Annotated in this window: 67 protein-coding genes and 1 tRNA gene (1 of these 68 only partly in view); 20 read left to right on the top strand and 48 right to left on the bottom strand. The window is 31.1% G+C overall.

Annotation, left to right across the window (positions count from 1 at the left end; genetic code table 11):
* The 10 genes from HM992_RS18590 to HM992_RS18545 form a co-directional block, all read right to left on the bottom strand.
* Window positions 1–225, bottom strand: partial view of a hypothetical protein gene (locus tag HM992_RS18590; RefSeq protein ID WP_179320995.1) — the start only. Its footprint begins 303 nt before the window's first position; 225 of the gene's 528 nt are visible here — the first part of the coding sequence; its start codon is at window positions 223–225; the stop codon falls past the left edge of the window.
* Window positions 226–376: 151 nt separating this feature from the next.
* Window positions 377–1,498 carry a protein kinase family protein gene (locus HM992_RS18585; RefSeq protein WP_179320994.1) on the bottom strand — a complete coding sequence of 374 codons (1,122 nt, stop codon included), beginning with the start codon at window positions 1,496–1,498 and terminating at the stop codon, window positions 377–379.
* Window positions 1,499–1,663: 165 nt separating this feature from the next.
* Window positions 1,664–2,359: a hypothetical protein gene (locus HM992_RS18580; protein ID WP_179320993.1), complete on the bottom strand. Its 696-nt coding sequence runs from the start codon at window positions 2,357–2,359 to the stop codon at window positions 1,664–1,666.
* A gap of 156 nt (window positions 2,360–2,515) precedes the next feature.
* Window positions 2,516–3,013, bottom strand: coding sequence for a hypothetical protein (locus HM992_RS18575; RefSeq protein WP_179320992.1), 498 nt, complete (start codon window positions 3,011–3,013; stop codon window positions 2,516–2,518).
* Between the two features lie 147 nt (window positions 3,014–3,160).
* On the bottom strand, window positions 3,161–3,520 hold the full coding sequence (locus HM992_RS18570; protein ID WP_179320991.1) for a hypothetical protein: 360 nt from the start codon (window positions 3,518–3,520) through the stop codon (window positions 3,161–3,163).
* A gap of 46 nt (window positions 3,521–3,566) precedes the next feature.
* Complete coding sequence (locus tag HM992_RS18565; protein ID WP_179320990.1) at window positions 3,567–4,088, bottom strand: hypothetical protein; 522 nt, start codon at window positions 4,086–4,088, stop codon at window positions 3,567–3,569.
* Window positions 4,089–4,236: 148 nt separating this feature from the next.
* On the bottom strand, window positions 4,237–4,782 hold the full coding sequence (locus tag HM992_RS18560; protein ID WP_179320989.1) for a hypothetical protein: 546 nt from the start codon (window positions 4,780–4,782) through the stop codon (window positions 4,237–4,239).
* A 746-nt stretch (window positions 4,783–5,528) separates the two neighbouring features.
* Window positions 5,529–6,290, bottom strand: a complete 762-nt coding sequence (locus HM992_RS18555) for a suppressor of fused domain protein (RefSeq protein WP_229720533.1) — start codon at window positions 6,288–6,290, stop codon at window positions 5,529–5,531.
* A 72-nt stretch (window positions 6,291–6,362) separates the two neighbouring features.
* The gene (locus tag HM992_RS18550) at window positions 6,363–6,998 is read right to left on the bottom strand and encodes a hypothetical protein (RefSeq protein ID WP_179320988.1); all 636 of its coding nucleotides are present in this window, start codon (window positions 6,996–6,998) and stop codon (window positions 6,363–6,365) included.
* A 158-nt stretch (window positions 6,999–7,156) separates the two neighbouring features.
* A complete protein-coding gene (locus tag HM992_RS18545; RefSeq protein WP_179320987.1) occupies window positions 7,157–8,152 on the bottom strand; it encodes a hypothetical protein in 996 nt (331 codons plus the stop codon).
* 236 nt (window positions 8,153–8,388) lie between these two features.
* On the opposite strand from HM992_RS18545, the gene HM992_RS18540 reads away from it, so the two are divergent.
* Window positions 8,389–9,381, top strand: a complete 993-nt coding sequence (locus tag HM992_RS18540) for an IS110 family RNA-guided transposase (RefSeq protein ID WP_179320917.1) — start codon at window positions 8,389–8,391, stop codon at window positions 9,379–9,381.
* Between the two features lie 320 nt (window positions 9,382–9,701).
* Here the strand turns inward: HM992_RS18540 and HM992_RS18535 are convergent, their stop codons facing one another.
* From HM992_RS18535 to xerA, 22 genes are all read right to left on the bottom strand, one after another.
* Window positions 9,702–10,037, bottom strand: coding sequence for a hypothetical protein (locus HM992_RS18535; RefSeq protein WP_178983655.1), 336 nt, complete (start codon window positions 10,035–10,037; stop codon window positions 9,702–9,704).
* A 393-nt stretch (window positions 10,038–10,430) separates the two neighbouring features.
* Window positions 10,431–10,733 carry a hypothetical protein gene (locus tag HM992_RS18530; protein WP_179320986.1) on the bottom strand — a complete coding sequence of 101 codons (303 nt, stop codon included), beginning with the start codon at window positions 10,731–10,733 and terminating at the stop codon, window positions 10,431–10,433.
* 192 nt (window positions 10,734–10,925) lie between these two features.
* A complete protein-coding gene (locus tag HM992_RS18525) occupies window positions 10,926–11,708 on the bottom strand; it encodes a hypothetical protein (protein WP_179320985.1) in 783 nt (260 codons plus the stop codon).
* Between the two features lie 148 nt (window positions 11,709–11,856).
* Window positions 11,857–12,324, bottom strand: coding sequence for a hypothetical protein (locus HM992_RS18520; protein ID WP_179320984.1), 468 nt, complete (start codon window positions 12,322–12,324; stop codon window positions 11,857–11,859).
* Between the two features lie 213 nt (window positions 12,325–12,537).
* Entirely contained in the window at window positions 12,538–12,939 is a 402-nt protein-coding gene (locus HM992_RS18515; RefSeq protein WP_179320983.1) for a GNAT family N-acetyltransferase, read from the bottom strand.
* 164 nt (window positions 12,940–13,103) lie between these two features.
* A complete protein-coding gene (locus HM992_RS18510) occupies window positions 13,104–13,760 on the bottom strand; it encodes a hypothetical protein (protein ID WP_179320982.1) in 657 nt (218 codons plus the stop codon).
* 170 nt (window positions 13,761–13,930) lie between these two features.
* A complete protein-coding gene (locus HM992_RS18505; protein ID WP_229720532.1) occupies window positions 13,931–14,731 on the bottom strand; it encodes a DUF695 domain-containing protein in 801 nt (266 codons plus the stop codon).
* Window positions 14,732–14,907: 176 nt separating this feature from the next.
* Entirely contained in the window at window positions 14,908–15,630 is a 723-nt protein-coding gene (locus HM992_RS18500) for a hypothetical protein (RefSeq protein WP_179320980.1), read from the bottom strand.
* 360 nt (window positions 15,631–15,990) lie between these two features.
* Entirely contained in the window at window positions 15,991–16,293 is a 303-nt protein-coding gene (locus tag HM992_RS18495) for a hypothetical protein (protein ID WP_179320979.1), read from the bottom strand.
* A 160-nt stretch (window positions 16,294–16,453) separates the two neighbouring features.
* Window positions 16,454–16,975 (bottom strand): STM3941 family protein, encoded by a 522-nt coding sequence (locus HM992_RS18490; protein ID WP_179320978.1) that lies wholly within the window; start codon window positions 16,973–16,975, stop codon window positions 16,454–16,456.
* A 159-nt stretch (window positions 16,976–17,134) separates the two neighbouring features.
* On the bottom strand, window positions 17,135–17,449 hold the full coding sequence (locus HM992_RS18485) for a hypothetical protein (protein WP_178983665.1): 315 nt from the start codon (window positions 17,447–17,449) through the stop codon (window positions 17,135–17,137).
* Between the two features lie 9 nt (window positions 17,450–17,458).
* Window positions 17,459–17,791 carry a hypothetical protein gene (locus tag HM992_RS18480; RefSeq protein WP_179320977.1) on the bottom strand — a complete coding sequence of 111 codons (333 nt, stop codon included), beginning with the start codon at window positions 17,789–17,791 and terminating at the stop codon, window positions 17,459–17,461.
* 169 nt (window positions 17,792–17,960) lie between these two features.
* Window positions 17,961–18,467 (bottom strand): hypothetical protein, encoded by a 507-nt coding sequence (locus HM992_RS18475; RefSeq protein ID WP_229720531.1) that lies wholly within the window; start codon window positions 18,465–18,467, stop codon window positions 17,961–17,963.
* Between the two features lie 307 nt (window positions 18,468–18,774).
* On the bottom strand, window positions 18,775–19,848 hold the full coding sequence (locus HM992_RS18470) for a hypothetical protein (protein ID WP_179320975.1): 1,074 nt from the start codon (window positions 19,846–19,848) through the stop codon (window positions 18,775–18,777).
* A 164-nt stretch (window positions 19,849–20,012) separates the two neighbouring features.
* Entirely contained in the window at window positions 20,013–20,534 is a 522-nt protein-coding gene (locus HM992_RS18465) for a hypothetical protein (protein WP_229720530.1), read from the bottom strand.
* 204 nt (window positions 20,535–20,738) lie between these two features.
* Entirely contained in the window at window positions 20,739–21,344 is a 606-nt protein-coding gene (locus tag HM992_RS18460) for a hypothetical protein (RefSeq protein WP_179320972.1), read from the bottom strand.
* A 741-nt stretch (window positions 21,345–22,085) separates the two neighbouring features.
* Window positions 22,086–22,814: a phospholipase D family protein gene (locus HM992_RS18455; RefSeq protein ID WP_179320970.1), complete on the bottom strand. Its 729-nt coding sequence runs from the start codon at window positions 22,812–22,814 to the stop codon at window positions 22,086–22,088.
* Between the two features lie 277 nt (window positions 22,815–23,091).
* A complete protein-coding gene (locus tag HM992_RS18450; RefSeq protein WP_179320968.1) occupies window positions 23,092–23,493 on the bottom strand; it encodes a hypothetical protein in 402 nt (133 codons plus the stop codon).
* Between the two features lie 157 nt (window positions 23,494–23,650).
* On the bottom strand, window positions 23,651–24,379 hold the full coding sequence (locus HM992_RS18445; protein ID WP_179320966.1) for an abortive infection family protein: 729 nt from the start codon (window positions 24,377–24,379) through the stop codon (window positions 23,651–23,653).
* A 600-nt stretch (window positions 24,380–24,979) separates the two neighbouring features.
* Window positions 24,980–25,510, bottom strand: a complete 531-nt coding sequence (locus HM992_RS18440) for a hypothetical protein (RefSeq protein ID WP_179320715.1) — start codon at window positions 25,508–25,510, stop codon at window positions 24,980–24,982.
* Between the two features lie 232 nt (window positions 25,511–25,742).
* A complete protein-coding gene (locus tag HM992_RS18435; RefSeq protein WP_179320964.1) occupies window positions 25,743–26,537 on the bottom strand; it encodes a cation transporter in 795 nt (264 codons plus the stop codon).
* Between the two features lie 71 nt (window positions 26,538–26,608).
* A complete protein-coding gene (xerA, locus tag HM992_RS18430) occupies window positions 26,609–27,736 on the bottom strand; it encodes a site-specific tyrosine recombinase/integron integrase (RefSeq protein ID WP_178983668.1) in 1,128 nt (375 codons plus the stop codon).
* A gap of 91 nt (window positions 27,737–27,827) precedes the next feature.
* On the opposite strand from xerA, the gene HM992_RS18425 reads away from it, so the two are divergent.
* From HM992_RS18425 to HM992_RS18385, 9 genes are all read left to right on the top strand, one after another.
* Complete coding sequence (locus HM992_RS18425) at window positions 27,828–28,211, top strand: hypothetical protein (RefSeq protein ID WP_178983669.1); 384 nt, start codon at window positions 27,828–27,830, stop codon at window positions 28,209–28,211.
* A 364-nt stretch (window positions 28,212–28,575) separates the two neighbouring features.
* Window positions 28,576–29,106, top strand: a complete 531-nt coding sequence (locus HM992_RS18420) for a lipid-binding SYLF domain-containing protein (protein WP_179320963.1) — start codon at window positions 28,576–28,578, stop codon at window positions 29,104–29,106.
* Window positions 29,107–29,293: 187 nt separating this feature from the next.
* Window positions 29,294–29,842 (top strand): helix-turn-helix domain-containing protein, encoded by a 549-nt coding sequence (locus HM992_RS18415; RefSeq protein ID WP_179320961.1) that lies wholly within the window; start codon window positions 29,294–29,296, stop codon window positions 29,840–29,842.
* A gap of 21 nt (window positions 29,843–29,863) precedes the next feature.
* Window positions 29,864–30,310 (top strand): response regulator, encoded by a 447-nt coding sequence (locus tag HM992_RS18410; protein ID WP_178983674.1) that lies wholly within the window; start codon window positions 29,864–29,866, stop codon window positions 30,308–30,310.
* Between the two features lie 4 nt (window positions 30,311–30,314).
* Complete coding sequence (locus tag HM992_RS18405) at window positions 30,315–32,096, top strand: sensor histidine kinase (RefSeq protein WP_179320959.1); 1,782 nt, start codon at window positions 30,315–30,317, stop codon at window positions 32,094–32,096.
* A 187-nt stretch (window positions 32,097–32,283) separates the two neighbouring features.
* Window positions 32,284–32,424 (top strand): lmo0937 family membrane protein, encoded by a 141-nt coding sequence (locus tag HM992_RS18400; protein ID WP_178983676.1) that lies wholly within the window; start codon window positions 32,284–32,286, stop codon window positions 32,422–32,424.
* A gap of 285 nt (window positions 32,425–32,709) precedes the next feature.
* Window positions 32,710–32,850, top strand: coding sequence for a hypothetical protein (locus HM992_RS18395; RefSeq protein ID WP_178983677.1), 141 nt, complete (start codon window positions 32,710–32,712; stop codon window positions 32,848–32,850).
* Window positions 32,851–32,921: 71 nt separating this feature from the next.
* Complete coding sequence (locus HM992_RS18390; protein WP_179320957.1) at window positions 32,922–33,938, top strand: helix-turn-helix domain-containing protein; 1,017 nt, start codon at window positions 32,922–32,924, stop codon at window positions 33,936–33,938.
* Between the two features lie 271 nt (window positions 33,939–34,209).
* Window positions 34,210–34,668 (top strand): RNA methyltransferase, encoded by a 459-nt coding sequence (locus HM992_RS18385; protein WP_178983679.1) that lies wholly within the window; start codon window positions 34,210–34,212, stop codon window positions 34,666–34,668.
* A 152-nt stretch (window positions 34,669–34,820) separates the two neighbouring features.
* Here HM992_RS18385 and rho read toward each other — a convergent pair whose 3' ends face one another.
* The gene (gene rho / locus HM992_RS18380) at window positions 34,821–36,527 is read right to left on the bottom strand and encodes a transcription termination factor Rho (protein ID WP_178983680.1); all 1,707 of its coding nucleotides are present in this window, start codon (window positions 36,525–36,527) and stop codon (window positions 34,821–34,823) included.
* 215 nt (window positions 36,528–36,742) lie between these two features.
* On the opposite strand from rho, the gene HM992_RS18375 reads away from it, so the two are divergent.
* Window positions 36,743–37,153, top strand: coding sequence for a DUF4293 domain-containing protein (locus tag HM992_RS18375; RefSeq protein WP_179320955.1), 411 nt, complete (start codon window positions 36,743–36,745; stop codon window positions 37,151–37,153).
* 62 nt (window positions 37,154–37,215) lie between these two features.
* Here the strand turns inward: HM992_RS18375 and HM992_RS18370 are convergent, their stop codons facing one another.
* The gene (locus HM992_RS18370) at window positions 37,216–37,710 is read right to left on the bottom strand and encodes a metallophosphoesterase family protein (protein ID WP_179320953.1); all 495 of its coding nucleotides are present in this window, start codon (window positions 37,708–37,710) and stop codon (window positions 37,216–37,218) included.
* A 127-nt stretch (window positions 37,711–37,837) separates the two neighbouring features.
* Here HM992_RS18370 and truA point away from each other — a divergent pair, with 127 nt between their 5' ends.
* A complete protein-coding gene (truA, locus tag HM992_RS18365; RefSeq protein ID WP_179320951.1) occupies window positions 37,838–38,584 on the top strand; it encodes a tRNA pseudouridine(38-40) synthase TruA in 747 nt (248 codons plus the stop codon).
* 51 nt (window positions 38,585–38,635) lie between these two features.
* Window positions 38,636–40,405 carry an ABC transporter ATP-binding protein gene (locus HM992_RS18360; RefSeq protein WP_179320949.1) on the top strand — a complete coding sequence of 590 codons (1,770 nt, stop codon included), beginning with the start codon at window positions 38,636–38,638 and terminating at the stop codon, window positions 40,403–40,405.
* Between the two features lie 6 nt (window positions 40,406–40,411).
* Here the strand turns inward: HM992_RS18360 and HM992_RS18355 are convergent, their stop codons facing one another.
* The 5 genes from HM992_RS18355 to folP all read right to left on the bottom strand — a co-directional run bounded on the left by HM992_RS18355 (window position 40,412) and on the right by folP (window position 44,557).
* Window positions 40,412–41,185 (bottom strand): DUF3667 domain-containing protein, encoded by a 774-nt coding sequence (locus tag HM992_RS18355; protein WP_178983685.1) that lies wholly within the window; start codon window positions 41,183–41,185, stop codon window positions 40,412–40,414.
* Between the two features lie 3 nt (window positions 41,186–41,188).
* The gene (locus HM992_RS18350; RefSeq protein ID WP_179320947.1) at window positions 41,189–41,977 is read right to left on the bottom strand and encodes a DUF3667 domain-containing protein; all 789 of its coding nucleotides are present in this window, start codon (window positions 41,975–41,977) and stop codon (window positions 41,189–41,191) included.
* Window positions 41,977–42,759 (bottom strand): diadenylate cyclase CdaA, encoded by a 783-nt coding sequence (gene cdaA, locus HM992_RS18345; RefSeq protein WP_178983687.1) that lies wholly within the window; start codon window positions 42,757–42,759, stop codon window positions 41,977–41,979. Before cdaA ends, HM992_RS18350 begins: the two co-directional genes overlap by 1 nt.
* Window positions 42,760–42,967: 208 nt before the next feature.
* Window positions 42,968–43,669, bottom strand: coding sequence for a hypothetical protein (locus HM992_RS18340; RefSeq protein ID WP_179320945.1), 702 nt, complete (start codon window positions 43,667–43,669; stop codon window positions 42,968–42,970).
* A 63-nt stretch (window positions 43,670–43,732) separates the two neighbouring features.
* Window positions 43,733–44,557 carry a dihydropteroate synthase gene (folP, locus tag HM992_RS18335; RefSeq protein ID WP_179320943.1) on the bottom strand — a complete coding sequence of 275 codons (825 nt, stop codon included), beginning with the start codon at window positions 44,555–44,557 and terminating at the stop codon, window positions 43,733–43,735.
* 176 nt (window positions 44,558–44,733) lie between these two features.
* Between folP and HM992_RS18330 the strand changes: the two genes are divergently transcribed.
* From HM992_RS18330 to tpiA, 4 genes are all read left to right on the top strand, one after another.
* Window positions 44,734–45,276 (top strand): DUF1599 domain-containing protein, encoded by a 543-nt coding sequence (locus tag HM992_RS18330; protein WP_178983690.1) that lies wholly within the window; start codon window positions 44,734–44,736, stop codon window positions 45,274–45,276.
* Window positions 45,277–45,381: 105 nt separating this feature from the next.
* Window positions 45,382–46,476: a BT_3928 family protein gene (locus tag HM992_RS18325; RefSeq protein ID WP_179320941.1), complete on the top strand. Its 1,095-nt coding sequence runs from the start codon at window positions 45,382–45,384 to the stop codon at window positions 46,474–46,476.
* A gap of 74 nt (window positions 46,477–46,550) precedes the next feature.
* On the top strand, window positions 46,551–47,624 hold the full coding sequence (locus HM992_RS18320) for an ABC transporter permease (protein ID WP_179320939.1): 1,074 nt from the start codon (window positions 46,551–46,553) through the stop codon (window positions 47,622–47,624).
* Window positions 47,625–47,708: 84 nt separating this feature from the next.
* Complete coding sequence (tpiA, locus tag HM992_RS18315) at window positions 47,709–48,458, top strand: triose-phosphate isomerase (RefSeq protein ID WP_179320937.1); 750 nt, start codon at window positions 47,709–47,711, stop codon at window positions 48,456–48,458.
* Window positions 48,459–48,572: 114 nt separating this feature from the next.
* Here tpiA and HM992_RS18310 read toward each other — a convergent pair whose 3' ends face one another.
* A complete protein-coding gene (locus HM992_RS18310; RefSeq protein WP_179320935.1) occupies window positions 48,573–49,775 on the bottom strand; it encodes a porin in 1,203 nt (400 codons plus the stop codon).
* Between the two features lie 69 nt (window positions 49,776–49,844).
* On the opposite strand from HM992_RS18310, the gene prmA reads away from it, so the two are divergent.
* Together prmA and HM992_RS18300 are read left to right on the top strand one after the other, a co-directional pair.
* Window positions 49,845–50,678, top strand: a complete 834-nt coding sequence (prmA, locus tag HM992_RS18305) for a 50S ribosomal protein L11 methyltransferase (RefSeq protein ID WP_178983695.1) — start codon at window positions 49,845–49,847, stop codon at window positions 50,676–50,678.
* A gap of 62 nt (window positions 50,679–50,740) precedes the next feature.
* Entirely contained in the window at window positions 50,741–51,013 is a 273-nt protein-coding gene (locus tag HM992_RS18300) for an ATP-dependent Clp protease adaptor ClpS (protein WP_178983696.1), read from the top strand.
* A gap of 198 nt (window positions 51,014–51,211) precedes the next feature.
* Here HM992_RS18300 and HM992_RS18295 read toward each other — a convergent pair whose 3' ends face one another.
* The 6 genes from HM992_RS18295 to HM992_RS18270 all read right to left on the bottom strand — a co-directional run bounded on the left by HM992_RS18295 (window position 51,212) and on the right by HM992_RS18270 (window position 55,517).
* Complete coding sequence (locus HM992_RS18295) at window positions 51,212–51,481, bottom strand: heavy-metal-associated domain-containing protein (RefSeq protein ID WP_178983697.1); 270 nt, start codon at window positions 51,479–51,481, stop codon at window positions 51,212–51,214.
* A gap of 83 nt (window positions 51,482–51,564) precedes the next feature.
* A complete protein-coding gene (locus HM992_RS18290; RefSeq protein ID WP_179320933.1) occupies window positions 51,565–52,971 on the bottom strand; it encodes an MBL fold metallo-hydrolase in 1,407 nt (468 codons plus the stop codon).
* 70 nt (window positions 52,972–53,041) lie between these two features.
* Window positions 53,042–53,848, bottom strand: coding sequence for a sulfite exporter TauE/SafE family protein (locus HM992_RS18285; RefSeq protein WP_178983699.1), 807 nt, complete (start codon window positions 53,846–53,848; stop codon window positions 53,042–53,044).
* A 1-nt stretch (window position 53,849) separates the two neighbouring features.
* The gene (locus tag HM992_RS18280; protein ID WP_179320931.1) at window positions 53,850–54,266 is read right to left on the bottom strand and encodes a DUF6691 family protein; all 417 of its coding nucleotides are present in this window, start codon (window positions 54,264–54,266) and stop codon (window positions 53,850–53,852) included.
* A gap of 2 nt (window positions 54,267–54,268) precedes the next feature.
* Window positions 54,269–54,826: a YeeE/YedE family protein gene (locus HM992_RS18275; protein ID WP_179320929.1), complete on the bottom strand. Its 558-nt coding sequence runs from the start codon at window positions 54,824–54,826 to the stop codon at window positions 54,269–54,271.
* A 55-nt stretch (window positions 54,827–54,881) separates the two neighbouring features.
* Complete coding sequence (locus tag HM992_RS18270; RefSeq protein ID WP_178983702.1) at window positions 54,882–55,517, bottom strand: Crp/Fnr family transcriptional regulator; 636 nt, start codon at window positions 55,515–55,517, stop codon at window positions 54,882–54,884.
* An 85-nt stretch (window positions 55,518–55,602) separates the two neighbouring features.
* On the opposite strand from HM992_RS18270, the gene HM992_RS18265 reads away from it, so the two are divergent.
* A tRNA-Arg gene (locus HM992_RS18265) sits at window positions 55,603–55,676 on the top strand.
* Window positions 55,677–56,115: 439 nt separating this feature from the next.
* Here HM992_RS18265 and HM992_RS18260 read toward each other — a convergent pair.
* On the bottom strand, window positions 56,116–56,697 hold the full coding sequence (locus tag HM992_RS18260; protein WP_229720529.1) for a hypothetical protein: 582 nt from the start codon (window positions 56,695–56,697) through the stop codon (window positions 56,116–56,118).
* A gap of 128 nt (window positions 56,698–56,825) precedes the next feature.
* On the bottom strand, window positions 56,826–57,551 hold the full coding sequence (locus HM992_RS18255) for a hypothetical protein (protein WP_179320925.1): 726 nt from the start codon (window positions 57,549–57,551) through the stop codon (window positions 56,826–56,828).
* Window positions 57,552–57,671: the final 120 nt, after the last annotated feature.

The raw sequence follows: 57,671 nt of genomic DNA, 5'->3' as shown, positions 1-57,671 counted from the left end.
ATTTTCCCAAGTCTGTACTTTATATTCCAATGGACTTAAATTCTTCCAATTGTCAGGAATTATTGGTAGGTTCATTTTTTTCCTTTCAGCGTTAAATGATTTTGTGAAATCCGTTCCAGCTTCTTCGAAACTTTTACCACCAACCTTATTCCAGTCAAAAACTATATAACCAAGTATTAAAATTATTGGAATAATTACTAATGTTTTTCTATAAGCTGGTTTCATTCTCAAATTTGCTCTAACGTTTATGTATAAGAATAGTTGCGGGTTTGTATGCGAGGATTTTCCGAAGGAAAATCAGACGTTACAAACACGCAACGACCTTTGATTAAGCACTAAACCGCAATTATTTTTATACGGTGTTAGGTGTAGTTTTTTAAAATGGTAAATCATCTTGTTCATTTGGGTCAAATCGATCAATATTATCTAATCTTTGCCATAAATTGTTTAAAATAACTTTTTGTCTTTCTTTCGAAGCAGAACTAATAAACTTCGAGAAATCATATACAGTATCTACTTTAATTTCTCTATGCGGATAATATCTAAAATTTCCCTTTATAAAACATCTTGCAAGCGCACTTTGGCTTTGTAGATTCTCTTCTAAAATCGAATTTTTATGAACTTCCTGAATTCCTTTTATTATTTTTTGAACATCAGATACATATTCAGAATCAAGGTCAATATTAGAATAGATACTCTGTAAATCATCAGCGAAGAGTTGATAGATTTTTTTCTCCTCTTTACTAAATATAATTTCCGGTGTTAATTCTGTTATTATTCTTCTATTCAAATCAAAAAATGATGATACACGACTATTATAATCAATATCTACCATATTTTTTAGAAGTTCCTTGTATGCAAAATTTTGAAAGTCATTTTCGATTATAATCTCTTCGAAAAGTTTACCTACAAAATATAGCTCAGTTCTAAAATCATAAATCTTTTCATTAAAGTCATTCGGTGGTGTATATCGCCAATTTAATGATATACTTTTATCAAAGTCCGATTCAAAATCTATTTTTTTACTAAATCCAAAATCTATAATCTTAACTATTCCTGTTTCTGAAACTAAAATATTATCAGGTCTGATGTCACGATGTAAAATTTTAGCAGACTCTAAATGTATAAAGCCATCTACAGTCTGTTTAAATATATCATTTATTTTGTCAGGATTATCTTTTAAGAAAGAAGCAATATTTTGTCCTTTTACAAATTCCATTAAGATGTAACCCGTATATTCTTCAGGGTATAAATAGTAATTGAATACTCTAACGATATTTTGATGATATAAAAGATGAAGAAGTTTTATTTCATCTTTAAAATTAGTAAAGAATAATTTTTTGTGTTCATCATAAAAAGGTGAGTATTTCTTGCAAACAAAACGTTCGTTAATAATTTCGTCTTCAAGTAAAACTGTTCTTCCAGTCCCACCTTGTCCAATTTCTTCGATAAATTTAAAATCTTTCGTTCTTAAAAATTGGATTAGTTTTCCTTTCATTTCTGTTGTTTGTTCAAATTACACCTAACGTTGTTGTGTATGGTTAGTTGCGTGGTTAAGCAACTAAATTAGTAAACAAAAACGAACCAGAGAAAATTCCGAAGGAATTTTCCAAATAAGCACTTGCCAAAGCAATTAATTATACACGGTGTTGTGCATAGTTATTTACTCGTAATACTCAATTTCTCGAACATTAAAACTATAAACTTGATTAGATTCTACACTTTTCAATGAGAATTTGGTCATATTATTTTGCTCGTCAAACTCTTTATCCGAAATGGCTATTTTATCATTAAATCCGCTTGTAATATAATCCATATTCAAGAATAAAATTTCTCCATTTTTATCCAATGTATTCACGTATTTGAATTCAAAAGTAAGTGAGTCATTTTCAAATCTTTTAGTTCCACCGCTAATATCTCGAAAATCATTATTTAAGTAAGAATAGCTTTCATTTTTTATTCCATTATTGTCGACAGAAATCAGTTCATATTTATAAGGTGATAACCAATCATATTTTCCTCTTTCCAAAATTCCAGTACTATCAGATTTTATATAGTGTTCTTTTCTATCATTTTTAAAGTTGAAATCAAACACGTTTTTTGTGATATGATTATTTTCATCATAAGTGAATTCAACAGTTCGTTCAATATTACCAACTTTGTTAAATTCAAATATGATTTTTGATTGGATTTGATTTGAATCGATTTTCCATTCTCCGTCTTTGAACATAGCGGAAAACTTTGTAGTCGTCATTTTCTTGATTTTACCAAAAAAACCATACTCTTTCAAATCTGTTGGATTGTTTTGTGATATAGCAGAAATTGAAATTAAGAAGAATATTATTAAAGTTCTATTCATTTTTTTAATTATGCACAACGTGTTTGTGTATGGTTAGTTGCGTGGTTTAGCAACTAAGTTAGCAAACTTTTACTTGCCAGAGAAAATTCCGCAGGAATTTTCGTAAGTAAGCCTAAAAAAGCAATTAATTATACACGGTGTTGTACAACGTTTTTTTTATTCATTAATTAATTTTTCGGCTTTTCTGATAATTCCAGCATATTTATTCAGTTCGTAAGAGATATTTTTTTTCTCAGTTGGTTCTCCAGAAACGATTAGTTCTCTTTGTTTTTTATTCCAGTTAGTTATGTATGAAACAACTCGGAAATTTTCTTCGATATCTATACTGTAACCTTTAATTTTTGCAATAGAGTCAGTAAGAAAGAAATTCGTGCTTTCAGATTCAATTATTTTAATTGGCTTATTTCCGACTAAAAAGATTTCCGATTTTATTTCTCCATAATCAACATTCATTTCTTGGACTATTTTGAAAATTCGTTTTTCCTTATGCCAAACTCTTAATTTAGATTCATTAGTCAAGTCAAAATTTGACTCGATTAATTCAGTGTCAGAATCGATTAATTTTGATTGATTATCAATTTCAGCCATTTTGTTTTCTTGTCCAAAAACAAGAATTCCAATTAGGGTCAATATGATTACGAAAGTTTTTTTCAAAATGTTGTACAACGGTTTTGTGTATGCTTTGTTGCGTGTTTGAGCAACTAAGTTAGCAAATAAAAATCGAATAGAAAATCCGCGAGGATTTTCGTAAGCAGTCTAGAACTAGCAATAAAATATACACGTTGTTGTAAGCTGTTTTTTTTATTCTTCTAATTCGACTTTGTTTCCAAAAGGGTCTTTTTTTAAAACTTCTAAATATTCAATAGTTTTTATTTTATAAAAAAATGTACCGCTTTTATTTTCATCGTATTCTGAAACTCTTTTAACTATGCTGTCAAGCTCGTCAATGTACCTTGCATTGGAAATCTTTATTATTTTTTCACTATTATCATTATTATTAATTAAGTCTAAATGTTCAAGTGATATTTCACCATATTTGGCGTCAGTATCTTGACCAATTTCAATATAAATCCATTTTTTTTCAGTTAAAGCTTCGTGTTTCTTTTCAAAATTACATGAGGTAAAACTCAATATTAATGTCATTAAAAATATTCTTCTCATAGGAAATTCAGTCTCAATTAATTATACAACGTGTTGTAAGCAGTTTTTATTTAAGTTTAGTTTTTACAAATTCGACAATCTTTTTAAAATCCTCATTACCAACTTCATTTTCTCCAATTATCATTATATCTCCTTTTTCTGGTTCCAAAGGCATAATTAAATTCGAGTCCATTATCTTAAATCCTTTGAATTCAGTCCATTTTATGTCACGCGTTATATTTTTGTCAACGTATTTTATAGACTCGTCTTTAAATTCAAATATTCCGTTACCAAAATCAGATTCCACTTCCGCAATTTTTTCTTTTATTTTCTCAAAATATGTGCTTTTGAGTTTATTATATAATTGAAATTTCGGATATGCTTTAGCAACGTAAAAAACTCCTAATATGATAAAAACAATTCCGAGATACGATTTTCCGATTATGATTGAAATTCCGATTAATGTTGATATTAAACCAACAATTAAAGATTCCCTTGCGTCGTTCAGATATGGCTTATAAATCAATGGAATTATTAATTCAGTTTGATTTAAATAAATGTCAGATTTAAAGGGTATTTCGAATTTCAAATGTGCTTGTTTTAAATTGCTTACAACGTTGTTGTGTATGGTTAGTTGCGTGGTTAAGCAACTAAGTTAATAAACATTTACGAACCCGTGAATATTCCGCAGGAATATTCGCAAGTAAGCTCAATGAAGCAATTAATTATACACGGTGTTAGCAGTTGTATTTTTCAATTCCGTTTTTATATAACTCATTAAATTCATTCCAAAATTCAACCCAAAGTTCTTTATCCATATCATCATCAAGATTTTTTTTCGGCTCGTTATTGAAAAATGATTTAACTTCTTTTGCTAAATTCAAAATATTTATTGCAAAGTCAGACGTATTAATTTCCGCAACGATTTTAGGATACAAAACGTGTTCATTATCATTTGTTCCATACTGTTTTTTGATATTTCTAATTACTATTTTTCCGTTTTTATGTTTTAAATCAAAATACAGTCCAATTGGACAACCTAACATTAATAACATTCCACAACACATAATTGGATTAAAATCAGTTTCAGTATCAGGATTTGGCTCAATACATCTCAATAATTGTAATACAGATGTACTGATTGTCCAATCTCCATCAGATTCATTTAATATTATTTCTTCTCCAATTGTTAATTCAAGTTTTCCGTGAGAGCATAAATCGGTTTCAGTATTTTCATTCGATATCCATTCGTGAGATAAAATTTTAATATTGAATTTATCCATATCTATTCTTGAATTCTCTGAGTTTTTTTTATATAACTGCTAACGTGTTTGTGTATGCTTAGTTGCGTGGCTAGGCAACTAAATTAGTAAACTTTTACGAACCTGAGAATATTCCGAAGGAATATTCCAGATAAGCAGAAACCAAGCAATTAAATATACACGGTGTTAACTACCGGCTTTTTTTCTATTTATACAGATTTCAGATTTTTAAATTTTCCAATAAATATAATTTAGGAATTCTAATTTTAGCAATGGTTTAAGCGTATTACTCCGTTTAGCGAATCCAGTTTAGCTCAGATTGGTTTTCCTGCGTACAGTTCAACCGTAACGATAAACACAAGCTTTTCAATCTTGATTTACTTTATTGATCTTTTTAATCTAAAATTATCTTAGTTGTTTTAATTTCAAATAGAGTAGAGTAAGCTCAAAATTGGTTTCTTTAAATTATCTTTTAAAATTCTATTTTTCTTGGTTTATGAAGTCAAACCGTAAGCAATGCGTAATGCTTTTCAGATTTAATTATCCATCTGAGTAATTAATCAAATTAGGGCTTACGATGTTTCAATTTAAGAAAAATGTTAGTTGGCGAGACAGCTTGTAGTTAACGTGTTTGTATATGGTTTGTTGCGTGGTTTAGCACGTAATTTAGCAAATAAAAACCGAATAGAAAATCCGCGAGGATTTTCGTAAGTAGGCTAGAACTAGCAATAAATTATATACGGTGTTGGCAACTGGCTTTTCTTTTTTTAGTTCTTAAATATTCTATTCCAAACGGACTTTTTTGAAATCAGATTTTCTCTATTCAAATCCAGAACTTCCTTTCCATTCGCTTTAATTAATAAATCCAATAATTTACTATATCCATTTTCTATTTTAAATTTCATCTCGTTTTTATAGAGTGGAAGCACATTGTATATATTTATTTTCCGTCCGTTTTTATTTATTTCGGTAAAATCCTTATCGAAAGTTACAGAAGGTAGAATTAAAGCTCCGACAAAGTCAGTATCAGTTGCGTAAGGCGTTAAATCTTCTTCTGCTTGTATTGTGTGTCCAATTCCAATCCAAGTGTCATAAAAGTGTGGGAATTTCGCAGTTCTTTTAAGAATCGAAATAATCCAATCATTTTTATTTTCTCCAGAGTAAACTTGTCCGAATTCAATAGTTTTTGGAATAAGCATCATTAATTCGGCAAATTCCAAATCTTTTTGGTTTTCTGCTTGTTCGTCAACATTCATTTTTAACGTACTCATTCCAGAAGTCAAAAGTATGTTGAATGACGAGTTTTCAGGTTTTATTAAATAAACATCAAGATGTAAATCCAAAGTCGGGATTTCGTGAAAAACTGAAACTAACTTATCATCAAAGAATTTGCTTAAATGGTCATCAATCCATTCAGCGTGTTCGTGGTAATGTTTTCTGTCCGAGAACGGATTTTTGTATTCAGCCATAAGTTCGTTTTCAGCTTGTTGCCAACGTTGTTGTGTATGGTTAGTTGCGTGGTTAAGCAACTAATTTAGTAAACAAAAACTTGCCAGAGAAAATTCCGAAGGAATTTTCCAAATAAGCACTTGCCATAGCAATTAATTATACACGGTGTTGGCAGTAGGTTTTTGTTTTTTCAGTTGTATGTTTTTCAGAAAGTCATTTTCAAATTCCAGAATCGACTTTTCTTTATTTTTCATATGTGTCAACACGCTAATTAAGGGCATATCTTGGTATATGTAATTCAGATATTTAATTTTCGTTCCTTCACGATTTTGAATGTACATTGTGTTTAATGTTACATTTACTCGTTTAGCTAAATTTTTATCTTTAATCAACTTTAAAATTTCAGTTCGATATTTTTCCAATTTAGAAATGAATTCAGTTCCTTTTTCATTGTATTCGTCTCCAGTAAAAAATAAATCGTTTATATATTCTTTTTTAGAAAATTCTCCATCGTAACTTCTATCTTTTTCTATTTTCGGATGATTAATTAATTCAGAGTAGGTGTTGTCCAAATACTTTAAGTATTCGCTTGTCAAACTGTCATAAGTTTTTGCAGATTCATTATTAATCAGATTGTCATTTGTTAGATTTTTCGCAATTTGAACTTTAAGCATTTCACTTGAATAAACAAATTCCTCATTTAACAATCCATACATCGAATATGGTTCATTCTCTTGTTTACAAGAATATGTAATTACTAATAATAGTAGAAATGTAATTTTTTTCATAGATGTCTGTTCAACTTACTGCCAACGTGATTGTGTATGGTTAGTTGCGTGGTTAAGCAACTAAATTAGCAAACTTTTACGAACCTGTGAATATTCCGCAGGAATATTCGCAAGTAGGCAAAAACCTAGCAATTAATTATACACGGTGTTGTAAGCAGTTATTTTTTTACGTAAAGTTCTAATTTATCGTTAATTTTTGTTTTATCATAGTTCGTATTGATTTCCGACAGTTTCTCTTGGTCATAAATTGGATAAAATGATTGAATTCGGTTAAATTCAACATTTCCTTGCCCTTTGACTTGTTTAGTTCTTTTTTGAATCCATAATTGGTAAACGACTCCATCAAATTCAAAAACCACGTTGTCAGTTAGATTTAAGTCAATTAGCCCAAGTTTGTCGATTTCAGTCAGAATGTTTCTTAAATCAATGTGTAACTCTTTAGGGTAAAAATTTTGGTAGTGAAATGACTTTTCGGGTTTATCCTTTATAGGTTCTGCATAATGCCTACTTGTAATGTGAACCAATGAATAATCAGTTAATTCGACTACTTGACCAGAGAAAGGTATTTCAAATTCTGATTGGTCATAGTCTTGTTTCATTGACTTAATCATATGGTAAAGAAATTTAGATTGTAAAATTATCTTGTCTTTTTGCAACCTATATTTATCTTGCTTTGCTCGAAATCTTCTAATTAATCTCGGATATTTTTTATCGAGTTCTTTTAAGTCTTTTCTTGTCTCAATAGCTAATTCTTGTAATACTTGGTCTTTATGATTTGTAATTTCAATTTGTTTATACCATTGATTTGAAATAGACTGAAGTCTTTTAAAGTCTTTTATTTGTTCTCTTTGTGAGACTTCTACTATTTTACCTTTTTTCGCTTTATGAAATGGTCCAGCAAGATTATTATGGAAATATGTTAAGTATAATTCTCGGAAAATATAATCATTACAAAAATCGAAATTTTCAGGCCTACCATCGCTTTCGTGTATTGTAAGATTCAGTCCCATACATAAGAACTCTTTTTCTCGTTCCAAGAGAAATTTTCCATTGAGAGCTCTCTCTTTAAGGTCGTCAAATATTTTTCTTGTTCTTATTTGTTCACTTTCAGACCCATTTTTAATGTCAAGTTCTTCTGGTAGATAATGTTTCATTCAGCTTGTGAGGTGCTTTTGGTTAATTGCTTACAACGTGTTTCTTTAGTTTGTAATAAATATCTTTATATAGAAAAAGAGGAGAACTATAACGTGTTTTAGATTAGTGATCCCTTACACGTACGAGTCCTCTCTTTCTATAAAGTTGCCAAGAACCATTTGGAATACCAGGAGTATTAACTCCCGATAAAGGAAGTAGTTAAAGCAACATAATTATAAACTTTAATTGTAAAAATATGAAAAATTACAAAGAAGTCGTTGGAATCGATGTTTCAAAAAAAACACTAGATGCTTATTGTTACCAATCTCAAGTACACAGGGAGTTTGTTAACGATATTGTAGGATATAAAAGCTTATTAAAATGGGTTTTAAAAACTACAAAAGGAGTTGATGTTTTTTACTGTTTTGAGAATACAGGCTATTATTCGTTAAAATTAGCGCTGTATCTAGATAGTCGAAAGATTATTTATGTAGAAGAAAGTCCATTAAAGATTAAGCGTAGTTCAGGTATCGTTAAAGAAAAGACTGACAAATTAGATGCGGCATTAATAGCTCGTTACGCTTGGCTTTACCGGGAAGAATTAAAACCAAGTCAAGTTAAGAGTAAGTCTCATTTAGAATTAGGTAGATTGCTAGCGTTACGGGATCTACTGGTTAGAAACAATGCAGGCTTAAAAGGGACATTAAAAGAGATGAAAGTACTTTTATCTAGTCCCACAACAGACACAGGTTGTATTGTCTTAAAACGTAGTATTGATTACCAAGAAAAGCAAGTTAAATCGATAAAGGAACGTATAAAAGAGATTATATCTTCTGATGCACTGATGAGTAAGAATTATGAATTGCTAACAAGTCTTAAAGGTATTGGATTAGTTGTTGCCTGTCAGCTTATCTACCACACAGGTAACTTTACACGTTTTGCTAGTTGGCGTGCCTTTTCTAGTTATTGTGGTACAGCACCATTTGAACATCGCTCAGGCACTAGTATTTACAAAAGAAAGCAATGCCATTATTTAGGTGATAGAAAAATGAAGAGTTTGCTAAGTATGGCAAGTGTTTCAGCAATACAACATGATAGTGAATTACGATTATATTACAATAGAAAATTAGCAGAGGGGAAGGATAAAATGCTGGCCATAAATAATGTTAGAAATAAGTTGATAGCTAGAGCGTTTGCCGTAGTAAAAAGAGGAACACCTTATGTCGTTCTTCAGCAATATGCAGCCTAAAAAAAACTAAATATTACTAGGATTTGATCTTGGAATACGTGTATGGTTAGTTGCGTGGTTCAGCAACTAAGTTAGCAAACTTTTACGAACCCGTGAATATTCCGCAGGAATATTCGCAAGTAGAGAAGAATAAAGCAATTAATTATACACGTTGTTGGCATTTCGTTGTTTTTTTCAGGTTTTTAATTATTCGACTAAATTCCGTTTTCCAATTTTCAGCGTTTGAGTGAATTCAGTCAGCGTTTTATTCCGCAAACTTTTTCAATTCCAATTGAGTGAGCAATTCCACAACTTGCTAAATTCCACATACAGTTCAGTTTCTAAATCCAATAAAGGAATATTAAATTCGGAAAAGCAACAATGCTCATAATTATTAATAGTACTGACAATAAAATCAAAAATATTCTTAACTTTTTTTGAATCAACGGTTTACTTTTAAAACTAAAGTATAAACTAATCATTCCAAATCCGACAGCAATTAATTTAAACCAAATTGTGTCATATTTTCCTAACCTTGCAAAAGGAATTAAGATTCCGTCTATAAATTGCTCTTGAAAATCGATTTCATTTAAGTAACTAATGATGAAAAAATATAACCACCCGAAAACTAAAAGAACTATTGAGTAAATAGGATAATTTTCTTTTTTTGTTTTCATTATTTTTTTTGAATTCAGATTTTTCGATTCAGAGTGCGTTCCGCAATGAATGCCAACGTGTTTATATATGATTTGTTGCGTGGTTTAAGCACCTAATTTAGTAAATAATTACCAACCAAGAAAGTCCGAGAGGACTTTCGTAAGTAGGCAAAAAGCCAGCAATAAATTATATATGGTGTTGGCATTTCGTTGTTTTTTTATTCCGACTTATTCTTATTCTGGTTAATTCTTTTTTTGTTTTTTCAGCATTTGAGTGAATTCATTCAGCGATTTATTCCGCAAACTTTTTCAATTCCGGTTGAGTGAGCAATTCCACAACTTGTTAAATTCAAATTTTGAATAATAATTCCTTTGTTATAGATTTCATAGTTTGCTTAAATTAAAACGTTTTATTTATGAAAATTTACTATAAAATTCTCCAATTACGTTAACTCTTCTTCCATCTTGTGGCCAAGACCAAATAATAAAGTTAAAAATTAAAAAATGAAAAATTATCCAATATATTATTTGCTCATTTTTTCCTTTGTTTTTTATTTTCCTAAAAAGTATAATTGTTAATGAAATCATTAGAATTATATAGAATGGAACATAAAGTATTCTTGCTAAACCTGTTTGAGGAAATAAGTCAATCAATAATAATATTTCTCCAGCACAAATTGAAATAGAAAGTATGAGTAAAATTATTAATCTTTTCATTATTTTTTCCTAATTCGTTTATTTTGAGTTTTTTTGTCAATGAATGCCAACGTGATTGTGTATGGTTAGTTGCGTGGTTAAGCAACTAAGTTAGCAAACTTTAACGAACCCGTGAATATTCCGCAGGAATATTCGCAAGTAGGCTAGAACCAAGCAATTAATTATACACGGTGTTGGCAATAGTAATTTTGTTCAATCTTTATTTTTTACAAATTTCGGTTTTTCAAATCCACAAGCTATTATGGTTCCATTTTGTTCTTTAATTAGCTCTATTTTATTTGTGTTGGCATTGACATAAAATAATTCAATTTCGTAATGATTTAAGCCTAATTCCTTTGGTTGGTCTGTCTTTTCTTTAATTAACCAACAAAATGAATTAATCTCGTCAAGATACGCCAATTCAATAAATTCGATTTTCTTGTCCTTAAATCTCTCATCAGATTTGACTTTGTTTAGCGCAAGGCAAGGTTCGTTCAGTTTTTCAAATTCAGGATTGAGTGAGAAATCAGGGAATTCGTTTTCAGAAATCATTTTTCCATCTTTGTCGAATTCCAATCCAAATGCATATTCAAAACCGTTATTCCGATAAGTATGAAGAATCCAATAGGTTACTTTGTAATTCGATAATTTGTATAATTTTTCTTTGCCATATTTTGCTTTTACAGATTTTGGGTAATTTACCTGAAATTGTCCCATTTCTAATTTATTATAAAAGTCAATATTAGAGCGTTCAACAATATACTCTTTGGCTTTAAGCAGAATAAAATCAGAATATTTTTCAATATGCTTTATGTCGTATGGATAAAAAGTGTCTTCTTTTTCTATTTTATCTTTATGCTTTATTTCAAAAGGAATATAGTTTCGAGTTCTAGAAGAATAAGTTCCGCCTAATTCCAATTTTTCAATATCATCGCATTGAGCAAATCCATTGATTGAAATCACAACGATTATTAATATGCTAAAAGTTTGTCTCATTATTATTGCCAACGTGTTTGTGTATGGTTAGTTGCGTGGTTAAGCAACTAAGTTAGCAAACTTTTACGAACCCGTGAATATTCCGCAGGAATATTCGCAAGTAAGCTCAATGAAGCAATTAATTATACACGGTGTTGGCAAATCGTATTTATTCAAGTCTATATCCTTGTTCTTTTAATTCTTCAAAGTCACTTTCCGTCTGCACCAAAGATTTGAGAAAATCAATGGTTTTAATTTCAGTTTTTGCATTTCCCATATCTTTCCTAACTTCTATTACCAAAGTTGCTAATGCTAATAAATTTTCTTTTCCATCTGCGACTTTTTCCCAGTGAAAAAATGATTTAAGAACTCCGTCACTCCCAAATATGATAAGTTCTTTCTTGATGTCAATCATTTTATCTATTAGCTTTTGAGAGCTGGTTTTTTGTCCTTTTTTAACTTGTTTAAGAATGTCAAAGAAAACAGTTAATAGTCTGATATAAACATCATATTTTCTTTCCGACAATTGTTTTTCAACTTCTAATCGTTTTTCTTTTTCGTGCTTATACAACCATCCAATTCCTCCAAGAATTAATAAGAGTATCGGAACAATTGATTGTATTAATATTTGATTCATTTATGTTTTAAAATTTCGATTAGTCGGTTTTTTATATGTTTGCCAACGTTGATGTATAAGAATAGTTGCGGGTTTGTATGCGAGGATTTTCCGAAGGAAAATCAGATGCAGGCAAACACGCAATTGCCTTTGTTTAAGCACTAAACCGCAATTATTTTTATACGGTGTTGTGCGTAGGCTTTATGCGTTTTATTATTCAATACCGTTTAATTTTTATTTTGTCCGACGAATTATAAATCCATTGTCAATTTTATCAAATCCAATTTTCGGATAGTATTCCATCGCAATTTGTGCCGAAAGTAAAATCAGCGCAGTTTCTATTCCGATTTCCCTTTCAGTCAATTCAATTAGTCGTTTTCCAATTCCTTCTTTTTGGTATTCACTTTTCACAGCTAAATCCGACAAATAGCATGCATAACAGAAATCAGTTATTGAACGTGAGATTCCAATAAGTTCATTATTCAACCACGCAGTTATAATCAGATTTGAATTTGCATACATTTTCGTAATTCGTTCGCTATCTTTTGTTGGCCTATTTATTCCTGAACTATCATAAACCTCAATTATTTCAGATGTCTTTGGAACAATTCCAACTTTAAATTCAATGTTTTTCATTCGAATTCGTGGTTTTTTTAGCTTACGCACAACGTGTTTGTATATGGAAAGTTGCGTGTTTGCGTTCGAGGATTTTCCGAAGGAAAATCAGATGTAGCAAACGTGCAACGACCTTTGTTTTAGTATAACACCAGCAATTTTTTATATACGGTGTTGTGCGTTCGTTATTTATTACCGGTCATCAATTTAGCAATTTCATTAGCATTATTAATTTCCATTTCTTTTAAAATTTTACTTATTCGGTTTTTAAATTCGATTTGGCTTTTCCGACTTGTTTTAATTTCAGACAAAAGCTCTTGTTCTGAAAGCTTATGTTTTTCCGATATATTTTTAAAGTCTTCTAAATTGTAATCAGTGTAATCGGATATTGCAATGTAATTGTCAGTTCTTTTGTAGAAAACCCAAGGATGTCCAATCCATAATTGAGTCCATTTATTTAATTCCGTATTTCCAACTTCTTCCCAGTTTTGAATATCAGATAAATCTCCGCAACAAGTTGGTTCAAGTATTATCATTTCATTTTCTAAAACTACAATTCCGCCAATTATTTGTCCAACGTATTCTTGATAATCTGACAAATCAACGTCCTTAAGTTCTTTTTCAATAATGGTTTTTAATTCAGGTTCTCCGATTTTATTTATGTCAACCAAGTATGAGCCAAGTTCAATCGGTTGTAAGTCTTGTAAATTACTATCAGAAATACATTTGTACCAGAAATCGCTCCAGCCTTTTGGGTTTTCAGCTTTCGAAACAGAAGGTGATTCATATTCGTTTTTCGCATAATCCCAAGGTTCAATTTCGATTGTATTTAATAATTTCATTCTGATTTCAAGGGTTTGTTTTAATGACGCACAACGGTTTTGTGTATGGTTAGTTGCGTGGTTAAGCAACTAAGTTAGCAAACTTTCACGAACCCGTGAAAATTCCGCAGGAATTTTCGCAAGTAGGGAAGAACAAAGCAATTAATTATACACGGTGTTGCCCACAGTTTTTATTCCTCGATTGATGTTTCCCAACCATCATAATCTCCATTTAATTCAGATGCTTTTTGCCATAATTCCAATGTATATTCATCTATTTCGTCATAACCAACTTTGTCAATTCGTGATATTTGAATAACAAATTTATATTCGTTCGGTTGTTCTGTTTTTCCTTTATTTTTTGTCTTAAAACCTAAATCATTTGTAAATTTCTCAAATTGGTCAATTTCATTTTGAGTTTTAAAATAAACCCAATGAAAAACCTCTCTTTCTTTCGTTAGTTTGTCTCCACCTTTTTCTAATTGTTCGAGAACTCTTCTGTTTTGGATTATTTGCATTTGTCTTGGCAAAGGATATAGAAAGTCAAAATATCCGTTCCATTCTTTATCTTCATTATGTCCAAAGTCAAATTTGTGATTCGGAAACTGGGTCATTGCAGATGAGACTTCTTTTTCCATTAAAATCGTGTTTTCTCCAAAAAAGTACAAATCTCGAAATCCGTTAGAAGTCAGTCGACCTGCAAAAGTGTAATTCAGATTTATTTTATCAAATCCGCTTATTATTACGTCTTCAATTTTCCATAATTCATCCGCATCTTCGTTACTCGACAATCCATTATCTTTTGGATTAGGCATTTTGATTGAAACATAAACTACATTTTCTTGTCCTTTTATTGGTGCAACATTCATTAAATTCAAATCGGTTGCAATTGAACTTAATTTGTCATTTACATTCGAAAAGTAAAATGTCCAATCAGGTTGATAATCATTTTTCGGTTCAGATTGTCCGAAGATTTTACTTAAAAATCCCATAAATAAAATAAAGGTTAATATGTTTCGATGATGTTTTTTCAAATTGTGGGCAACGGTTTTGTGTATGGTTAGTTGCGTGGTTAAGCAACTAAATTAGTAAACTTTTACGAACCTGTGAAGATTCCGCAGGAATTTTCGCAAGTAGGCAAGAACCTAGCAATTAATTATACACGGTGTTACCCAACGTTTTTTATTTCACCATATCTTCTATCAACATCTTTAATTAATTTATTAAAAAAAGTTTTAATTAAATTCAAAATTTCAGTCACATACTCATCATTACTTATTTCAAGAATATTGTCATTTCCGAATTTTCTTACTGATAGTCCATTTGTCTGTTCAACAAATTGCAGTTTATTTTCATCAATTTCGGAATTGCTGTGAGCAATTTTATTCCGAACGTATTTATGTTGTCTTATCAGATTATATTCGTCTTGAACATTCGCTGGATTTAATTCAAAAACCTTTGTCAGATATAACCAATATTTATGAATATAATCACCTCCAGTAATATGTTTTGTTTTTACGCTGAAGTCAAATTCATCTTCAACTAATTTTGAAATAAGCTTTAATTGTCCTTCCAAAATAGAAAAAATAGAAAGCAATGACGCTTTTCTATAATTCTGTAATATTTGATTATTTATCTTTTCAGTATCACCATAGTAATGTCCATAGTATTGAGCTTGCATTGAGCCTTCTTCATAATTTTTTGGTTTAGCTTGTAATTCAGCATCATTTTCAACTTTAGCTTGAAACTCTTTAATTAATGTTTTACTATATTTTTCGGAATTTTCTATAAGTTTCCTTTCCGCTATTAGCAGATTGTCAAGGTCATCATCATAATAGTATAATATTCCCCAATGATTAATTTTAAATTCATCACTATTTAAGTTTATCATAGTTTTTGGCAAATGTTGGGTAACGTGTTTATATATGATTTGTTGCGTGGTTTAAGCACCTAATTTAGTAAATAATTACCAACCAAGAAAGTCCGAGAGGACTTTCGTAAGTAGGCAAAAAGCCAGCAATAAATTATATATGGTGTTGGCATTTCGTTGTTTTTTTATTCCGACTTATTCTTATTCTGGTTAATTCTTTTTTTGTTTTTTCAGCATTTGAGTGAATTCATTCAGCGATTTATTCCGCAAACTTTTTCAATTCCGGTTGAGTGAGCAATTCCACAACTTGTTAAATTCAAATTTTGAATAATAATTCCTTTGTTGTAGATTTCATAGTTTGCTTAAATTCAAACGTTTTATTTATGAAAATTTACTATAAAATTCTCCAATTACGTTAACTCTTCTTCCATCTTGTGGCCAAGACCAAATAATAAAGTTAAAAATTAAAAAATGAAAAATTATCCAATATATTATTTGCTCATTTTTTCCTTTGTTTTTTATTTTCCTAAAAAGTATAATTGTTAATGAAATCATTAGAATTATATAGAATGGAACATAAAGCATTCTTGCTAAACCTGTTTGAGGAAATAAGTCAATCAATAATAATATTTCTCCAGCACAAATTGAAATAGAAAGTATGAGTAAAATTATTAATCTTTTCATTATTTTTTCCTAATTCGTTTATTTTGAGTTTTTTTGTCAATGAATGCCAACGTTTATGTATAAGAATAGTTGCGGGTTTGTATGCGAGGATTTTCCGAAGGAAAATCAGACGTTACAAACACGCAACGACCTTTGATTAAGCACTAAACCGCAATTATTTTTATACGGTGTTGGGCAACGTTTTTATTAATTCCGTTTTAGTGTTTTTATCAGCTTTTGACATTTCAAGTATAAATTCAGTCAGCTTGATTTCATCAATTTTTTTAATTTGACCTAAATGTATATTCAATTCTTGCGCTCCAATTGCTTCGTTCAGTTTTACAGCACTTTTATAAATCACTCCTTTTTTTCTAGAAGGTTTAAATTTTTCATCAATTATCAAACAAATGAATTTTTGTCCACTAATGTTAATCGGATAAGCATCGTGTATTAATTCCCAATTTATAAAGTCACGATTCGCGCTACGGTCATATATTCCGACCTCATTTATAATAATCATTGGTTTTTTATCAATCAGATTATAAATTCCGAGTGGATATGCAAGTCCAAAAAATCCGATACAACTCCATCCAATAAGCGGTTCTTTCGGAAGTAGCCAAATTCCTAGTAGCACAAAAATTGAGCATAATAGCATCATACTAATTGCTCTTTTTTTTGATTTGTAAAATTTTATTTCGGTCATTCTCAAATGTTGCCCAACGGTTTTGTGTATGGTTAGTTGCGTGGTTAAGCAACTAAGTTAATAAACATTTACGAACCCGTGAATATTCCGCAGGAATATTCGCAAGTAGGCTAGAACCAAGCAATTAATTATACACGGTGTTGTAACACGTTTTTAATTTTAAAATAATCTAATTAATAAGTCAATGTAAATTATTATTGCAGGTAGAGCGAGTCCAATAAATAAATACTTGTTCATTGAATTTGACCATACTTTCCAGTTTTTAAAAATTCTGATTATGACTATTATGCTTAAAATAAGTGATAATAACATTGAAGGTCCAATTATGAATAAATTCAATCCAAAGTTATGTGGTGCATAACCGTCTTTTAATCCAAATAAAGGCTCTTTGATATTATCAACTATGAAAATCAAAAGGACAAGTAAAAAACTGATTAGAGACATACCTTTTGTCCATTTTATTTTTCTATTCATAAAATCGATTTAGCTAAAAATTGCCCAAAGTATTGACATAATTGAGTCAAAAGTGCTTTGTTCTTTTTCAGGTTCACAATACTTTTTCGATAAGTATTTCAATAACTTTTTATTCCAATTACTATCCAGTATTACATTCAGTTCAGATTTGTGATTTAGTATTTCTGATTCTGAAAGTTCTTTCTTTTTTATTTTGTATTCAGTTTGTATTAGTTCTGTTATTTTCTCAAATTCTCCGTTTTGAAATAATTCCTTTTCCTTTTGAGTTCCAACATTTTCTAACGTGGATTTTTTTCCTTCGTAGATATTATAAATACCCAAATGTTTTTTAGTTAATTTCAAATTTCGTTGGTTTGGTCAAATGTGTTACAACGTTGATGTGTATGGTTAGTTGCGTGGTTGAGCAACTAAGTTAACAAAAACCCACGAACCTGAGAATATTCCGCAGGAATATTCCAGATGATCAGAAACGAAGCAATTAATTATACACGGTGTTAGCCATAGTGTTTATTTACGTATTGCTATTTATCTTAACTATCAACTTTCGATTCGGACAGATTATGTAAAAATCAATATTTCCAATTCCAAAACTGTGCATATAGTATTCATAAGCATAATAATTTCCATTTTCGTTGAGTAAATCCTCTAATTCAAAATCCAGTTCATCAAGAGTGCTATGTGCAAAGTCTAAAAATTTCTGTTCTTTTTGGTCAAAAGGTGTACGTTTCCAAAATTCAGATTCCCAATCATTTCTGAAATCGGTTTTTGGATATTTGGTAAAAAACTCTTCATTTGGGTTTTTGAAATATTCGGCAGTTTTTTCGTCGATTTTATAAATCCAAATCGAATATCCATCTCCATTAAAAGCTCGTTCAGTTTCGTATTCGTATATCAAATCTCCATCATTATATTCAAATCCGGTTAATTCAAGATTATAGTTTTTTTCTTGAGCGTTTTCTATAGGTTGCCAAAAAAAGTCAGAGCCAGGTAGTAATTTCCAGAAAAAGCAAGGAATCAAAATCAGAATTAATAATATGATAGAAAGTCGATAAAATTTCGGCTTATTCTTTTTCTTAAGAGACTTGAACATTTTAAATCCGACAATAGGATAGAAAAGCACAATAATTAAGGTTAAAAAAAGAAAAATTAAAATCATCTATGGCGTTGGTTTCACATTATGGCTAACGGTTTTGTGTATGGTTAGTTGCGTGTTTAAGCAACTAATTTAGTAAACAAAAACGAACGCGAGAAAATTCCGAAGGAATTTTCCAAGTAGGCAACGACCAAAGCAATTAATTATACACGTTGTTAGCATTAGTACTTTTTTATTTTATAATTTTTTTAGATTCCATTTTCGAAAGAACTTCCTCTAACTCTCCAAATATTGAAATGTCATAATTGGTTGGGACTCCTTTTATCAATTCAATTTCTCGAACATTTCTATTGCTATATCTTAAAACACCACCTCCATCAATTAATCCACTAGTAGAACATTGATTTAACTGTACAGATGTTGATTCTGTCATCAAAAATTTGTTTTCTAATTCAGAACATAAACCTCTTGTCTTGTTTTCTTTTACAGGTAAAACAATATTTAGAAATTCTCCTTTTGATAAAGAATCTTTAAAATTGATATGAGTTGTTTGATATGAAATTCCATCTATTCTATTATCTTTTCTAACCCATTGTAATAGTAATTGTGGTATTATATATTCAGGTTTAAAATAGTCCTCATAATTCCTTACACGAACAGAGCACGCAAAGACAAGTGGCCATATCATTAAATATTTATAATATTCATATGGCGATTTATTGCCACCTTTTGGTGGTGATAAATCTATTACTTTTAAAAGTTCAGTATTCTTAAGTCTGACGATTTGAAAGTCATTTAAATTTGGTCTATTTAATTCCTCCCAACACACATACGATGAGTTTCCAAGGTAAAGTGATGGAAATCCTGGAATACTAAATCTTTGAGTTTTTATTTTACCTCTTAAGTCAAAAGGTATGTGAAAAAAGTTTTCAGGTTTGAGAGGGAAATTTAGTTTATGAATTCTAATTCTATAAAAATCTGTATTTGAATGAAATTCTCTTATGTTTAGTATTTCCTCAAAGTTTTTTAGATTGCTATTTAATCCTTTTTCTAATTCAGAAAGTGCTGACGCTGGTTTTCCTGCATAATAATTTGAAATAGCAGATTTTAATTGTTCTACTAAATGATTTTGACGTTCCTTTATTGTGTTTATATCAAATGATACGTCTTCAAAATATTCAATACTTTCTAGTTTTTCTAAAAATTCTTTAAAAATCCGATTTACAAATAATTTATAATCTTCTTTTGGACCTTGAACCCTTGGTAGATTAAAAAAATCGTTATTCAAAAAGTCTGTTATTTTCATTTAGCTTGGTTGCGTTGTGTATTAATGCTAACGTGTTTGTGTATGCTTTGTTGCGTTGGTTTAGCGTAAATTTAGCAAATAAATACTGAATAGAAAATCCGCGAGGATTTTCGTAAATTGGCTAAAAGAAAGCAATAAAATATACACGGTGTTAGCAACAGTTTTTATGCTTCTCCATTTACAATTATAATTCTAAATTTATTCGTTTTAGTATTTATTTCCGCTTGAAAATAACAATCTCCTCCATCTAATACGTGACTAAATTTCGTTTCTTTTCCGTCAAAACCAATCATATATTCCTCACTTTCATTAATTTCTTTAAAATCAATAAATCCACATTCGAAATTCAGGTAAATTTTCTTAACCTTTTCCTTTCTGTCATAAATTCCAGCAATTTGAACACTATAATCACATAAGTTTTCTACAATGTTATTAGTCGCATTTCGAGTTTCAGATATTTGAGAATTCAGAATTTCCATTATGTAAGGAATTTCAGATTCATAAACATTTATCAATTCGTATCTTTTATAATCTGTATTTTCAGACTGTTTTAGAATTTCGTTTTGAGAACTATAAAAAGGAATTTCATATTTTGTTTCTACAATTTCATAATTCAAAATACAATTCTTTGAACACGAAAAATTCAGTAAGCAAATAATTAATAATGTTAAGTATTTCGTTTTCATTTAATTGTTGCTAACGTTGTTGTATATGGTTTGTTGCGTGTTTAAAGCAACTAATTTAGTAAATAATTACCGACCAAGAAAGTCTGCGAGGACTTTCGCAAGTAAGCAAAAAGTTAGCAATAAATTATATACGGTGTTACCTGTAGGCTTTATTCAAGTTACAATTCAAATATTAAAGTATTTAAGTTTCATTTTTTTTAAAATTCAACATTTACTTACTTTTTCATATTTTGGCTTTAAACCGTTATTGATATAAATTATCTCATTTTTTGGCTCTGAATGTATATTTTCAAAAACAGAAAAATTTGTAATTATATCATTTTTTTCGATTTCTTTACTTAATATTCCTCCTTTTCCATTTTCAATTTTATTCGGACCGAAGCAAATATACTTTTTTGCTTCTTCTATAGATAAACTCCAACTTATTCCAAAATTTTCACTTTCATATTCATTCTGATTTACGCCTCGATAAATTATAAAATTATTTTCGAGTTTTTCATAAAATTCCTTCTCATAAGAGTTACTCAATTCTCTAAAATTGACACAATTATTTAGAGTGTTTTCAAGAAAATCTTTAAGATTAAATGAGAAAGAACTATTTTTAATTTTTTCATAGATATTATCAGATGCACAATAAGCTTCCCTAAAAACTTTAAATGAAAGTTTAGGTTCCTTTTTTAAAGTTGCATTATATAAAGCGATAAAAACTTCAAATCTTTTTTCTCTTTTAAAAGAGTGAAGAATTTGTTCAGCCTGACTGTAATTCAGTTTTTTGTTTAGGAATTCTTTATGCAAATCATAAATATTCATAGATTCAATTTTATTCAATAATTATTAAAATATAACTAATGATTTTTTAGCTTACAGGTAACGTTGTTGTGTATGGTTAGTTGCGTGGTTTAGCAATTAAGTTAGCAAACTTTTACGAACCTGTGAATATTCCGCAGGAATATTCGCAAGTAGTGAAGAACAAAGCAATTAATTATACACGGTGTTGGCAGCCGTGCTTATTTTTTTAATCCTGCGTTGTTGCTAATCAGACACGCATTTTCCACACAGCTTGTATATCCTGCGCTATATTTTTAATATCTAGGAAACTTATCAAATTTCAGTTCTCGTGTTTAATGAATTAGATAATTATTCCAATTTAGTTCCGCAAGAAATTAAAATTTCCGACTCCATTTTTTCTGATTTTACTTACTTAATAGTCAAAAAAAAAAATAGCGAAAAAGTAACTAGGCTTTTTTATTGCGATGTAGCTATTTTTTCAACCGTAATTTTCCGTTCTGCTTAATTCCTGCGTTGTGATTTTCATTCCAACGTTTTGAAATTCCAATTTTATTTTATTCTCAAAATTTAGATTTGTATAAGTTCCAATTTAGAGTTGGACTTTGCCGCACACGCATTGCTGCCAACGGTTTTGTGTATGGTTAGTTGCGTGGTTAAGCAACTAAATTAGCAAACTTTTACGAACCCGTGAATATTCCGAAGGAATATTCGCAAGTAGGGAAGAACCAAGCAATTAATTATACACGGTGTTGTAAACAGTTTTTATTTCGTTATCTGTTTTGCTATTTCTTCTGGCCAAATTACAAATTGTCCATATTGACCTCTTTTTTCAATTCCGCCAACTTCTTTTCCACGTTTCGTTGTAGTCCAATCATCTTCTTTTTTATACATCAATTTGTTATCTGTTAGCCAACTATTGACTTTTCGACTACTCAAGCCAGTTAGTTGTGATAATTCTTTCGTTGTTAGAAGTTTTGAGTTTGAAGAATTCGCAATTTTCGGTTGCGTTTCTGTTTCTTTTTTTTCTCTTTTTGTAACTTCCGGAATTGACGTAAATTCAAACCTTTCGCTGGTTTCGTCTATAAAATCTATTTCTTTATAAGCATCTTCAAATAATTCCTTATCCGATTCGTCATTCAAGTCCACTAAAACTCCCATTTCCTTATTGTTATTCATTGAGAATTCATATAGATTGAGAGATGTAATAATCATTTTGTCATCATTCAAATAACATTTAGCGTGTAAGTCCTGATTATATTTTAAAATCACAAATCTTAATCCTTGAAGAAATTTCATTTCGTGCGGATTCAGTTCTTGCTTTCCAAAAATTACTGTTGTTATTTTATCCTTACTATTTCTATATGTAAGTAATTCTTTAAAATCTTTTGATAATTTAAGGTAAGGTGAAATCAAAATTAATCTTGCTTCTGCATTCCGGATTAAGTCTTCTATTTCAGATACAGCTTTTCTTGTGTTTAAAAATTTTGCCATTTTAAATTATAATTTTTGAAAATCGAAAATAAAGAAATTGTTATAATAATTAAAACTAAACAGCCAGAATTTTCTTGCTTTTCAAATACTTTATAACTTAATTTTTTTTCCTTTTTTGAGATTCGTGAGCAATTGTTTACAACGTGTTTGTGTATGGTTAGTTGCGTGGTTTAGCAACTAAGTTAGCAAACTTTTACGAACCCGTGAAAATTCCGCAGGAATTTTCGCAAGTAAGCTCAATGAAGCAATTAATTATACACGGTGTTGTATGCAGTTTTTATTCTTTTTTATTTCCGTTTATAAAAGTCATTTCAGAAGCATTTATTTTGTCAACAACCTCTGAATAACCTAAGTTATTTATGTTTTCTGTTTCAATTATCGGTCTGTAAATTTCCGCTTTGGTTTCAATTCCGTTTTGATAAACCCAATTATATAAATCCGTAGAATCTTTTTTTTGAGTTCTGATATTTATGCGTTTCCAGTTTTTTTCGATTATTCCAAATTCAGAAGTAGATTTATTCAGTATTATATCTCCACTTTTTGAATCATAATATAGCTCTTTCAGGTCGCCATAATGGTCTTCAATTTCCAATGAGTAAAGTCCAAATCCAATAAATCCGACAACTGTAATTATTACAATTCCGAAAATTAGAAGCCCATATTTTAATCCTTTGTTCATTGGTTGTCAAATTGCATACAACGGTCTTGTGTATGGTTAGTTGCGTGGTTCAGCAACTAATTTAGCAAACTTTTACGAACCCGTGAATATTCCGCAGGAATATTCGCAAGTAGGCTAGAACCTAGCAATTAATTATACACGGTGTTGGCAACAGTATTTATTTTTTTGAACTCTCAAATAAAAAAAGTGTCATTGCTCCAGCTAAATTAACAGCTAATTCAGCGTGTCTTTCACTCGGTTTAGTCTTTGCTATTCCTTTTCCGTGAGAATCACTTAATTTATTCCTAATTCCTCCTAATCCTTCCACTACAGATTGGCAACCGTTTAATATTTGTTTAAAAATTTTTTCAGTATGTTGGTCTGGTGCTAAATTTAGTTGTTTAGCTGTTAATTTATATAATTTTGGTAAATCTAAACTGTCTGAATATTCAATCTTTTTATCTTCCAAAATGTGCTTACAAACTGTTTCGATTAAAGTTCTACTTGTCGTAATTGCTCCTTCAGGGTCTATCGTTTTTCTTTTTAAAGCTTTATCCCACTCTTGTTTAATATAAATTTCATTTATGCTTTTTAATTTTTCAGAAATAGAATTTTCTCCAGGTGTTGATTTGTTCTTTTCTGCAATATCAAGAAGTTTAGAAAAAGAATCCCATAAAAACATTCTTCTGCCAGCATAGTTCGAGCTAACTTGTTTTATGAAATGCCAAAATTGTTCCGCTGTTCTTGTCGTTTTTATGAAGTCTGGAATTTCATTTGAAATTATTTCATTGTCAAGTAATTCTTTTCTTGTTTTAGAGTAGTTCTCTTCATCCCAATCTCCACCAGTTGCAAAGTCAATCAGTAAATTCTGAAAAGATTCAATTTTTGAAAATAGTTCTTCGTTCATATTGTTGCCAACGTTTACGTATAAGAATAGTGCGTAGTTTGAGTGCGAGGATTTTCCGAAGGAAAATCAGATGCATGCAAACGCGCATTTACTCTTGATTAGGCACTAAATTACGCATTATTTTTATACAATGTTAGCGCACGTTGTTATGTTTTTCTCACAAGAGTATTTCAATATGCTTTTTAAGGAACAAAGAAAAGTCCGAAGCAACAGTTGCGTATTGTTTCGCAAGAGTCAGAATTTTTTAAACGCAAGAGTTAAGTCATTTGCGCGTAAACTTTGCGTATTATTTTGTCAGAAGTCGGTTTAATTTTTTATTTAATTTTAGTTTTCGAGAGTAAAATAAGACTTAGGTAACAGTTGCGTTTTGATTTGTCAAAAATCAATTGAGTAAGTTTTAGGAATTATTTTTAAAATACTTTGAGAAGGTTTATTATTTTTTTGAGCTGAGTGAGCAATGTGCGCTAACGTGATTGTGTATGGTTAGTTGCGTGGTTAAGCGACTAAGTTAACAAATACTCACGACATAAAAAATCCGAAGGGATTTTCGTAAGTAAGCTCGAAAAAGCAATTAATTATACACGGTGTTGTAGCACGTTTTTATTTCATATTCTCAAGTAATTCTATCGGATTTTTTAAAAACTTTTTCCTATTAGATTTCTCAATTAATTTTGCTAATTCACGAATATTAGGATTACATAGATTTCCATTGTTTTTGTCCATTAAAAGACATTCGTATTGATTGCAAAGTTCCAACAGTGAATTTAAAAAATTAAAATCTGTATCTATTAAATCAATACTAAACTGAAAGTTTTCTATAAAATTTTCTTGTTTACTATATTTTAATTTGACATTGTGCACATTTTTATTATCAAAATTTATGTCTAAAGTAATTTTATCAAGTTCAATTTTTAATTCCTCAATATCAATGTAATATTCTTTCCACCATTTGGTTGAAATAGCATCTTCAAATTCTGGTTCATTATCCAATTCTTCGTCATAATTAGCCCAGTATATTTCCCATTCACCATAATTAATTTCAAGTTGTTTAGGAATTTTACCAAAATATCTTTCTTCAATTTTTTTTTGGGGAAGTACAGATACTGTAAATTTTTTATAAATGTCCTCCATAAGTTTTTTTTTCTTAAATGTGCTACAACGTTTAGTATAAGAAACGTAGCGTATAAAAATACGATAAGTTTCGGTTTATTCCTTAGCCAAATCTGCGATTTGGCATTTACATTTTGTTTTTCATTAATGCCAAATCGCAGATTTGGCGGTCTTGGTAAGCACGCACAAACTTTTGGTTTAGCACGAACTAGCTATGTTTTTTATACATTGTTGTAAGTAGTGCTTTTTTCATCTACTTACTTAATTTCAAAATCCGTAAAGCTCCTTGAATGACTAGCACAAAAACGACTGTTCCAATAATCAAATCTGGTTTACTTGAACTCAACCAGTTTACCATAATTCCAGCAATTATTACTCCCAAATTGATAATTACTTCATTCGAGGTGAAAATCATACTTGCTTTCATATGTGCCTCTTCTTTGCTTTTTGACTTTTGCAAAATGTAAAGACAAATTCCGTTTGCTATAAGTGCAAAAATCGAAACGATAATCATTGTCGAAAAATCGGGAAGTTTCTCGTCTCCAAAAAATCTTCTTAAAACTTCTATAAATCCAATAATCGCAAGTGCTATTTGAAAATATCCCGCAAGTTTTGCAATTCTTTTTTTCTTTATTATTGTTCCACCGACCGCAAACAAACTAATTCCGTACACAAAACTGTCCGCAAGCATATCTAAACTATCGGCAACAAGTCCCATAGATTTTGAGATAATCCCTGTTGTCATTTCGATTATGAAAAACGCAAAATTTATGACAAGAACAGACCAAAGTAGTTTTTTTTGGTTTGCGTTTTCTTTAAATTCAGTTTGGTCGGTTTGTTCAGTCGATATTTTTTTTCCGCCTAAATTCAGTTCGATAACTGACTTTTCGATTTGGTCAATTTCTCCGCTATGAAAAACTGTCAATTTTCGATTTGGAATATCAAACTCCAAATTCGCAATGCTCGAATTTCCGTCCAATTTCATTCGGATTAGATTTTCCTCTGAAGGACAATCCATTTTGGTAATTTCAAATATTGTTTTATTCACTCGGTTTCTGGGTTTTTCGCATTACTTACAACAATTGGATATAGACTATTGTTTATATCCACATTATAGGACTAAGATAGTAAATCTTTTATTTCCATAAATGATCTATTTGCTACATGTGTATATATTTCTGTTGTTTTAGTAGAATTATGTCCCAAAAGAAGTTGGATATGTCTAAGGTCTGTTCCATTTTCCAATAAATGTGTAGCGAAGCTATGTCTAAGCATGTGAGGCGTAACTTTTTTTAAAATACCTGCTTTTTTTGCAGCTGTTGAAATTATTTTCACAACACTTGTAGCACTATAAGGTCCTCCTTTTTGACCTTCAAAAAGGTAATGTTCTGGTCTATAATCCTTATAGTATTGCCGTAAATTCGTTAGAATACTAGGACTTAATATAGATATACGGTCTTTATTTCCTTTAGCATTATTAACTTTTACGACCATCCTTTTACTATCTATATCGTTAATTTTAAGGTTTAACAATTCTGCTCGTCGAAGCCCAGAAGAGTAGAGTAATCCGACAATGCACTTATGTTTAACGTTGTTAGTGTTATTTATGATTTTTATAATTTCTTCTTTAGATAATACCTCAGGGAGTTGCTTTTCTTTTCGTGGTCGTTCAATAGAATAGAATCTATTTGGCATTTCGTGTACAACTTCGTAAAAGAACTTAATGCTATTTATGGTCAAATTCACATAAGAGTTTGATTTGCCTTCTTGTATTAGTTTTTGCAAATATTTTCGAACATCTATTTCATTTAACGTTATAGGATCTTCATTATAATAATAGTTAATAAAAGACTCAAAACTAGACACATAATTACGAACAGTATTATCTGAATATCTCTTAAGTTCAAGTTTTAATAAATAGTTTTCTGGACAAGGTTTAAAACCATCCTTAGGTTTTCTATTTCTATAACGTTCTAAATTTAGTTGAGGATTATCTTCATTTATTATTTTATCAGAAAAAAAATAATTGCCATTAACCCAAGCAACACCATAAAATGTTTTAAAAATCAAATCCAAGTTACTCTTAGTATTAGGTAAGTAATACAGTAATAAATCTTGACTCCAAGTTATATTAGGTAGCGTCATAATAAGGGATTGTATGACTTTACTTGAATTAAATTGAAGTCCAACACATTTTTTTTGATCAATAATTAGGTGTTTCAATGTTATACTCGTTTGTAATTGCATAATTTTTTTATCGTCAAAGTACTGACTATAATTTAATTAGCAGTATCTTATTCGGATAGGATTCGTATAATATACGTTTAATTTAAGAGCGATGAGGTTTTTTAAGAATTGTGTGTTTTGTGAAAAAAAATTAGTGGGTAGAACGGATAAGAAGTTTTGTGACCCTCAGTGCAAGAGTGCCTATCAATACAAGAAATCAAAGGAAATACCTGAACGATTTTATAATAGAGTTGATAATCAGTTGAAACTAAATCGAAAAATATTAAAAGAATATAATAAAGGAGGGAAGGTGATAGTTAGGGCAAATATGCTCATTGAAGAAGGGTTCAATTCTAATTTCTTTACACATTATTGGAAGAATAGTAAAAATGATATTTATCTATTTGTTTATGAATATGGTTTTCTTAAAAAAGAGGAGAAATATATTCTAATAAAATGGCAAGATTATATGCAAAAAAAAATACCTTTGGGTTAATATATTTTTTAATCATGTGGACAAAATCAGGAACACGATTTGGAACACGATTACATGAAAGTAATAGCTCAAACACCCAGTATTTGTGTTGTAAAAGCGGTCTAGGTCAGGCTCATAACCCGAAGGTCACTGGTTCGAGTCCAGTTCCCGCTACTAAATAAAACCCATCACTAGATATAGTTGATGGGTTTTTTTTGTCTATTCCTTTTTTAATTTCACCAATAGCATTAAGAATTAATTCTATTGCATCAATTAAGAATAATGAATACTCATAATTTTACGGTAAGAAAGTGAAAGGCAGTTATAGCTGTTTGTTTTCAATACTTTCTTTAATTAAAATGTTTAATCAATAAATCTAAAAATTATGAAAATTAGAAATTTAATAGTAACAATGGCATTGAGCTTAGTAACTGCATTTTCGTTTGCTCAAAATAGAGATGATATGCGTGTAATGAAGGATGCCGAAAAAGCAATCTCAACTTTTAAAAGTTCGGATAAAGGATTAGAAAAATTTTTTACTAATGCCTCTGGTTATGTCGTTTTTCCAAATGTAGGAGAAGGAGCACTAATTATAGGAGCAGCTTCTGGAAACGGAGTTGTTTATAATGACGGTAAAGCCATTGGTATGGCAAGCATGAAAAAGCTAGACATCGGATTACAAGCAGGTGGAGAAGCTTATATGCAAGTTATTTTCTTTGAAACAGAAGATGCATTAAATGAATTTAAGCAAGGAAATTTTGAGTTTTCTGCTGAAGCAAAAGCCGTGATTGTAGATAAAGGAGCAAGTAAAAATGCCAATTATAATGAAGGTGTTGTCACTTTTGCAAAATCAAAAGCTGGTGCAATGGCTGATGCCTCAATTGGTGGTCAAAAATTTAAGTATTCAGAATTTTAGATGATTATTTAAATTCTTATCATAGAAAAAGCCGATTCTTTTAATCGGCTTTTTGTATTAACAAAAAATTAGATTTCAGATGTAGTAATTTTAATAATTCAGTAAAATAACATGGTGAAATATGCGAATTTTAATATTAAATTTGAATAGTGATTAAATCGTTCAATCTAAAGAACAAAAAGACACAATGAAAATATTGCTAAAATTCGATTTTACGAAGGTCTGCAACACGCTCTTAAAGGAGAAGTTGGAAGCACACCAATTCAATTATCATCAGACAGCATTTGGTGAAATAGAATTGTTATCTAAAATATCAGAAGAACAATTAATGATGTTTCATAAAGATATTAATGGTTATGGAATAGAGGTTGTCGAAGATCCTAAAAAAATTGTGATTCAAAAAATTAAAGATACTATTATCGATATGGTGTTTAATGAAAAGGATGTCAATGTAAAGACTTCTGTATATCTAGCAGAACAACTCCAAGAGAATTATAACTATCTATCTAACCTATTTTCAGAAGTGACCTATACGTCCATCGAAAATTTCATTATATTACAGAAAATAGAGTATACTAAGATTTTATTAACAAATGAAGAGCTTTCACTCACCGAAATAGCGTTTAAACTTAACTACTCTAGTGTGGCACATTTAAGCAAACAATTTAAAAATACAACCGGTATTACACCGTCAGCTTTTCAGCGTATTATTGCTAAAAGAAAACAAATAAATTAATTTAACCGTAACTTTGTAAATATGAATAGCGATTATATTAATATAGCTTTGGCCGATGATGATGAAGACGATAGGTTGTTTTTTACAGAGGCTTTTGAAGAGTTAAAAATTAAAAGTAAAGTGTTACTTTTTAAGGATGGTATTGAATTGATGGAGTATTTAAATGATTCCATAAATGTACTTCCTAACTTATTGTTTCTGGATTTAAATATGCCAAAAAAATCAGGATTAGAATGTTTAAAAGATATCAAGGCAACCGCACGGTTAAGTGATATGGTAATTGCCATATACTCAACCTCAGCTTCGGAAGAAGATATTGAAAACACCTTTGTTAAAGGAGCTAATGTATACATTAAGAAACCTAATGACTTTGAAAAACTTAAAAAAGTGCTTTCAGAAGTCGTAACAACCAATTGGCAATATCAGACCAATGGTTTAAATAAAGACAATTTTTTATTAAGATTATAAAACTATGCCTTCACCTTCTAGCAGATATCTTAGAACCGCTTTTATTGTTGGTCTTTTCGTTATTTTATGTATTGGTGGTTTTACATATAAACATATTAGCGAACTGTCACAAACATCAAAAGTTGTTAAAGACAATTACTCTTTAAGAAGTGAGTTAGAGCATATTATTTCTAACCTCAAAGACGCAGAAATTGGGCATAGAGGTTATTTGCTAACACACGATTCTTTATTTCTTAATCCCTACAAAGAAAGTTTACAAAAAGTTACCGTTAACCTTTCTAGGTTAGATACTTTAATTGTTCCTAATAGTGAGCAGGTAGAAAAACTTAAGGATTTAGAAAGTGATATAGAGAAACGATTTAAGAATTTTGATAAATCGTTTAGCCTGGCTAATGATGATGATACGATACTAACACAAGACTTATTATTCTTGCTACATGAAGGTGAAATTAGGATGGACAGAATCCGTGCTGATATCACCGCAATGTTAGATATAGAAGAACGTTTGTTATCCCATAATCAGGAAATTAATGAAGAGAAAATAGGTCTCACTCCTTTATTTTTTTATGGTTTATTAATCGTTACATTAGTTATTCTTCTGCTAGCTTACTTTAAAATGACTAAGGATTTAAAAGCTCTCAAAGAGAGTAATACGGAATTAGAAATTTTTGAAAAATTAACGAAGCAATCTGAGATTGTTAGTAATACCAGTACTTGGGTTTGGTATATTGAAGAAAATGAATTTGAATTCTCGGACAACCTATACCGTTTAGTGGGTGAAGAACCACAAAGTTTTGAACCGACATTGGAAAATTTTTATAAATACGTTCACGAAGAAGATATTAGTAATTTAGGGCAGCAAGTGAGTACGATGATGCAAGAAGAAGACTTGCCTTTTACAAGTTTTAGAGTCGTGCGTAAGGATGGGGCAATTAGACACCTAAAGGCCTATTCTAAACTTATGGATGATACTGAAGGTGATAAAAAAATGTTAGGGGTCACCATTGATGCGACTAATGAAGTTGAAAATTATAGGATTATTGAACAGCGTAATCAAGAATTAGAACGTACAAATAAAGAACTGTCTGCATTTAACTATGTGGCGAGTCATGATTTACAAGAGCCTTTAAGAAAAATCCAGACATTTATGTCGCGATTAGAAACAAAAGAAAAGGATCATATTTCTGAAAGTGGACAAGTTTACATTCAAAGAATGAAATCTGCATCTGCCAGAATGCGTATGCTTATTGAAGATTTGTTGCAATATTCTCGAACTAACACTTCAGAAAAGGAATATTTAAAAACAAATATGAATATGCTATTGGAACATGCTAAAACAGAGCTTATAGATAGTATTGAAGAGAAGCAGGCTAAAATTATTTGTGATGATCTACCAACAATGGATGTGATTTCATTTCAAATTCAGCAATTGTTTATTAACTTAATAAGTAATTCATTAAAATATAGTAAAGAAGGAGTTCCTCCAATCATTAAAATTACGCATCATGAGGTGCTTTCTAGAGAAGTAGATGCAATAAAGGACTCCTTGTATAAGTTTCATCATAAAATCACCTTTATAGATAACGGAATTGGGTTTGAACAAGCCTACGCCGATAAGATATTTCTTCTCTTTAACAGGTTGCACGGTAAGTCTGAATATTCTGGTACAGGTATTGGCTTAGCAATTTGTAAAAAGATTGTAGAAAACCACAGAGGAGTTATTCTAGCACAGGGTAAACCTAATTTTGGTGCCACATTTATAATTTACTTGCCGTTTTTAAAGTAGTATTTCTTAGCTCATTATTTATAATAATATAAACATTTTCTGAAATTGTATAACATGCTCTATTAGTAAATAAGCATATTTGTTTAAAGTTTTGCTCCATATTTTTATAAATGCTTTTATTGTTTTTAACTGTTTATAGAAAATTTATTTATAGAGTTTAAGCCCTAAATAAAATCACTTTTCTTCAATGAAGACTCTTCTATATGTTTCATTAGTACTATTAGTTATCCTTTGGGCCATAGGATTTTTTGTTTATGCTATATCTGCAATAATTCACTTATTATTAGTATTGGCTATCATTTTACTTATAGTAGCCAACAAAAAATAATATTAAGACTTAATATAAGTTTTGTATAAAGTTGCTTCGCTTCAAAACTATTCTCTAAACATTCGTTTTTAATTCTCTGTGTCTATAGTTTGCTTATTTGATATAAGTATAACCTTTAGTTAGGAAATGTTTCCCATTAACCTCTAACACCTCTAAACGGTGCTTTTTTATGTTTTGTTTAACACTAATATAGAATGATATAACAAAACGAAGGAATTGTATAACATAGAAAGCCTAAAGAGGCCGTTACTTTGTCATAAGAAAATTAACCTAATTAATTACATCATGAAAATATCAACTAAACATTTACAAAAGCAATTTGCAAGAGTGGGAAGAATTTTTCCAAAGCGCAAATTTGAAATGGCTTATTCAGAATTAGGGTATTCAAAACTGAATGCTGTAGAAGGTTCCAAAAAAGCCGTTTAAGCTTATAAGACGTACCAGTCTACATCAGGATCTAACCAAAAAGAACACAGTCTAACTAAAAACCAATTATCATGAAAACTATAGATATCAAAGCAAATAATCTTCAAAAAATGTTTAATGCATTAAAGAACACCATAGGAGGATCATATTCAACGCAGCTCAATGAAGCAGAATTATATATTGATAATGGATTAGGAAAAGGATTCATTAGAGGAATTGAATTAGGGCGTGATACAATCTTTGTAGAATTTGATATAAAATTTAAAGAAGATGTAAAGTTTTGTATTAAAAGTCCACAACGTGCTGTTGCTAATTTCCTATACTGCACTGAAGGTAAATTGTCACACTCTTTTGCTAATACAAATAAAATTAAAACGGTTGAAACATTTCAAACCGGAATCTCAGCGAATATAACAACTAACGAAAACCATATTTGTTTTTATAAGGATGTGTATGTTAATGCTACAATAATTTCAGTAAATACATCAAATAAGAGCTCCGAAGAGCACCCAATAAATAAAATGGTGTCTGAAATTTTTATAAAAAACAATACAGAAGATTATAGTTACATTGGGTCTTATAATTTAAAAATTGCAGACAGTATTAAGCAATTAAAGGCCATTAAACAAAGTGGTGTCGTAAGAACACTATTAATTCAAGGTATGGTAAATGTTATACTTGCTATGGAGATAGAACAACACTCGTTTGATATTACCAGTTCTCAAAATCCTACAGGTTCACTTACCGGGTTTGAGTTGAAACAAGTAAAAGAATTATCAGATTATATAAATAATTTTCCTGAAACGAACCTAAGTGTAATTGAGCTTGCAGCTAAGATTTCAATAAGTCCAGCAAAAGTACAAGAAGGATTTAAGATGATGCATGGAAAGACTTTAAACAATTACATACGATTTGTTAGAGTTAAAAAGTCTGAAGAGCTTATAAAAAGTACAGATTTAAATATTTCAGAGATTGTATATACGCTTGGTTTTTCTAGTAGAAGTTATTTTTCTAAAATCTTTAAAGAGCAATATAAATGTTCTCCGATAGAGTATAAACAAAACATTAAGTTAGCTGCAACAGCATAATATATAAGTAAAAAAGTGACTTGAAAAAGAAGAATAGTTAAATGTCAATTTGAGTGCAGTCTCAATATTAATGGCGATTGCACTCAAATTGATTATAATTAAAATTATACGTCAATTGTGAAGTATAGTTTTTAAAAATAGATTTAAGTTAGCTGTAACAGCATATTATATATCAATAGGAGGTTGTATAAGTATTTTAATCAATATTTATACAACCTCTTTTTTTTAAATTTCTTAATCAAAGATTAATGCAAATTTATATTTTTGATTCATGAATGATAATCTCATAAACGAATTCTTCGGAATTGGAATTCAGAATGGAAAAACACCTGAAAATCTCGGTGTACTGTGGCGATCAGCTCAAAATCTTGGTGCGAGTTTTATTTTTACCATTGGTAATCGTTATGCTAAACAGGCTTGTGACACGCACAATGCAGTTAAGTCAATGCCTTATTTTCATTATGAAACTTTTGAAGACTTCTTTAAAAATATACCAAAAGGAGCTCGACTTGTTGGTGTAGAATTAACAGATGAAGCACTTCCTTTGGAAACCTTTAATCATCCTAGGCGTTGTGTTTATTTATTGGGAGCAGAAGATCATGGATTGTCTAAGCAAGCCATCGAAAAGAGCCATTTTTTAATAAAATTCAATTCTCAATTAAGTCTTAATGTTTCCGTAGCAGGTAGTATTGTGATGTATGATAGAGGTATTGCTAAGCCAAGAGTTTAGATTCTAATTGAAACATCAACGCATAAAAAAACCTTGAATAATTAAATTCAAGGTTTTTTTTATAAAATTTAGTTTCTATAGTCGCTTTTATCAGTTAGTCACAATCGAGTCTTTATTCTATGTTCTAACAGTGAAGCGATCTTAGTTCTGTTTTATCCATTCATAGAAATCAAAAACTCTTCATTGTTTCTTGTTTGCTTAAAACGATCATTAATGAATTCCATAGCTTCAACCGGATTCATATCAGCTAGATACTTACGCATTACCCACATTCTTTGAATTGTAGTGGCGTCTAATAAAATATCATCACGTCTTGTACTTGATGATGTTAAATCGATAGCTGGGAAAATACGACGGTTAGAAATCTTACGATCTAATTGTAATTCCATATTACCAGTTCCTTTAAATTCTTCGAAGATTACTTCGTCCATTTTAGAACCGGTTTCAGTTAATGCCGTAGCAATAATAGTTAAAGAACCACCATTTTCAATATTACGAGCAGCACCGAAGAAACGTTTTGGTTTGTGTAAAGCATTAGCATCAACACCACCAGAAAGAATCTTTCCAGATGCTGGTTGTACCGAGTTATAAGCTCTTGCCAAACGTGTAATTGAATCTAAAAGAATCACTACATCATGGCCACATTCTACCAAACGTTTTGCTTTTTCTAAAACAATATTGGCAATTTTCACATGCTCGTGTGCTTCTTTATCAAAAGTAGAAGCAATCACTTCACCACGTACATTACGTTGCATATCTGTAACTTCTTCAGGACGTTCATCAATTAATAAAATCATTTGATAAACTTCAGGATGGTTGGCTGCAATAGCATTGGCAACATCCTTAAGTAACATGGTTTTACCCGTTTTTGGTTGCGATACGATCATACCACGTTGTCCTTTACCAATTGGCGCAAATAAATCCATAATACGTGTAGAAATTGTGGCTTGCTTTTCGGCAATATTAAATTTCTCTTGTGGAAATAATGGAGTTAAATGCTCAAAAGCAACTCTGTCTCTTACTACATTTGGTAATTGACCGTTAATCTTACTTACTTTTATTAATGGGAAATATTTTTCACCTTCTTTTGGAGGGCGTACATTTCCTAAAACTGTATCACCAACTTTTAATCCAAATAAACGAATTTGAGATTGCGATACGTAAATGTCATCAGGAGAGGATAGATAATTATAATCCGAAGATCTTAAAAAGCCATAACCATCTTGCATAACATCTAAAACACCTTCACTTTCAATAATGGCATCAAATTCAAAATCTGGCTCACGGTAGCGATTTCTGCTATCTCTATTTCCATTGTTTTTTGAATTACCATGCGTGTTACCATCTTTAGAACGTGGTTGTCTGTTATCCTTGTTTTGAGGACGTCTGTTGTCATCTTTTCGAGGATTAGGCTTCTTTTGTTCTTGAGGTTTATTGCTAGGCTTGTCTGTGTTTGTTTTGTCCTCGTTAGATTTTTTTTCTTGTGGCTTGCGCTCTACAGGTTTACGAGGATTAGGTTTATTTGGTGCTTGAGGTTTTGCTTTTGCTTCTTCTGGCTTGTCCACTAAGTCTAAAGATTTTTGGTCTTTAGTTTCTTTCGGTTTTTGTGGGACTCTAGCTCGTTTTGGTTGTGGTTTGCTTTCCTGTTTCTTTGGTGCTTCTGAAGTTTTAGTTGTTGCTGTTGTTGTTTCAGTTGCGACAGTAGCTTTAACGGCACTAGGATTTGCTGCTTGGTAATCTAAAATTTGATAAACCAAGTCTAATTTTTTTTGTGTACGGTATTTAGGTACGTTTAGTTGTTTCGCTATCTCCTGTAATTCAGGAAGTTTTTTAGCTTTTAACTGAGAAATTTCAAACATTCGTATGTTGTATATGTATTATAATTTGATATTATTAATTCAATGTTTTCTAGATGAAATAAAAAGAAAAAAAGTGAGATTAATTTGGAAGATTAGAAAGATGCAACTCAGAAGGTTACTTCTTTCTATTGCAATAATACAATTTTATTTTAAAATAATTTCTATCTTTTTAAAAAATAAACTCCTAATTTTGCATTCGTTTTAGAGTAAAAGATATGATTCAACGCATTCAAACCCTATATTTATTTTTAGCCGCTGTAATTTCAGCAGGTTTAATATTTGTGTTTCATTTGTGGACAGACAGTGAAGGAGTAAAGATATATGCACTAAATGATTATTTGTATTTAGGTATGTTTTTAGGCTCAGCTTTATTATCTTTGGCATCAATATTTAGATTTAAAGATAGGAAATCTCAATTTGTTTTGGGACGACTCAATATAGTATTAAACTTTGTTTTACTAGGAATCTTTGTATATCAATCGCTAAACTTATCTGGAGAAATTAACGTTTCTGAGAAAGGTATTGGGATTTTTCTTCCTGTTTTTTCTATTGTGTGTTTAGTCTTGGCTAACAAGGCTATAAAAAAGGATGAAGATCTCGTAAAATCTGTAGATCGATTACGATAGACCTAAAATCTTAGTAGTATTAGTGTGAAAAACCCAAACGCTGCCGTTTGGGTTTTTTTTGTTCATCGTTTTTCAAATTCAATAACCTCTAAATCTGTAATGTTAGCGCCATTAATCTTAAACCGTAACATCGTCCGCACTTTATGAAAACCATGTTTGCCGGCTGCCCCTGGATTCATATGTAATAGATTTAATTTTTTATCTGGCATTACTTTTAGAATATGTGAATGTCCTGTGATAAATAATTTGGGAGGATTAGCAACTAACGCATCGCGAACATTACTATTGTATTTTGGCGGATACCCACCAATATGAGTGATCCATACATCTACATCTTCACACATAAACCGGTTGTGCAATGGGAATTCAGTGCGTGCTTTAGCATCATCAATATTACCGTATACAGCTCTTAAAGGTTTTAGCTTTTTGATTTGGTCAGTGACTTCCAAATCACCAATGTCACCTGCATGCCAAACTTCATCAGCTTGCTTTACGTGTTTGAGAATAGCATCATCGATGTAACTATGAGTGTCTGATAAAAGGAGTATTTTTTTCATTTTATGCTGAACTAGTTTTAAAATTTCTTTCTTGGAAACAAGAAAACTATAACTTTATATTTTAGGATTTTTTTAGGAATTAAAACCGCTATCTTTGTAGCTTCTGAAGCAAAAATAATGTAATCTTTTGAGATATTTTTTAGAGTTATCATATAATGGTAAAGCATATCACGGTTGGCAAAATCAACCAAACGCTATTTCTGTACAAGAAGTATTAGAAAATGCGCTTTCTACTATATTAAAAACCAAAATATCTATAATGGGAGCAGGCAGAACAGATACAGGTGTGCATGCGTCGCAAATGTTTGCACATTTTGATTTTGAAGGAGATTTTAAATCGATGGATATCGTTTATAAACTGAATTCTTTTTTACCAAAGGATATTGCAGTTACTTCTGTTTTTGAAGTTAAGCCAGAAATACATGCTAGATTTTACGCTACAAGTAGAACCTATAATTATAAAGTTTCGACGTCTAAAAATGTATTTGATTATGATTTTGCATACCAGATACAAATGCCTTTGGATGTAGAAAAGATGAATGACGCATGTAAAATATTATTTGAGTATAAAGATTTTCAATGTTTTTCTAAGACTAATACAGACGTAAAAACCTACAATTGCGATATAAAGGAAGCGTATTGGACAAAAAATAATGACCAACTCGTTTTTACAATTACAGCAGATCGTTTTTTGAGAAATATGGTAAGAGCTATTGTTGGTACGATGATAAATATTGGTTTAGGAAAAATGAAGGTTGAAGAATTGCATGCAGTTATTGCATCAAAAAGTAGGAGTGAGGCTGGGTTTTCAGTGCCTGCACATGGATTATATTTAGTGAAAATAGTATATCCTGAAAGTATAAAAAATAATTAATTAGATTTCCGTTTTTGCGGAAAGTAGATACCGAGTCTAGTTCGGCACAAGATGGCAGAAAAAGGAAAAAAAATATTTGATGTTTCGTTATTCACGCGATTATTACAGTACATACAACCGTATCGTACGGTTTTTGTAATTTCATTATTGTGCGTTATTGGTTTGGCATTATTCGGTGCTTTTAGACCTTATGTTTTAAAAGAAGCTATTGACGTTAAAATTGCTAATAAGGAATATAATGGCTTTGTAATCTATATGGTTATAATGCTTGCGTTATTGATTTTGGAAGTTATTTCACAATTGCTCTTCATTTATTATGCGAGTTGGTTAGGACAATCCGTGGTCAGAGATATACGAGTGAAATTGTTTAAGCATATGCTTAAATTTAAAATGACGTATTTCGATAAATCTTCGGTTGGTATCCTAATTACAAGAGCAGTAACAGATATGGAGCGTATTGCTGATATTTTTGGGGAAGGCTTATTTATGATTTTTAGTGATGTCTTAAAAATGTTGGTAGTTGCTGGTTTTATGTCGTTAATAAATTTAAAACTGAGTCTTATTGTTTTTGTAACAATGCCAATAGTGTTATTTGCCACTAAAATTTTTCAAAAATATATGAAACGTGCTTTTGAAGACGTGCGTACTGAGGTTTCTAATCTCAATTCATTTGTACAAGAACGCGTTACTGGCATGAAGATTTTACAATTGTTTACGCGTGAAGATACAGAGTTTAAAAAGTTTAAAGCCATTAATGAACGCCATAAAAAAGGTTGGTTAAAAACTGTTTGGTATAATTCTATTTTCTTTCCAATTGCAGAATTTTTGGCGTCATTAACATTGGCCATGGTTATCTTAGTTGGTGGTTTTGATGCTGTTTTAGAAAATGGTACAACTACGTTAGGGGAGTTAATTTCATTTACGATGTTTATTCCAATGCTATTTAGGCCCTTAAATCAAATTGCGAATAAATTTAACACGCTTCAAATGGGAATGGTCGCTGCAGATCGTGTTTTTAAAGTATTAGATACAACCGCTAATATTGATGATTCTGGTACTATTGAAGCCAATCATTTTAAAGGACATATTTCATTTGAAGACGTACGCTTCTCTTATATTAAAGATGAAGAAGTTCTCAAAGGAATCTCTTTCAATGTTAACGCAGGAGAGACTGTTGCCATTGTTGGTGCAACAGGGGCTGGGAAATCTACCATCATTAATTTATTAAATCGTTTTTATGATATCAATTCAGGAACGATAAAAGTTGATGATATAGATATTAAGGATATGACTTTGAGTTCGCTTAGAAGTCAGATAGCTGTTGTACTTCAAGATGTGTTTTTATTTGCAGATACCATATTGAATAACATTACGTTAAATAATGAAAACATCACAGAGGAGGATGTGGTAAACGCAGCTAAGGCTATTGGAATTCACGATTTTATTTCTAGTCTTCCCAATGGTTATCATTATAATGTGAAAGAACGCGGAGTCATGTTGTCTTCTGGTCAGCGCCAATTAATTTCGTTTTTGAGAGCGTATGTCACCAACCCAAGTATTTTAATTTTAGATGAAGCAACCTCTTCTGTAGATTCACATTCCGAACAACTTATACAAGATGCAACCGATAAAATAACAAAAGGAAGAACCTCAATTGTTATAGCACACCGTTTAGCAACCATACAACAAGCTGATAAAATTATTATAATGGATAATGGTCAAATTGTAGAAATAGGAACGCATCAATCACTTTTAAAACAAGAAGGAGGGTACTACAAAAATCTTTATGAAGTTCAGTTTTTAAAGGTTGAAGTGGTTTAATCTTATTTAATTTGGTCTAAAATCTTCAAAATTAATCAGTCCTGTTAATAAGGCAATAATCATGAGTCCTAGAATATAAAAAATGTACAGAACGCCAAAAAAAGATAAGAACACCATAATCTGACCTATAAATTCTAAGCCATGAATTTTACTTATTCTGAATAAACTCCATAGCAAATACAATATTAAAAATGTAAGTGCAAATATAGAATAAGTCATATAGGCTTGTGGCACTATAATTAGAATAAAGATGGATGGGATAATGCTTGTGATGCTATATTGAGCCATTAAATAGGTGAAGGCAACGGTTCTTTCTGTAATATTATAGTTTCGTTTTTTTAAAATTAACCAGCTCGCAGCAACCAATAACGGAATATAGGAAATGAAAATTAATGATGCATATTCAGTTGTTAACGACTGTATTTTCGTCATGTAATTCTGGTTCATACCTTGATTAAATACATCGTAGTTTACCTCAAGTTGATTTTTTTTCATTAAATAAATAATGATACCAGTAAGTGTTAAGGCAATCCCTAAGTAGCTAATGGGATTTACATATTTTTTACGTACACCTTCAATGTAGTCTCCAACGACGTCTTCAGGTCTAGTAAATAGTCTTATGAAGGTTCTGAGTAGTTTGTTATCATAATTAAAAAAGGTTTCACTCAGATGCTCAAAAAGATTTCTAAAAGTCAAACGATTTCTAATCACTTTACCACCACAGCTTTTGCAATAGTCGTCTTTTGTTGATAGCTCTGTGTGGCAGTTTTTACAATTCATAATTTAAATTTTAAAATAACCACTGAAAAATAAAACTATAGCCGCTATTAGAATTATGATAAAATAGATAACGACATAAAAGGCCATCACAATTAAAAATTTAGCAATGGTATTCCAGAAATCTTCTTTAAATATTTTTTTTAATACATATCCTAAATAGATGAATGTTGGTAACCCAAGGAGACTAGATACGATGAGGTAATTCATTCCAGTAACTAAGAATAATATGCTAAATACAGCTGTTATTATGATAATTTGAGCTGAATAATATAGATTTAAGACGAGGTGTTCAGTGAAATTAAAGCGTTTGTTTCCAAAAAGATAATACACAAGCCAAGTCGCCAAAGCGGATACTGGAACACCTAAAATATATATTAAACCTTGATATTTTGTGAAGATATCTGGATTAAAACTTGCCATAGGATTGATGTCTTGTTCTGGCATGTTTTCAATAGTTGTAATAAACTCAGGAGAAAATTCTAATGCTTCTTTAAAAAATGTAGTGATTAAAAATACTTGAATACCAGCTAATGTCAATGAAATTGCAAAATATTGAAGGACATCAATATACTTTTTTCGTGTACCATCAATGTAACCTATAATTACAGTTTCAGGTTGTTTGAAAAGGTCAATAAATGTGCGAAGAAATTTGTTGTCAATGGAAATAAACTGTGCATTCACTTGCTGAGCCAATACTTTTGGCTTTAGTCGATTTTGAATGATTTTCGCGCCACATTCATCACAAAACTTCTGTGATTCTTTAAGCGTGTTATTGCAATTTTTACAATTCACTAGCCTAAATCGTGTTTAATTTTATCTCTAAGTTCGTCCGTATTTTTAAACATTTCGAATTCACCATTTTTGATATAAGAAATCTGTCCGGTTTCTTCACTCACACAAAGGGCTAAAGCATCTGTTTTTTCAGTAATTCCAATAGCAGCTCTATGACGTAAGCCAAAACGCTCTGGAATGTTTTTTTCGTTATTCACAGGAAGAATAACACGTGTAGCTTTTACTACATTGTTATCAATAATAATAGCACCATCGTGTAGTGGGCTATTTTTGAAAAAGATACTCTCTATAATAGGCTGAGACACTAAAATATTCATTTCGTCTCCTGTATTGGTGAGAAAATCTAAGTTGTTATTGCGTTCAATAACGATTAAGGCTCCCGTGTTTGAAGCTCCCATTTTATTACAAGCATTGATTATTGCATCGACATCTGTTGTGGTTTGATCGTCATTTTTAAGAAACTTAAAGTTTTTAAAAAGATTCCGTTTGCCTCCAATATTAGTGGAGCCAACCATTAAAAGAAACTTTCTAATTTCGGGTTGGAAGACAACGATAAGCGCTATAATTCCAACTTTCATAAAACCATCAAAAATGCTGTAGAGCATATGCATATTGAGGTAGTCCGTTAATCGCCAAGCAAAATAAATGATGAGAATACCAATAAAAATATTGATGGCAACCGTACCTTTTACAAGTTTGTAGATGTAATAGAGTAGGATAGCCACAAGGAAGACATCCACAAAGTCTATAAATCTAAAATCCCAAAGTTGTAAGTTTTCCAAAAGGTTGGTGTTTCTGCTAATTTAAGAATTTATGTTTAGTACGTAAGAAAAAATCATAATTGTTACCTTATTTACTTTTTCGGTATAAAAAAAATTACACCCCTAAAGTCCCCTCAAGAAGACAATCCAAGAAAGTTTAATTTGTCCGTTGTCCCCTTGAGGGGACTTTAGGGGTGTTTTTTCAAAACGTATAAAATCTTTTTTTTATTTAATAAATGAATTCGTTCAAATCCACCGAAATTAAATCTGATGACAAAGAATTAACTCTTCTTTTAATCGTTATGTAATCTTGAAATGATAAATTATTACTTAAGTATATCTGTAAATGAATTCCAATAAAATTAATTTCCGTCAACTTATCAAGCTCATTTTTTAGCTCATCCATATTTAACTTTTGTTCACCAATTTCAAAGTGATTACTATCTTTGAAGATTAATGGAATTGTAGAACTAGCGTGAAATCCTGCAATTCTTTTTAAGTTTTCTTCGGTAGGCATATTGTATTTATGATATACTGTATCAATTTTGATTTTTTCTTTGAATACCACATCCGTAAACTCTAAAAACCCCAAATTCCCAATACTCGTATCATTACAAGTAAAATAATTTTTAGCATCTTCATTTTTATGCATTTCTGCATTCCGCTTTTTATCTTGTAAGAATTTAATATGAGGAATCGCTTGTTTTAACGTTAAGCGTTTGTCCACATTAACTAACCAATTCGTGGTAATGATTAAATTTTTCCGATTTAATAAGGTGGAGTCGGGTTGGGTTTCATCATAAAAAATATAAGCTGGTGATACGTCTAAGACTTCTGTGATTTCTGCGTTTTCAATTTCAGGAAGAAGTAAGGTACGTTCGTTGTTGCAACTAAATAGGGATAGAATAATTAGTAAATAGATGTAGCGCATTCTGTGTTATAATTTAATATTCTGTGTTTTTTATTTTATAGGATAGACCTGCTAGGTCTTAGACTAACTCTGTAGCTGATTGTAAAGCGTCACACATTCTATAGCTTCCTTGACGTCGTGAACCCGTAAAATTTTAGCTCCTTTTTGTAAAGCAACCATGTTTAAAGCAGTTGTGCCGTTTAAAGCATCTTCAGAAGTTGAATTTAGCGTTTTGTAAATCATAGATTTCCTTGAAACACCAGCTAAAATAGGTTTGTCAGTCAATTGAAGCAATTCTAGTTGATTCAATAATTCAAAGTTTTGTTCAACGGTCTTTGAAAACCCAAATCCAGGATCAATAATAATATCATTAATTTTTTCTTGGTGAGCCGCTGCAATACGTTCTGCAAAATAAGCAATCACCTCTTTAGTTAAATCATCATATTGCGTTTGCTGTTGCATAGTTTTAGGATTCCCTTTCATATGCATCATAATATAAGGCACAGCTAATTTTCCAACGGTAGAGAGCATGTTTTTATCTAGCTTTCCTCCTGAAATGTCATTAACTAGTGCAGCTCCTGCTTCAATACTTTGTTTAGCAACCTCACTTCTAAAGGTGTCAATAGAAATTAAAGTGTCAGGAAAATGTTTCAAGATTAATTTAATTACTGGTATAACACGATTCAATTCTTCTTCCTCACTTACATCATCAGCATTTGGTCGAGAACTATAGCCACCAATATCAATAAAAGTAGCTCCATGGTTCAGCATCGTTTCAACTTGAACCAAAATTTCAGATTCATTCTTGTATTTACCACCATCAAAAAACGAATCGGGAGTCACATTCAGAATTCCCATCACTTTTGGTGTGGATAAATCGATAAGTTTGCCTTTACAGTTAATATTCAAAAATTTTAGTTTTTTAAATTCAAAATCCAAAAAGGTTTTTAGGAGAGAATTGTCGTGTTTATCTCTTATTTTATTTGCGACTTTACGCCGTAGCGCGAAACAAAACAACTTTAAACCCTGAAACCTTGAACTTCTAATTTATTTGTCCGAAATTTACGGAAATTTATACGTAATAAATGCAAGATACTTCAAAACAATACGATGCTGTTATCGCTAAATGTAGAGCGCTTTTTGTAAATAAAATGAGTGATTACGGTAGTGCATGGCGCATTTTAAGATTACCTTCACTAACCGATCAGATTTTTATAAAAGCACAACGCATTAGGGGATTACAGCAAAATGCGGTAAGAAAAGTAGATGAAGGTGAAGTAAGTGAGTTTATTGGCATTATTAATTATTGTTTAATGGCGTTAATTCAATTAGAAAAAGGAGTGGTAGAACAACCCGATTTAAACACTGAAGAAGCAGCTAAACTCTACGATGAAAAAATTGCACTCACCAAACAATTAATGCTCGATAAGAATCATGATTATGGTGAAGCCTGGAGAGATATGCGTGTAAGTTCGTTAACGGATTTAATCTTACAGAAATTATTGCGTGTTAAGCAGATTGAAGATAACGCAGGAAAAACGCTTGTTAGTGAGGGTATTGATGCTAATTATCAGGATATGATTAATTATGCGATTTTTGCTTTAATTCACCTAAACGAAGCTAATTAATTTGTTATAAGTATTGGTCGCTGAATGTAGTCGAAGTGATATTTGAATAGATAAGAGAATAACCCTAAAAATAGATTCCTGCTTTCGCAGGAATTACAAGAATTTATGAAATACATAGTACAACTTAGCAGAATTTTCACAGGAATATTATTTATCATTTCAGGATTTATAAAGCTAAATGATCCTTTAGGGTTTTCGTATAAACTTGAAGAATATTTTAGTTCAGATGTCTTAAATATCGAATTTCTAATCCCATATGCACTTGGTATTTCAGTGCTTGTTGTAGTGTTTGAAGTGGTGTTAGGAGTTTTCTTGTTAATTGGCTACAAACCAAAATTTACGGTTTGGAGCTTGCTGTTAATGATTGTATTCTTTACGTTCCTAACATTTTATTCGGCGTATTTCGATAAAGTAAAAGATTGTGGTTGCTTTGGTGATGCCTTAGCAATGACACCTTGGGAAAGCTTCTCAAAAGATGTGGTGTTGCTAGTGTTAATTTTAATATTGTTTGTTGGAGTAAAACATATCAAACCAATTTTTTCAAAATTACCTACAACCGTAATTGCGTTATTGAGTTTTATTGTATCGCTTTGGTTTGGATACCATGTGTTAATGCATTTACCTTCTATAGATTTTAGAGCCTATGCCATTGGGAATAATTTACCTGAGGAGATGGCAATTCCAGATGATGCTCAGAAACCAATTTTAGAGTACACATGGACGTTTAATGTCAATGGTGAAGAACAAGAATTTGTAACCAATGGAAGTTATCCAAGTGTCGATGGTGAGTATGTTGGTGTAGAAACTAAAACTATTGATGAAGGATATATTCCTGCTATTCAAGATTTTTCTATAGAATCTGATGAAGAAGACTTAACGAGTTATTTCTTAGAGAAAGACAAATTAGTGATGATTGCGATGTATAATGTCAATAAAGGAGAAAGTGAAGGTATGGCAAAGTTAAAATCTTTTGCTGATGACGCCATGAAAAAGGAATATACTGTAATTGGTTTATCGTCTTCTGGACCTGCAGACAAAGCACAGGTAAAAGCAGATTATAATCTAGATTTTGATATTTACCTATGTGATGAGAAAGTCGTAAAAACGATAGTGCGTGCAAATCCTGGAATTATCATATTAAACAAAGGAACTGTCGTAAATAAAGCACATTGGAATGATATTGAAGATATTGAGTTGTAATTTATGGCGCAATATTTTAGTGTCAGTTTCTAATTAAACGATGTTTTAACTGAGTTTTATAACACCCCATTTTTTTGATAAGATATTTAATCAATAAAATCTTTTATGCCTTTATCACCTTGTTAGGTGTAATAACCGTCATTTTCTTTTTATTCAATAAACTTGGTGATCCTGCAAAAATGATGCTAGGGCAAAACCAATCAGAAGAACAGGTTATTGCAGTAAAGAAGAAATACGGATTTGATAAACCCATTGGAACACAATTTTTATATTATTTGAATGATTTATCTCCAATATCATTTCATTCTAACACGCCAAAAGATTACACCTATTTAGGACCTAATAAATATACAGCAACTAAGTTATTCAGTTTTGGAAATACCACGACGGTTATTAAAGCACCTTATTTACGAGAATCGTTTGCTAAACAAGGGAAAAAGGTGACTCAAATTATTGGAGAGACTATTCCTAATACGTTTGTTTTAGCGATTTCAGCTATTGTAATCGCTATTATTTTGGGAGTTGTTTTCGGTATTATTTCAGCATTGTATAAAGATACTTGGATAGATAAAACCATTCAAATATTAAGCACATTTGGAATGAGTGTACCCTCATTTTTTAGTGCTATTCTGTTCGCTTGGCTGTTTGGTTTTGTATTGCATAAGTACACTAATTTAGAAATGACAGGCAGTTTATATGAGCTCGATGATTTTGGTGAAAAAATGAACATTCAATGGAAAAACCTAATTTTACCAGCAATCGTATTAGGTATTCGACCATTAGCCGTTGTTATTCAATTAATGCGGAATTCACTATTAGAAGTTTTAAATCAAGATTATATAAGAACCGCTAGAGCCAAAGGGTTGAGCGAATTTCAGGTGATTAAAAATCATGCTGTAAAAAATGCATTAAATCCTGTAGTGACAGCAATTTCAGGTTGGTTTGCATCGATGTTGGCAGGAGCTGTTTTTGTAGAATATATTTTTGGTTGGAATGGTTTAGGGAAGGAAATTGTAAATGCATTAAATACTTTAGATTTACCCGTAATAATGGGAGCCGTTTTAGTTATCGCTATCATCTTTATTACGATTAATATTTTTGTAGATGTTATTTATGCTTGGTTAGATCCTAGAGTGAAGTTATCGTAATGAAATACTGATAATTGTCAATTTACTATTATCTTTATTGTATTATTTTTGTGTCTAAAATTAAAAATTCAATATACTTATATTATGAGAAAACATATCGTAGCCGGAAACTGGAAAATGAATAACGATTTACCTCAGACGGAACTTTTATTAACCGACTTATTAAAGCAAAATCAAACATCAGATGCTGAGGTTATGATTGCGCCAACGTTTACAAATTTATGGCAAGCGTTTGAATCTTTAAGACAAGAGTCTATAGAGGTTATTGCTCAGAACATGCACTTTGCAGAAAATGGAGCTTATACAGGTGAAATTAGTGCAAGCATGCTAAAAAGTATTGGGATTAAAACCGTTATTCTTGGTCATAGTGAGCGTCGTGCTTATTACAATGAAACAGATGAGTCTTTGGCTAAAAAAGTAGATGCTGCTTTAGCAAATGATATGCGTTCAATTTTTTGTTTTGGAGAAGAATTACAAGATAGAAAATCTGGAAACCATGAAGCGATTGTTGAAGGTCAGATTAAAAATGCACTATTTCATTTAGAAGCTGATGCTTTTAAAAATATCGTTTTAGCTTATGAACCTGTTTGGGCCATTGGTACAGGTGAAACTGCTAGCCCTGAGCAAGCACAAGATATGCATGCATTCATTAGAAAAACTTTGGCGGATAAGTACGGAAATAATGTTGCTGATTCTGTTTCTATCCTTTATGGAGGAAGTGTAAAACCAAATAATGCAAAAGAAATTTTTGGTAAGCCAGATGTTGATGGTGGATTAATTGGTGGTGCAGCACTTAACGCAGAAGATTTTTATGCGATTGTTAATGCATTTTAAATAGCTTATTGCTATAATTTAAAAGTCCTTAAATGAATTGAATACTATCAATCATTTAAGGACTTTTTTTTGTGTTTATAATGGTGAGCATGCTCTCTTAATCTATATCTAGAATTAGATACCAATTTCTACCTGAAAGCGTACATACCAATCATTGGCTGTGCTGTTATCAAAATAGTTGAGTTCGCTATTGGTAATTTCAGCCTGTAATTTTAAAGCATGTTCCCAGATATATTTCGTCACACCAAGACTGTATTGATTAGTTTGTGGAGTTAGTGTTTCAATATCTTTATGAGGCTCTTGATAAGAATAACGGCCGACAAGCTCATAATTATTATAAAAAATATAACTCAATTGAGCATCAAAACCACTTCCTGCAAAAACATATCTCGATTCTAAAGCATCCTCTGGATTAATAGTTATTGCATCATCCGTAGTTCTATTCATATAAGCCGTTTGAAACGCCCAACCATTATATTTCACAATAGCATCTAATAATACGGATTGTATATCGCGTTGTTCAAAGAGTTCATCACCAATGGTACCTCGAGTTCTACGCGCATTATTATTGAAATGATACACACCAGAGAGCATTAATTTGGGGGTTTCTTCTCGTTTTATATCACCTTCAAACAATGTTCCATTACTTTTAAAAGCTCCGAAAGGAAAGAGCTCTAATCTCCCTGTAAAGGCTAAGCCATTATCAGGTTCTTTTGTCCAATTACGTCCCTCACCAGTACTAATAGCTGTTTTTACGTTATAGGAGAATTTGTCTTGTAATTCATTTAGATAATAGACTTGTAACCCAAAATCTCTATCAATGTTGAATCGCGAATTGTTAATAGAACGATCGGTTAGCTGTAAAGCACCTGAGGAATTTATCCGCTGTCTGTTTCCAGGTAATTTGGTTTGTCCAAAACCAATATTCCAATGATCGTTAGGTCTGTAAAATACTATTGCATCTCTGATGATATTAAGGTTGTCTCCATCCTCAATAGCACCAACATCATTTGGTGAAAATGATAATTGAATCACATAAATAATGCTTGGGTCACCGACATAACCATCAAAACGCAAACGCAAACGTCTAATCATGGCTTCATAACCGTCTTCTTCATCCTCATTATTTAAATAGGTTAAACGGTTCTGCATTCTAAAACGAATATTCAGCTTAAAAATACTGTCTGGAGAGGTAATACCTAAACCTTTACCATAGCTGTAATAAGGTAATGCAGAGAGTTTTATGTCGTTATTCTCTTGCCCAATAGATATTTGAGATAAAACTAGAAACAGAATGCCTACAATATATTTATTCATATCATTTTAATTTAATGCAAAAGTAATAGTAACTAAATTAATGATTAGTAAATTTGCCAAAAAAAATAAATGTCTGAAATATATATTGGTTACACTTTTAAGGTAAATCCTTTACAGCCAGCAGTTGAGATTTTAATTGCGGAATTAGGTTACGCAGGTTTTGAGAGTTTTGTAGAAAATGAAGAAGGGGTTATAGCGTATATTCAAAAAGAAGAATGGAATGAAAATATTCTCGATGCTATTTATATTCTAAGTTCAGATGAATTTGAGATTTCTTATACTTTCGAAGAAATAGAACAAACCAACTGGAATGAGGAATGGGAGAAAAACTTTAATCCTATTGTAGTTGATGATTTGGTTTCAGTACGTGCTCCATTTCATGAGAAACCAGATACTAAATTCGATTTAATTATTGAGCCAAAAATGAGTTTTGGTACAGGGCATCACGAAACAACTCACATGATGATTCAGCATATATTAAAAAACGATTTTACTAGTAAATCAGTTTTAGATATGGGTTGTGGAACAGGTGTTTTGGCCATTTTAGCTGAAAAAGTAGGTGCCACTAAACTCGATGCTATTGATATAGATAACTGGTGTTATTTAAATAGTTTAGAAAATGTAGAACGAAATGATTGTAAACATATTTCGGTTTACGAAGGTGATGTGAAATTGTTGGAAGGTAAAAAGTACGACAGTATTATTGCTAATATTAATAGAAACATATTGTTGGCAGACATCTCAGAATATGCTAAATGTTTGAATGAAAATGGCGCGTTGTTTTTAAGCGGATTTTATAAAGAAGATATTCCTTTAATTGAAGCAGAATGTAATAAACAGATGTTAAAATTAGATGAAACTCTCCAAAAAGGGCTGTGGGTTTCATTAAAATTTATAAATTAGTAGTAATTAAAATAGAGTCTGTCAGACTAAGCGTTTATGAATTGCTTAAAAAGATATCCACTATGACTAAAGAAAAATATTCAGAAGAGCTACTTTTACAAGAAGAAGAAGTAACACAAAACGAAATCGTATTATTTAACGATGAAGTCAACACGTTTGACCATGTTATTAATACACTTATTTATGCTTGTGATCATATGCCAGAGCAAGCAGAACAATGTGCTTTATTGGTGCATTATAAAGGAAAATGTACAGTTAAAACAGGCGCTTATGAAGATTTGGAACCACGATGTTCTAAGCTTTTACAAGCAGGACTTAGCGCTGAAATAGTTTAAATAAAAAATCCCACTCTAAGTGGGATTTTTTATTTGTCTAGGTTATCATCAAAAAACAGAATAATTTCATTGTGCTTTTTTAATTTCTACACCCCTTTATAATCATATTGTTATTTCAACAGCGTGAGGAACGAGTGACGAGAAATCTTATAAATAATAGAGATTCCTCATCCTGCCTCATTAGAATGACAATAGGTCTTACTTCGTCATTCTTCCTACGGCACAACTTACAAAAGATTTTGCCTTTTTTGGTAATGAGTTCGCATCTCCATCAATAGGGTATCCTAATTGTGATAATTTATTTTTTACAGTTTCAAGGTCGTTCTCAGAAGACGCTATAAAGCTGACTTCGTCGGTATCATTATTAACTTGCACTTCAGAAATACCATCTAATTTAGATAATTGCGTAATGATGGTGTTTGCACAACCACCACATTTTAGGTTCTGTATTTTTAGTGTGTTTTCCATTTGTATGTGTTTTAGAGACCTCTCAGGCTTTGATTTTGACTTCGCTCAGCTAGCAAAAAATACCGAAAGGTTAAGTTATTTAGTTATAAAGTTGAAGGACAAACAAAATCGGTTGTCTTTAAATCTGTTTCTTTAATTGCTTCAAAGCCACCATCAACATCTATGAGTTTAGTGAACCCTCTTGCTTTTAAAATTGATGCCGCAATTACAGAGCGATAACCACCTGCACAATGCACATAGTAGGTTTTGTCTTTACTTACTTCGTTCATTTTTTCGTTGATAAAGTCTAACGATAAATGCTGCGCATCTACAATATGAGACGATAGGTACTCACCATCTTTGCGTACATCTAAAATATTAATCGAATTTGCTTTTGCTCTCTCTGCAAATTCTTTAACTGATACCGAGTCTAATGTTTCAACATCTTTTCCTGCATTTTTCCAAGCTTCTAATCCGCCTTCAAGATAGCCTAAGGTATTATCATAGCCAACACGAGATAATCTTGTAACCGCTTCTGTAGATTTACCTTCAGGAACAACTAAAACGATTGGTTGTTTAATGTCTTTAATCAAAGCTCCAACCCAAGGAGCAAATCCACCATTCAAACCAATAAAAATTGAATTCGGAATATGGCCTTTTATGAAATCAGACTGTGTTCTCACATCTAAAACTAATGCAGGTTCATGATTAGCTAAAGCTTCAAATTCTTCTGGTTTCAGTGCTACATCCCCTGTTTTTAAAACGGTTTCAAAAGTGTCATACCCCATTTTATTCATCATGGCATTTTTTGCGAAATACTGCGGTGGCGGAGCAATGCCGTCTAAAACCTCTTTTACAAATTCAGCTTTGGTCATATCTGCGCGCAAGGCATAATTTGTTTTTTTCTGTTCGCCTAAAACTCCAACAGTTTCCTTGCTTAGGTTTTTTCCGCAGGCAGATCCAGCACCATGAGCAGGATATACAATAACGTCATCTGCTAAAGGCATAATTTTATTTCGAAGTGAATCGAATAACATAGCTGCTAAATCTTCTTTTGTTAAATCAGATTTAATAGCTAGATCTGGTCGTCCAACATCACCTAAAAACAAGGTGTCTCCAGAAAAAATAGCGTGATCTTTTCCGTTTTCGTCTATTAATAAATAAGTCGCAGATTCTAAAGTATGCCCTGGAGTATGTAACACTTTAATAGTTACTTTTCCTAATTTTAATTCTTCACCATCAGTAGCAGCATGAATGTTATATTCTGTAGTCGCACCTGGTCCAAATACGATAGTTGCACCAGTTTCTTTGGCTAAATCTACATGACCAGAAACGAAATCGGCATGAAAATGCGTTTCTAAAATATATTTAATTTGGGCGTTATTAGCTTTTGCTTTATCAATATACTGTTGTATTTCTCTTAGCGGATCAATTATAGCAACTTCTCCTTCAGATTCAATATAATAAGCACCTTGTGCTAAACAGCCAGTATATAATTGTTCAATCTTCATTCTTAATTTATTTGAGTTGCAAATTTACGAAACTTCGTTTTTTGAAATGTGATAATTATCACAAAGTGTGTTAAAAGAGCTCTTTGAAAATGATATACACAGCCATTATTATGGTAAAATAGCCGAACCCTCTTTTTAATCGTTTGGCACTTATTTTTTTAGATAGTGCTAATCCTATAAAAATTCCAACAATTGAAATAAGGCTAAACGTTATTAGAAACTGCCAATCTATGGTTGTTGTATCATTTAAGTCGCCTAAAAATCCTATTAAGGATTGAATGGCAATAATAAATAACGAAGTGCTTATGGCTTTTTTGATAGGAAGTTTTACCAATAAAACTAAAGCTGGTACGATGAGGAATCCTCCGCCAGCTCCTACTAAGCCAGCTAAAGCACCAATTCCTATGGCTTGTGTACCAATGGCGAAATAATGGCTGTTATCAAATATTTTAATAGTGGTCTCACTATTAATTACTTTGGATTTAATCATTGACCATCCTGCTAAAAGCATAATAATTGCAAATAACAACATGATGAAAAGTGAATTGGTAAGTGTGAAATCGCCAATTGAAAACAATTCCTCTGGTAAGTTAGGGACTACTATTCGCCTCACCATAAAAACTGTAAATATTGAAGGAATTGCAAATATGATGGCCGTTTTAAAATCTATAGTGTTTTTTTTAATATTGCGAAAAGTACCAACTAAAGCTGTGCTTCCTACTATAAAAAGTGAATAGCCAGTAGCCGCTATTGGACTAAAACCTAAAAGATAAACTAAAATAGGAACTGTTAAAATAGAGCCACCTCCACCAATTAGTCCTAAAACCAAGCCAACGATTAATGCTCCTATATAACCTAATATTTCTAAAAGTTCCATTTTAATGTGGTAATTTATCTTTTAACAATCCGTACGCGTAAGTGCCTAATAAGGCTGCTACAATTACAACAATAATAGAAAAAGCTCCTGTGCCTATTAAAATATACATAGGTCCAGGACAAGCACCAGATAATGCCCAACCCAACCCAAAGATAGTTCCACCAAGGATATAGCGAGTAAAACCACGCTCTTTTAATGGGACTCTTAGGTCTGATCCTTCGGTAGTTTGGATGTTTTTTGTTTTAGAGAGTCTTAGTAATAGAATACCTGTGATGACTGCAGTTCCAATAATACCATACATGTGAAAGGATTGAAACTTAAACATCTCAAAAATACGATACCAAGATACAGCTTCAGATTTAACTAAAACAATTCCGAAGAAAATACCAACTATAAAAAACTTTATATACTTACCCATAATTAAAAGAGTATTGGAAAAATAAGATGAATCATAATTAAGCCTCCAAGGAAGAAACCAACAACCGCAACTAATGATGGTAATTGTAAGCTACTTAACCCTGTTATGGCATGGCCAGAGGTACAGCCACCTGCATAACGTGTTCCAAAACCAACAAGAAATCCGCCAATTATTAAAATAGACAAGCCTTTGACACTAAGAATAGCCTCCCAACTAAATAGTTCTGGTGGTAATAAATTTTGACCAACATCGTTAAATCCAAGTGCTGCTAAGTCGTTAACAGTAGCTTCGCTTAAATCCATATTTATGGGATTTGATAATACATAGTGTGCTATAAAACCACCAACAATAGCACCTAGCACAACAACTAAGTTCCATTTATGACTTTTCCAGTCGTAATTAAAAAATGCAACGCGTTTTCCGGCTCCTCCAATAGCACACATGGTTCTAAGGTTAGAAGACATTCCGAAAGTTCTACCAAAATAGAGTAGTAGAAACATGACGATTGCAATACAAGGACCGGAAATATACCAAGGCCAAGGTTGTAAAATATATTCCATAATTATTATTTGATGCAAAAATAGAGATCTGTAATTAAGACTATGTTAAAGCTTCCTAAAAATCTAAGACAACAATCTTGTTTCTTCCAAGTTCAATTTTTTTATCGCGTTCTAATTGTTTTAATAAGCGCGAGATTACAACGCGAGATGTATTTAAGTCTTCGGCAATTTCTTGGTGTGTGACTTCTAAACTTGTAGAGGCAGATAGTTTTACTTGGTCTGTTAAGTATTTAAATAAACGTTCATCCATTTTCATAAAAGCGAGCGTGTCAATGGTCTCTAACATTTCGTCAAAACGAATTTGATAACTCTGTAATATGAAATTTCTCCAGCTTTCATTAGAATTAAACCATAATTTCATGTTTTCGATGGGAATCATAATTACTGTGGCATCCTCGTCTGCGATAGCACGAATTTTACTTACAGATTTTACCATACAGCACGTTAAGGACATCGCGCAGGTATCTCCAGATTCTAAAACATACAATAAGAGTTCGTCACCATGATTATCTTCTCTTAAAACTTTGATGTTTCCTTTAATTAATAAAGGAATAAAATTTAAATCTTGACCGATATCAATAATAATATCAGATTTTTGAAACGTTTTAAGAAACGCAACATCAGCGATATTATCGATTATTTCGGAATCGAATAAATAGAGAAATGGTTCGAGTAGTTCTTTAGAAATCATACTTCAAAAATACTAATTTTAAAATTTGAAATAAATAATTTGGTGGTGTTTTAATAAATGTATTATATTTGCACCCACTTAAAAAGGCCTCGTGGCGCAACTGAATAGCGCACTTGATTACGGCTCAAGAGGTTACTGGTTTGAATCCAGTCGAGGTCACAAAGAGCACAAAGTCCATTTCTTTCTAGAAATGGACTTTTTAGTTTTCCGGAATGTCGAAAGCTAAAGTTTTGTGAACCCCAAAAAAAATTGAATAATCACCTTATTGATAGATTTTTATGTACTTATATGCTAGTTTGTTCTGGAAGTGTAACTAGTCTAGATTGCTACTAAAATTAATGCTTTAAAGCGATTTTGAAAGTGTTTATATTTTTTGATTTACAGGAATTACTAAAATTAGAGCGCTCGTTTTTTTTCTTTTTAGGTTATTTTTTCTCGTAATATGAATCGCCTAAATGATCACAGTTAAGGGTTTTTCCGTTAATATATTTTACTAGTCTTGCTCTTTGATGGGATCTACAAGAGTACATTAATGAAAAATTAATACTTTTTTACTTGTTTTTTGCCACAGTACTTTGTTGCCCACAGTATTTATTTTTTATTGTCCGCTTTTCAGTCGGATTTCAGTCATTACGTTATTCAAATCAACGAACAGTTTGGAAAATTCCGATTCTCCACTTTCCATTTTAACAATACTTTCTGTAATTTTTGTATTTTTCGAATTTGACAAAAAGTAGAAATTCGCATTTCCGTTAGTCGGCAAATCAGTATTTTCATATTGCTTGCCTTTGAAAGAAATCAAATGTCCGTTATCAACAAATTCTTTCGTTACCTTTTTTACGCTTTCGTGTTGTCCAGCTCCAATAAATCCTCCGCCTGAACTTAAATAAATACTCGCATCTCCAGTAAGATAAGTTACTACAGTCGCAGTTCCTCCATTCATATCTAAATCGGTTATAATTCCGTAAACTTTTATTGAGTCTTCTGGAATTAGAAATCCAAGTTGTTCGGGTGATACAGTCAATGCCATTTTTCTCATATCCACATAAGGATTCTGTTCAGCAGTTCTTCCCGTTTGTTGTGTTTTATCGGTTGTTTCTTTTTTCGGTTTGTTATTACAACTTATTAGAATTAAAATGCCTATGATTGAAACTACTCCAATTAAAATGTATGTTAGCATTGGTTTTTTCATATTGTGGGTAACGGTTTTGTGTATGGTTAGTTGCGTGGTTAAGCAACTAAGTTAGTAAACAAAAACTTGCTAAAGCAATTAATTATACTCGGTATTATCAACGTATTTTTTTATTTTCAATAAACTAATTCAAGCACTATTATTTGTCTATTCAACTCGTCATTTAAATCAATTCCATAATCCAACATTTCAAAAGCAGTTAGTTTTGGTGACATATAGCCAAAACTCTTTTTTGCATCGAATAATTTTTCGTAAAACTTATTTTTGTTTTTTATTGATTCTAAGGCTTGTAAATATTTACCTATGTAGTTAAAATTAGGTGAATTTAATTCTTGGTTTATAATAGAATCAAAATTGGAATTTGAGGTTAGTTTAAAAGAATTTCCTCTCGTAAAGGAATATTCAGTTGTACCGTCTGGATTAGTGAATTTATATCTCGATTTTACATATGGTGCAGGAAGTTGAATATACTCTAAAGAATCTGACTCAATTTTATCAAAATCACTGTTTTCTATAATCCAGACAGAATCTGGAAATTTATATATTTCAAGTCGTAAGTCACTTGCTTTAAATTTGTTTCTTGCCTTTTCGGATATGCGTTTCCAGTTTCCTTTCTTTTTATCACGCAGTTCGGTTAAGAACTGACGATAGGCATTTTCAGTATCTAAATTTGGATATTGTCTTTTTAGGAAATCATTCTCAAAATCAGAAACAAGAAAATCCAACGTAGCAACATTTCCAATTCCCAAAATTTTTTCAAATTCAGAAGTTTGGTTGTCAGGTTTTTTGTCTGTGCAACTTATTATTAGTAATGAAAATATAAATGTTTTGATGAGTTTCATTGGTTGGTCATATGCTTGCTAACTGGAACGCCCTATGATTAAGAACTAATTTAGCAATTGTTTTGATACGTTGTTATAAACACGTTTTCCATTCAGTTATTTTTACATTTCCAAATAAGC

It is taken from the genome of Winogradskyella helgolandensis, from assembly GCF_013404085.1.
In the GTDB taxonomy this organism is placed as follows: domain Bacteria; phylum Bacteroidota; class Bacteroidia; order Flavobacteriales; family Flavobacteriaceae; genus Winogradskyella; species Winogradskyella helgolandensis.
The sequence above is the reverse complement of the archived record's forward strand: the minus strand, read 5'-3'. Positions and strand labels throughout refer to the sequence as shown.

Bases quoted from the DNA above. Each gene is read 5' to 3' on its own strand.
- HM992_RS18560 (WP_179320989.1), bottom strand. From the start codon at position 4,782: ATGGATAAATTCAATATTAAAATTTTATCTCACGAATGGATATCGAAT.
- HM992_RS18260 (WP_229720529.1), bottom strand. From the start codon at position 56,697: ATGCTAACATACATTTTAATTGGAGTAGTTTCAATCATAGGCATTTTA.
- HM992_RS18390 (WP_179320957.1), top strand. From the start codon at position 32,922: ATGAAAACTATAGATATCAAAGCAAATAATCTTCAAAAAATGTTTAAT.
- HM992_RS18355 (WP_178983685.1), bottom strand. From the start codon at position 41,185: ATGAATTGTAAAAACTGCCACACAGAGCTATCAACAAAAGACGACTAT.
- HM992_RS18385 (WP_178983679.1), top strand. From the start codon at position 34,210: ATGAATGATAATCTCATAAACGAATTCTTCGGAATTGGAATTCAGAAT.
- HM992_RS18395 (WP_178983677.1), top strand. From the start codon at position 32,710: ATGAAAATATCAACTAAACATTTACAAAAGCAATTTGCAAGAGTGGGA.
- HM992_RS18445 (WP_179320966.1), bottom strand. From the start codon at position 24,379: ATGAACGAAGAACTATTTTCAAAAATTGAATCTTTTCAGAATTTACTG.
- HM992_RS18270 (WP_178983702.1), bottom strand. From the start codon at position 55,517: ATGATTTCTAAAGAACTACTCGAACCATTTCTCTATTTATTCGATTCC.
- prmA (WP_178983695.1), top strand. From the start codon at position 49,845: ATGTCTGAAATATATATTGGTTACACTTTTAAGGTAAATCCTTTACAG.
- HM992_RS18540 (WP_179320917.1), top strand. From the start codon at position 8,389: ATGAAAAATTACAAAGAAGTCGTTGGAATCGATGTTTCAAAAAAAACA.
- HM992_RS18585 (WP_179320994.1), bottom strand. From the start codon at position 1,498: ATGAAAGGAAAACTAATCCAATTTTTAAGAACGAAAGATTTTAAATTT.
- HM992_RS18500 (WP_179320980.1), bottom strand. From the start codon at position 15,630: ATGATAAACTTAAATAGTGATGAATTTAAAATTAATCATTGGGGAATA.
- HM992_RS18450 (WP_179320968.1), bottom strand. From the start codon at position 23,493: ATGAACAAAGGATTAAAATATGGGCTTCTAATTTTCGGAATTGTAATA.
- HM992_RS18535 (WP_178983655.1), bottom strand. From the start codon at position 10,037: ATGAAAACAAAAAAAGAAAATTATCCTATTTACTCAATAGTTCTTTTA.
- HM992_RS18375 (WP_179320955.1), top strand. From the start codon at position 36,743: ATGATTCAACGCATTCAAACCCTATATTTATTTTTAGCCGCTGTAATT.
- HM992_RS18300 (WP_178983696.1), top strand. From the start codon at position 50,741: ATGACTAAAGAAAAATATTCAGAAGAGCTACTTTTACAAGAAGAAGAA.
- HM992_RS18455 (WP_179320970.1), bottom strand. From the start codon at position 22,814: ATGGCAAAATTTTTAAACACAAGAAAAGCTGTATCTGAAATAGAAGAC.
- HM992_RS18310 (WP_179320935.1), bottom strand. From the start codon at position 49,775: ATGAATAAATATATTGTAGGCATTCTGTTTCTAGTTTTATCTCAAATA.
- HM992_RS18420 (WP_179320963.1), top strand. From the start codon at position 28,576: ATGAAAATTAGAAATTTAATAGTAACAATGGCATTGAGCTTAGTAACT.
- HM992_RS18520 (WP_179320984.1), bottom strand. From the start codon at position 12,324: ATGAATCAAATATTAATACAATCAATTGTTCCGATACTCTTATTAATT.
- HM992_RS18400 (WP_178983676.1), top strand. From the start codon at position 32,284: ATGAAGACTCTTCTATATGTTTCATTAGTACTATTAGTTATCCTTTGG.
- HM992_RS18295 (WP_178983697.1), bottom strand. From the start codon at position 51,481: ATGGAAAACACACTAAAAATACAGAACCTAAAATGTGGTGGTTGTGCA.
- HM992_RS18460 (WP_179320972.1), bottom strand. From the start codon at position 21,344: ATGAATATTTATGATTTGCATAAAGAATTCCTAAACAAAAAACTGAAT.
- rho (WP_178983680.1), bottom strand. From the start codon at position 36,527: ATGTTTGAAATTTCTCAGTTAAAAGCTAAAAAACTTCCTGAATTACAG.
- HM992_RS18410 (WP_178983674.1), top strand. From the start codon at position 29,864: ATGAATAGCGATTATATTAATATAGCTTTGGCCGATGATGATGAAGAC.
- HM992_RS18255 (WP_179320925.1), bottom strand. From the start codon at position 57,551: ATGAAACTCATCAAAACATTTATATTTTCATTACTAATAATAAGTTGC.
- HM992_RS18525 (WP_179320985.1), bottom strand. From the start codon at position 11,708: ATGAGACAAACTTTTAGCATATTAATAATCGTTGTGATTTCAATCAAT.
- HM992_RS18325 (WP_179320941.1), top strand. From the start codon at position 45,382: ATGAAATACATAGTACAACTTAGCAGAATTTTCACAGGAATATTATTT.
- HM992_RS18530 (WP_179320986.1), bottom strand. From the start codon at position 10,733: ATGAAAAGATTAATAATTTTACTCATACTTTCTATTTCAATTTGTGCT.
- HM992_RS18465 (WP_229720530.1), bottom strand. From the start codon at position 20,534: ATGAAAACGAAATACTTAACATTATTAATTATTTGCTTACTGAATTTT.
- HM992_RS18495 (WP_179320979.1), bottom strand. From the start codon at position 16,293: ATGAAAAGATTAATAATTTTACTCATACTTTCTATTTCAATTTGTGCT.
- xerA (WP_178983668.1), bottom strand. From the start codon at position 27,736: ATGCAATTACAAACGAGTATAACATTGAAACACCTAATTATTGATCAA.
- HM992_RS18490 (WP_179320978.1), bottom strand. From the start codon at position 16,975: ATGACCGAAATAAAATTTTACAAATCAAAAAAAAGAGCAATTAGTATG.
- HM992_RS18440 (WP_179320715.1), bottom strand. From the start codon at position 25,510: ATGGAGGACATTTATAAAAAATTTACAGTATCTGTACTTCCCCAAAAA.
- HM992_RS18570 (WP_179320991.1), bottom strand. From the start codon at position 3,520: ATGAGAAGAATATTTTTAATGACATTAATATTGAGTTTTACCTCATGT.
- HM992_RS18515 (WP_179320983.1), bottom strand. From the start codon at position 12,939: ATGAAAAACATTGAATTTAAAGTTGGAATTGTTCCAAAGACATCTGAA.
- HM992_RS18285 (WP_178983699.1), bottom strand. From the start codon at position 53,848: ATGGAACTTTTAGAAATATTAGGTTATATAGGAGCATTAATCGTTGGC.
- HM992_RS18485 (WP_178983665.1), bottom strand. From the start codon at position 17,449: ATGAATAGAAAAATAAAATGGACAAAAGGTATGTCTCTAATCAGTTTT.
- HM992_RS18330 (WP_178983690.1), top strand. From the start codon at position 44,734: ATGCAAGATACTTCAAAACAATACGATGCTGTTATCGCTAAATGTAGA.
- HM992_RS18470 (WP_179320975.1), bottom strand. From the start codon at position 19,848: ATGAAAATAACAGACTTTTTGAATAACGATTTTTTTAATCTACCAAGG.
- HM992_RS18370 (WP_179320953.1), bottom strand. From the start codon at position 37,710: ATGAAAAAAATACTCCTTTTATCAGACACTCATAGTTACATCGATGAT.
- tpiA (WP_179320937.1), top strand. From the start codon at position 47,709: ATGAGAAAACATATCGTAGCCGGAAACTGGAAAATGAATAACGATTTA.
- HM992_RS18425 (WP_178983669.1), top strand. From the start codon at position 27,828: ATGAGGTTTTTTAAGAATTGTGTGTTTTGTGAAAAAAAATTAGTGGGT.
- HM992_RS18580 (WP_179320993.1), bottom strand. From the start codon at position 2,359: ATGAATAGAACTTTAATAATATTCTTCTTAATTTCAATTTCTGCTATA.
- HM992_RS18545 (WP_179320987.1), bottom strand. From the start codon at position 8,152: ATGAAACATTATCTACCAGAAGAACTTGACATTAAAAATGGGTCTGAA.
- HM992_RS18275 (WP_179320929.1), bottom strand. From the start codon at position 54,826: ATGGAATATATTTTACAACCTTGGCCTTGGTATATTTCCGGTCCTTGT.
- HM992_RS18405 (WP_179320959.1), top strand. From the start codon at position 30,315: ATGCCTTCACCTTCTAGCAGATATCTTAGAACCGCTTTTATTGTTGGT.
- HM992_RS18280 (WP_179320931.1), bottom strand. From the start codon at position 54,266: ATGGGTAAGTATATAAAGTTTTTTATAGTTGGTATTTTCTTCGGAATT.
- HM992_RS18505 (WP_229720532.1), bottom strand. From the start codon at position 14,731: ATGGGATTTTTAAGTAAAATCTTCGGACAATCTGAACCGAAAAATGAT.
- HM992_RS18360 (WP_179320949.1), top strand. From the start codon at position 38,636: ATGGCAGAAAAAGGAAAAAAAATATTTGATGTTTCGTTATTCACGCGA.
- HM992_RS18415 (WP_179320961.1), top strand. From the start codon at position 29,294: ATGAAAATATTGCTAAAATTCGATTTTACGAAGGTCTGCAACACGCTC.
- HM992_RS18290 (WP_179320933.1), bottom strand. From the start codon at position 52,971: ATGAAGATTGAACAATTATATACTGGCTGTTTAGCACAAGGTGCTTAT.
- HM992_RS18340 (WP_179320945.1), bottom strand. From the start codon at position 43,669: ATGCGCTACATCTATTTACTAATTATTCTATCCCTATTTAGTTGCAAC.
- HM992_RS18550 (WP_179320988.1), bottom strand. From the start codon at position 6,998: ATGAAAAAAATTACATTTCTACTATTATTAGTAATTACATATTCTTGT.
- HM992_RS18510 (WP_179320982.1), bottom strand. From the start codon at position 13,760: ATGAAATTATTAAATACAATCGAAATTGAACCTTGGGATTATGCGAAA.